The following is a 50,727-nucleotide window of genomic DNA, read 5'->3' as shown; positions in this document are numbered from 1 at the left end:
TGATGGCGTCACCATCTGCACCGGCATCCGAGGTGAAGGCCGTCGAGAAATCCGCGCTGGCGTCGGTCGTCAGGTCGGTCTCGTCCACCGTCAGTTCCGGCACAACACCGTCTGCCGTGATCGTCGGGCCATCATCGTCGAAGTTGATGAAGGAGCCAACCTCTTCGCTGTGGGCGTTGGTGGTTTGCGTCGAGAAATGGAACTCGGTGATGTCGAGCCCTTCGTTTGAATCGACCCCCGTAACCGTCAGCCGATCCATCTGGCTGCTGGTTGTGACATCGACGGTGGTGACGTTATCGAGCCCGGTGATGGTGACGACGCCGGTGCCGAGCCCGCTGACGGTGACGTTGCCGCTTGCCGTGGCATAGGTGCCATTGACCGTGATGGGGGATGCAAACCCCGACGTGCCCGTCAACGTGATGCTGGTGATGGGCGCGGCGGCGGTCGGGCTGCCGTTAAAGAAGTCCGAGCCCTGCTCGTTGCCCGTAACGTCGAAGGCGCTGATCCTGATGTCCACCCGCAAATTCGGAGCAGACGGCGTGAGCTGGTTGATCGTGAACCCCGCCTGCATGACATTATCGAGATGGCTGCCATACTGGATTTCCGCGCCATCACCTGCGGGCAGGGTACCGCCGGTGACAAAATCGACCTGCAGCGTTTCGGTCGGATTAATGCTCTGGTTGGCGACGCCGAAGCCCTGTGTACTCACGTTGGCGGTGCCATTGGCCGCCCCCTCGAAACCTGTCACCAGAAGCTGCTTGCTAGCGTCATTGGACGAATTGATCAGGTAGAAATCATGATTGCCGGGCGCGGCGTTCTGGCCTGAGAAATTATTCACGGAGGTCCCCGTGACCGAGGCGAACACCTTGTCAGTCAGATCGATTTGGTCGTCCGGGTCGGTTTCATCGGGATGGAGCAATGGCACATACTGGACCGTATAAAGGTCCGCATTGGTGGCGCTGGTGCTGATCAGCGCAAACGAGAGGGCGAGCGGCCCGGTCTCAACCGGCTCGGCGAGCGGGTCAGAGGTACCAATGACGCCGATTACGACGTTTGGATTAGTTGGGTCCTGGAACAGCCACACATAATTGCCATCGACCGTCTGAATGCCGCTGTTCACGCCGACGGTAGTGGAAAACGGGGTCCCGGAGGAGTCTTGGGTGAGAATGACCGAGGCAATGGTTTCCCCGGCGCTCGCCGTGACCTCTACGAAATCGGTCTGGAAGGCGACCTCCGGTGAGGTCAGCCCGCCCGTATCGTCGAGACTGAGCAGATATTGCAGCGTGGTGTTGGTGCTGTGCGGCGAAACGGACGGGTCAACATCATTGTCCGTAAGACCGGTGCTCTCGTCGATGATGATGTCTTGGGTGGTGATGTCGAGTGCCATGGAAATTCTCCTCGGTTAAAACGCATCAGGAAAAAGGATCCAGCCCCCAGGTGCCGAAGTGCACCCGCAAGGGTCTACCCCCTTGCGCAGCCTCGCCTGTGCGAGCCCGCACGCAGCCTCCGCGCGCAAACAACGCACGTAAGCAAAAGCCAAAATATTCGCGCTAATCGCTTATTTTCAGGCGCATCGAGACACAGCTCAACGCTCTGTAAGATTACTTACAGATGGTCAGCCCCTTAATGTCTAAGATGTACCTAAAATACGCAGGCAGCACTGCTGCCCCATCTCCTTGCTTTGCTCAGAGGTAGTTGTGATGACAATGCCGAAGATTAATTCGTCAGACAGTGCAAGAGAGAGCTGGAAAAATTCGACGGCAATCTATGAAGATCATGCCCACCCCCCGCGTCAACACGCGAATTTCACCTTAACTGTACATCGTACTACGTATTCAATGATAATGCTAGGTAGGTAGGTAGACAATTCGATGTAGGAATTGCAGTCATTGTAGTGTCCAGGATTGCCCGCCCTATCAACCCGGTATCCGGTCAGAATTCGTTTCCGTTGCGGGGTGTGCCGACTGGCCCGCGGTAATACCGGGGAGAAGGTGGATCGGCAATGTCGCGGCGCTGGGATAGGCCAGGCCTCCACAGTTCGTCGTCGTACCGCATCCCCTGGTATAACCAGTAATTGCCGTAGTCCCGCAGCGCGGGCCGGATTCAGCTCTCCGTCACGCGGCGATGGCAGCCGCTCTTAAGGGAATGACCAGCATAGCGACGTTGTGATACAACTTGGGCATATTGAAAATTCGAGGTGTCGTAACATGCCAATTCATAAAAAAGTTGCTGCCACTTGCGACCAGCTTAAGGCAAGTTTCCCCGACGCTCATTTTCTCATCGTAGCAGTCACGAAGAGCACATCGGATGGCAGCAATCGTTGGAACATACATTCCGATTTGTCGTCGACAGAAATCCCTCAGTTGGTCAAATCTTTGTCTACTATGCTGCAGAACAACGTTATTGCGGATGCCGCGCCCAAGGGTAGTGCATAGTGGTTGCGGGGGCCATTGAAAGAATTGTGAACCCGCCGCACAAAGTCGCGCTTCGAAATAGAATGTACCCGGCTACAAGGGTGTGTTGCATAATCGGAATTATGGAACTGCCGGACCGGAATTTTTTCCCCGCTGTAGCAAATCACCGTCGCCAACCGAGTCTCGGGTATCTGGGAAACAAGTTTGCGTTCGCTCAAGCAACTGGCTTCAGACGACACGGACCTCGAGATCACCGACACCGTCAATGTGGCCATTAAGTACATCGCCGCGATTGACAGCGCCGACACCTGCGGGCGTTCCCGAAAGGATGATGTCTCCTGGCCTCAGCGTGAACAAGCCTGACAGATAGCTGATCATCTCCGGAACCTTCCAGATCATCTGGTTGAGATCTCCAGTCTGTCTTCGCTCGCCGTTGACGTCCAGCCATATGACACCCTGGGTGGGATGGCCGATCGTACCAGCAGGAACCAGCGGTGTGCACGGTCCCGATGCTTCGAAGGCCTTTCCAACTTCCCAGGGACGCCCCATGTCCTTGGCCTTCCCCTGAAGGTCGCGCCGCGTCATGTCGAGACCGACGCCATAGCCATACACGCAATCAAGTGCCTTTTCGACTGGAATGTCCCTGCCGCCGCTTTTCAGAGCCACGACCATCTCGATCTCATGGTGGACATCGTTCGATGCAGGAGGATACGGAAATTGTCCGCTCGTATCGAGGTTGTCGGGGTTTTTCTGAAAGAAGAACGGTGATTCCTTGTTGGGGTCGTGTCCCATCTCCACAGAATGGGCAGCGTAGTTCCGGCCGACACAGTAGACCCGGTGAACCGGGAAAAACTGGTCGGACCCTGCAACCGGAATGGCCGGGATCGGCGTTGGTTCGATGACGTAGTCAGATGCTGGGCGGTCCATGTTCATTATCTTGCTCCTGCGTAATATTCGACTTTCGCTTCTGCTTGTTCGATCAGTTGAGCGACCAACAAGGCAAAGGCGAAAAGGATGATGGTAAGGGCCCAGAATTCGGCCATGCGGAAGTTCCGTGAAAACGTTTCGAACAGGGCGCCATAACCGACGATGGCAACCAGCAATTGGCCGATGACGACGCCCTTGACGCCGCGGATAAGGCCAAGACGGATACCGGCGAGGATCTCCGGAAGTGCTGCGAGCAGAATGACCTTGGTATAGAGCGCGCGGCGCGAGGCCCCATACGACCGTGCCATCTCGACAAGGGACGGCGAGATATGCCGTACACCAGCGCGGGTATCGAGGACTATGATCCAGATCGCGAACAGAAACACGGCTGCAACGATCGTCCTCTCGCCGAAGCCAAAGAGGATCATCAGGACTGGAACCAGCGCGGACAGAGGAGCGCTGGAAAAAATGTTCACCCACATGCCGAGCAGGTCATCGGCTATCTTGACGCGTCCCATCAGAATACCGAGCGGCACTCCAAACAGAATTGACAATGCCATTCCCATGACAAACGCACGCAGCGTCGTGATCGTTGCGTTCTGCCAGGACGCCGTCTGCACGAGGTGGACCGCGGCGGCAAGCACCTCGCTCAGGGGCGGGAGAAGGAAGACCAGGTGCGCCCGTCCGATGATCTCCCAGATCAAACACCAGACGAGAAGTGAAGCCATCATCGGCACGCGGTAGCCAAACAGCGTCATTTACGTACCTCACGAACGCGGCTGGGTTGATTGCGGTCTTGGGGGTTGGCGATAGTCGATGTTGGTCTACTCCACATATTGCTTCAGCCCCTGCCAGATCTCCTCGACGGTGTCGAGATAGTGTTTGTCCCGATGAATTCGCTCCGGATCGACCGAGCGATCGATTTGTGGCTCAATGACCTGGGATACCCTGCCGGGCCTCGGCGACAACAGCACGATGCGGTCAGAGATGTACACGGCTTCCTCGATGGAGTGCGTTACAAAGATGAAGGTTTTATTTTGATTGGTACGCAGCCGAATGAGGTCTTCCTGGAACTTCCGCCGGTTCTGTTCATCGACTGCGGAAAACGGTTCATCGAGGAGCAAAACATCGGCATCCACCGACAGTGCCCGCGCCAGTCCAACACGTTGGCGCATGCCACCGGAAAGCTCGTGAGGGTATTTGTCCCCGAAACCCGCGAGGCCAACTTCATCAATGTAATGACGGGCAATGTTTTCACGTTTGGTCTTGTCCATTCCGCGCAGTTCGAGACCAAATGCGACGTTGCGCAGTACCGTTGCCCAAGGCATCAGTGCGAAGTCCTGGAACACGAAGGCTCGCTCGGGTCCAGGTGTGCTGACGTATTTTCCATCGATCGCGATGGTGCCTGCATCAGCTGTTATCAGACCCGCGATGATCTTCAGCAGCGTGGTCTTGCCGCAGCCGCTTGGACCCAGAAGGCTGGTCAATTTGCCCCGCGGAAAGTCGAGGTCGATACTGCGTAGCGCCTCAACGCTCCCGTAGTACTTGGAAACTCCCCTCACCTCCACAATCGAATCTGCTGACGCGGAAACTGGCGACGGTCCATTACGCAATACGGTGGCGCGCATGTCATGCTCCTCGCTTCTCGGGCCTGAATAAGCGGATCTCGATCCACTGCAGCACAATGAGCGTGAGCGTCGAAAGTGCGATTATCGAGCCAATTGTTGCATACATCTCGGCATAGTCGGCACGCGAGCGGTGGAAGGTTATGAGATCGCCGATCCCGGTCGGTGTAATCAGTAGCTCGGCGAGAACGACGCCGACGAATCCGGCTGCGACACCCAGGCGCAACCCCGCGAAGATGACCGGGCTGGCGTCAGGAAGAATGATCTTGGCCACGGTCTGCCACCGTGTCCCGAGAAATGATCGACACATGACGAGCAACGACTCGTTCACATTGCGCACCGCCTTGTAGGTGTTGAGCACGATCACAGGCAATGCAAGGATCATTACTGCAAGTGTCTTGGCCGTCATCCCGATTCCGTAGATGAACGTGACCATGGGGATGAAGGCCGCGACGGGAGCTGCCTGAAGCACAATGAACACCGGAATGAGCAGCCATTCACCGGCGCGCCATAGTCCGCACAGCGTACCCAGGCCGACGCCAAGAAAAGCCGAGAGAACAACTCCGAGCAGCAAGGGTTGCAATGTTGAAAGATATGCCGTTGGCAGGCTGCCATCTGCGACCAGTTTGACGAACGCAACCATTGTGTCGGAGAAGGTCGGAAAAGCGAAGCTAACCGGAATCCGGCCCGCGATCTCCCAGGCGCCTGCAAATAACGCGATTGACATGAACCGCAGGAGAATCGACTGGTCTCTCCAGCCGGAATGGGACGCGAGGCTGACAGCCCCGCGCTCAGCCCTCAGACTGTTCTCCATAGGGCGGGCTCCTACTTCTTGCCGAGCTTGGCGACGGCGCGGTCAATGGCCGAGACATCCCAGAAATCGTCGACCTTTAGGGTAGCCGGATCGCCCTCGATCTGACCAGCCAGGCTGAAGAATGCAAAGTCGCCGGTGGCTGCGTCGGTGCCGCCGCCATTCAGCGCAAGGCTACCGGCCTCAGCGGTCTCCTTGTAGTACTCCTCGATTTCCTTGTCGCCATCCGCACCGAGATCGGGCAGAAGCTTGTACTTGTTGCGGAGTTCCACGGCGACAGCGGGATTTTCGGTGATCTCACGCCCCGTCTTCATCAATTCCTCAACCAGGATGTCAACATCGGCCGCGTTGCTCTTGAGGTAGTCCGCCGTCGCAAACAACGCCTCATCCGATGCACTGACGTTGTCGACCGGCAGGACAGTGAACTTGCCGGGGGCTTCCGCTTCAAGGGCACGCCGGTTGGCCGCGTCTACGATCGAGGCTTTCAGGGTTCCCTGGATCAACGCGTTGCGCCGCACCTCCGAACCTGGCACATAGCTGATCTTGCCGAGCGTGATACCATTCGCCTTAGCCATCAGCAGCATGACGGCCTCGGTACCGGAGCCTCGCGCCTGAACCGCCACTTCCTGGCCATCGAGATCCTTCCAGCTCTTGTAGGATTCGCTATTGACCACCGGGAAAAATCGCAGTGTCGAGATTTGCGCGAAAAGACGGATCGGCACCCCGACCTTCTGGATCAGGGTGTAGGGCGCGCCTATGCCCACATCGGCCTGGCCGCCTACAATCGCCTGGGCGGCCAGATCCTCATCGTTAAGGATGATCAGCTCGACGCCAACCCCGCGCTCCTTGGCGCGCTCGATTGCCGCAAGGGTCTGAATGGACTCTATTCCGGGCAGATCACCAAATGCGATCCGCATATTGCCGGCGTGGGCCGGGCCCAGGGGCATTGCGCTTCCGATGGTTGCGGCGAGAGCAATGGCTAGTACGGTACGTCTGGACAGTTTGGTCATTGTTGCTTCCTCCCGTGTCTTTTGTAACCAATAGTCCAAATGGTTAAAGATATGCCCCGGATTGGTCAAGCAATAATTGACAATTCGGCTGAGCCAGACCACAAAATTGGCAGTTGACGAAATCCCGCAATCGAATTAACAACCATTATTAGGAATCAATATGCAGATTGGTTAAACCAATGGACAATGTAGGAGACGGCGGCCACGCCGCGTTGGTGCAGCTTCAGGCCTATCTGGGTCAAATGAACCTTTCGGGCGAAACCCGGTTGCCCGCCGAACGGGAACTGTGCGAAAGCCTCGGCGTGTCGCGTGGCGATCTGCGCAAGGCGCTGGCGGTGCTCGAGAAAGACGGCCGTATCTGGCGCCATGTCGGCAAGGGTACCTTCGTCGGTAGCGGACCGATTGAGGAGACGATCGGCATTTCTGAAATTGCCGGACGGACGAACCCCGCCGATGTGATGCGTGCGCGACTTATCATCGAGCCGGAGATTGCGCGCGAAGCGGCGCTGCACGCCACACTCGACGACATCGCTGCAATGCGACAGTCGCTCGCGCAAACGCGTGACGCAGCAACATGGCGGCAATATGAGAATATAGACAATCTGCTCCACCGACAGATCGCCCAGGCGAGCAGCAATAACGTGCTACTTGGCCTCTTCGACGTGCTGAACGCAGTTCGCCGCACTGTGGTGTGGGGCCGTCTGCGATCCGATGGTGCGCGTCCACCAGCCGACCATCACAGTTTTGCCGACCATGAACGGATTGTCGAAGCGATCGCTGAACGCGACCTTAGCGGTGCGGCGGCCGCCATGCGCCAACATTTGCAGCAGGTCGAACGGCGCTTGATCCCGGTCCGTGAGGCCGCTGAATAGTTCGGCTCAGTACCAAACATTCGTTGTGACGCGCCTTGAACGGGTGGTTCGATCGGCAGAGAGCAGTGATATTCGCTCTTATGCCCACTCCGCTCCCCACTCCTGCACCATATGATTGGGCCCGACCTGTTTGAATGGCCGGACAGGAACCTGATAATCCAACGCGCGGATCGGGCTCTTCAACTCGTCATTGACCAGCCGCTTTTTGCTGACGCGGAGGCCTGGATCCGGGATCGGTACCGCCGAGAGCAGCCGCTTGGTGTAAGGATGCTGCGGGTTGCCGAAGACGCTGGCGCGCGACCCAATCTCGACGATCTCGCCTAGATACATCACCGCCACTCGGTGGCTGATCCGTTCAACAACAGCCATGTCGTGCGAAATGAAGAGGAAAGCCAGTTTCAGTCTTTCCTGCAGGTCCAGCATCAGATTGATCACCTGTGCCTTGATCGAAACGTCAAGCGCGGAAACGGCCTCGTCGGCAACGATGAGTTCGGGGCCGAGCGACAAGGCGCGGGCGATGCAGATACGCTGGCGCTGTCCTCCGGAAAACTCGTGTGGGTAGCGGTCATAGATCTCGGCGCTCAGGCCGACACTCTTCAAGAGTTCGCCCACTCTTTCCCGTGCTCGTTTCGGCGTTTCCGTCGCATGCGCAATCATCGGCTCAGCAATGCTCTCGCCGATGCGCATACGTGGATTGAGGCTGGCATAGGGATCCTGGAATATCATCTGCATGCGCTTGCGCGTGTCGCGAAACGAGGATTTTCCGGTGTTTAGAATGTCTTCACCAGCAAGCTGGATCGACCCGCTGGTCGGCTCGGTCAAACGGACGATGGAGCGACCTGTAGTCGACTTGCCGCAACCGGACTCGCCAACCAGCGCAAGCGTTTCGCCGCGATGAATGCTGAACGAGATATTCTCCACCGCGTGGACGCGGCCAGCCAAGCCGCGCAATACACCTTTGCGAATGTCAAAATACTTGGTGAGATTCTTCACCTCGAGGATCGGCCGCGCAATGCTGATTGTATCGAAGCCTGCGGGCGGCTCGGCTGCGATGCCCGTCTTCTGATCGACGACAGGAAAGCGCAGCGGACGTGCCTTCCCAGTCATGGAACCGAGCTTCGGCACGGCCGAAAGCAGCGAGCGCGTATAGACATGCTGCGGATTGTTGAAAATGTCCGCGGTGTCGCCGCTTTCGACAAGATCGCCACGCAACATGACAATGGTGCGGTCAGCAATTTCGGCGACCACGCCCATATCATGGGTGATGAACAGGACGGCCATACCCTCCTCTTCCTGCAGATCCCGGATTAGCTCGAGAATCTGGGCCTGGATCGTAACATCGAGCGCGGTAGTGGGCTCGTCAGCAATCAGGAGCTTCGGCTTGCAGGCAAGGGCCATGGCGATCATCACACGCTGGCGCATGCCACCGGAAAGCCGGTGCGGATAATCGTTGAAGCGCGCCTTCGCAGAAGGGATGCGTACTCTTTCAAGAAGCCGGATGACTTCCGCTTCGGCCTCGGCGCGGCTCATGTTGCGATGACAGATCAAAGCTTCGACGATCTGGAATCCGATGGTAAGGCTCGGATTAAGACTGGTCATCGGCTCCTGAAAGATCATGGCAATTTCATTGCCACGCACGCTGCGCATCTCCTTCTCGGGAAGATCAAGAAGCGATCGGCCCGCCAGTGCAATTCTGCCCTCGACCTTGCTGTTGCCACCCGGAAGCAGCCGCATAATCGACAGGGCCGTCATGCTCTTGCCAGAGCCGGATTCGCCGACAATGGCCACAGTTGTCTTGGGCGCGACATCGAACGAGATGTCGCGAACGACCGGCGTCCATATCCCATCATTGTGGAAGGACGTGCGCAGCCTGGTGACGGACAAAATAGGAGGGGTCATGGGCGATCCTTCATCGAAAGCTCAGAGCAGCACACTGGCAAGGAAGCGAAGGCAGATCAGAAGGAGGAAAATGCCGAAGGCCATCTCCAGCTTCGACTTGGACCACGAGTGCGCAAGCTTCACCCCGATCGGGGCAGTCAGAACCGTGGTCGGAATGAAGAGGGCCAGTCCGAGCAGCGAGACATACCCTATGGCGAGTGGAAACTGCAGTGCAGCAACGTCGGGAAATTGCACAGCGCGCGACCAGCCCGCATACATATAGCCAAGCGTCCCCGGAATTGAGATCAAAATACCGAGCCCCGATGAGGTCGCTACCGCCTGATGGATCGGGCGGCCGTAGAACGTCATAAACAGATTGGACAATTGTCCGCCGCCGATGCCCATCAGCGACGACAGGATGCCGATGACAATCCCGTAGATACGCATGATCCACCCTGCTGGAACATCATCGGCAATGCGCCATTTGTCGTTGCCAAACAGCAGGCGGATTGCGGAGGTGCCTGCGACGACGACAAAGACGATTTTGAAAAGATTGGCGGGAGCATAACGGGCGATCAAACTGCCCAGCACCACGCCCAAAACCACCGGAACAGCCCATTTACTGAGGATCGTCATGTCGACGGCCCCTTTGGCCTTATGTGCGTAAAAGGAACGCAGCGATGTTGGGATGATGATAGCTAGCGACGTGCCGATGCACAGCGGCATGCGCACCTCTTCCGGTACTCCCATGAAACGGAACAGTTCATAAAGCACCGGAACAGCGACCGCACCGCCACCGACGCCGAAAAGGCCGGCCAACAACCCAGTCACTGCGCCCGCGGCCAGCAGTCCTATGACCAGCCAGGACAGCTCAAAAAGAGGAATGCCAAACATACTTCAACTTTCAATGGAGGCCACGCAGCATGAAGCGTTGGGCCGCGGGGACTGTTCAGCGTCCGATTGCGTAGGCCTGCATGAGGCGTGGAGTGGCGGCCGCGCGCAAGATACCGTCCGGTTCCCGCTCGGCTGCAGTCAAACGTCCGACCGACCATTGGGGAACGACCTCGACATCGTGACCGCGTGCTTTCAGCGCCTCAATGGTTTTCTGACCAAAACTCTCCTCCACGACAAGGCGGCCCGGTATCGCCTCACGCGGATAGAAGGAGGACGGGAAATGCATGGTGTGGAACAGTGGCAGGTCGATTCCCTCCTGCAGGTTCAGACCGTGATGCACCCGCCGCAGAAACAATGCCAGCTGCCACTGGTCCTGCTGGTCGCCGCCCGGCGTACCGAACACCATGCGCGGTTTGCCTGCAAACAGCGCCAGCGAAGGTGTCAAAGTGGTGCGCGGTCGCTTGCTCGGCGCCATGCTAGACGGCAGTCCGGGCTCCAGCCAGAACATCTGCGCACGCGTGTTGAGCGCAAACCCAAGCTCGGTGATGACCGGCGACGATTGCAGCCATCCGCCCGAAGGCGTGGCAGAGATCATATTGCCCCACCGGTCGATGACATCGATATGAACGGTATCACCACGCCTTTCGGTGCGAAGGTGCGCCATCGTCGGCTCACCTGCGCCGGGCGCAACATCACTGCTTGCGCCGGCATAACGCACCTGTGACATTGCCGTTTTGAGCTGGCCGTCATAGCCCGGAACCGTGCCGGGCCTCAGCTCCGTCGACGCCCGGTTTCCGATCAGTCCACGCCGCTGTGCAGCATAGGCATCAGACAGCAGCACCTTTAACGGAACATCGACGAAATCCGGATCACCGTAATAGACTTCGCGGTCGGCAAAGGCGAGCTTCATGGCTTCCGTAACAGTGTGAATGAAATCAGCGCTGTCCGGCTTCATGGCGGCGATGTCCAGCTCTTTCAAGAGTGAGAGCGTCTGCAGGAATACCGGCCCCTGCCCCCATGGTCCGGTCTTGGCTACTGTCCAGCCGTGGTAATCATAGGTCAGCGGAGTTTCGTATGTGGCGCTCCAGCGAGCCATATCGTCGCCTGTCAAAAGCCCCTTGTGACGGCGCCCGCTGGTATCCATCGCCTCGGTCTCCCGGCAGAAGCGGTCAATCGCCTCGGCAATGAAGCCGCGATAGAAAACATCGCGCGCCTTTTCGATCGTGGCCTCCCGATTTCCTCCGGCTGCTTCCGCCTCGTCGACGATGCGCTGATAGGTATCTGCGAGGACAGGATTGCAGAACAGCTTCCTGGCTTCCGGCGCATTGCCGCCGGGCAGCCAGGTTGCTGCCGAGGTCGGCCACTCCTTGGCGAAGAATTCGGCATTGTCCTTAATCGTGTTGGCAACGCGCGGCAGAAGCGGATGGCCGTGGCGGGCATAATAAATTGCCGGTTCCATCACATCGCGGAGCTTCATCGAGCCGTGATCGCGCAGAAGAACCATCCAGGCGTCAAATGCACCAGGAACGACCGCGGCCAGAAGGCCCGAGCCGGGCACCAGTTCAAGGCCCATCGCTTTATACGCATCGATGGTTGCAGCTTGTGGCGTCACCCCTTGTCCGCACAACACCTCGGTCTTTCCGCTCAGGACTGAATGAAGGATGATGGGCACTTCACCGGCGGGACCGACCAGATGCGGCTCCACCACCTGCAGCACGAAACCGGCGGCAGCGGCAGCGTCGAAGGCATTACCGCCGCGCTCCAACATTGCCATGCCGGCAGCTGACGCAAGCCAGTGCGTCGAGGTCACAACGCCAAAGGTGCCCAAAATTTCCGGTCTGGTAGTAAACATGGTTGTCATTCCTACTATCTGTAAATGTTCAGTATTCGCGCGGATCGATTGCGTCGCGCAGGCCGTCACCCAGAAGGTTGAAGCCCAAAACGGCGAGGAAGATTGCGGCTCCCGGCCACAGCGACATCCAGGGAGCCTGCGAGATGAAGTTCTTGGCCGTGTTCAGCATCGAGCCCCAGGAGGGATTGGGCGGCTGTTGACCAAGGCCGAGGAAGGACAGACTTGCCTCTGCGATGATGGCGGCGGCAATCGTCAGCGTCGCCTGTACAATGACCGGAGGGATGGAGTTTGGCAGTATGTAGTGCAGGATGATGCGTGTGTGTCGCAGGCCAATAACGTGAGCCGCCTCGACATATTCCTCTGCCTTTACCGATAAAACCTGACCTCTTGTCAGGCGGGCAAAAATTGGTGCAGCAGAAAGACCAATGGCGATCATGGCATTGGTGAGGCTGGCGCCCAGAAATGCAGCGAGTGAAATGGCAAGGATAAGAAAGGGAATGGCCAGCATCGCGTCAATCAGGCGAGAAATGATACTATCGATCCAGCCGCCAAAATATCCGGCGAGCAGGCCGAATGGTACGCCGACAATGACGGCAATCACCACGGACACGCCACCAGCCATCAAGGATGCGCGCGCGCCATAGATCATGCGTGAGAAAATATCGCGGCCCAACTCATCCGTTCCCAACCAGAACCGGACCGACGGCGGCTTGCGCACAGTGGTGAAGCTCGTCTGAAACGGATCATAGGGTGCAATCAGCGGCGCAAAGATCGCGAGTGCCACGAACAGGCCGACAATGACAGCCCCTGCAACTGCCGCCCTGTTCCTGGTGAATTTGGATAATTGGCGACTGAAAGGGCTCTTCTGGACAGAGGCTACGGCACTCATGCTGCATCTCTCAAGCGCGGGTTGACGACGATGTAGAGGAGGTCGGCGACGAGGTTCATCAGGATGAAACCAACGGCAGTGCATAGCACCACACCTTGAACCACCGCATAATCGCGGGTGAAGACGGCGTCGACGATCAGTTTGCCAAAGCCTGGAATGGTGAAGATCTGTTCGGTCAGGACCGCACCTGCAAGCAGTTCGCCGAACAACAGCGTAGAAAGCGTGATGATCGGTACCAGCGCGTTCTTCAACGCATGGCGCAGGATCACGGTCTTTTCGTTAAGGCCTTTGGCCCGTGCGGTTCGCACATAATCAGATCGTAGCACGCCGAGCATGGCAGACCTGGTGTGGCGCATCAGAACGCCGGCAAGCCCTGTCCCCAGAACGAAAGCCGGCATCAGCATCGTGCGCAGGTTCTGGCTGATATCCTCGAGGGGTGAGGTGTAACCGGAAGCAGGAAGCAATTGCCATTGCACCGACACAAGCAGGATGAGCATAAGGCCCAGCCAGAAATTGGGGATCGAAAGGCCGGACAATGCAACGACGTTGATCGCATAGTCGGTGGCCGTGCCTTTGCGTATCGCAGAAATGATGCCGGCAGGCACGCCGATCACAAAGGCGATGACCATTGCAAATGCCGCCAGCTGGATGGTTACTGGCAGCTTCTGTACGATCAGCCCGAGCACGGGCTGCTCGGTCCGTAGCGAGATTCCAAGGTCGCCTCGCACAATCTGCCCGAGCCATGCGACGTACTGGACCGGAATCGGATCATTGAGATGATATTTCTCCTGCAAGTAGGCAATCGTTTCCGGATCGCGGTCCTCGCCCGCCATGGTGAGGATGGGATCACCGGGGAGAAGTTTCTGCATACCGAACACCAGCATGGAGACGAGCAGCAGCGTAGGCAGGACGACGATACATCGTCTAAAAACAATCTCGATCATGGGACAGCACTTTTAAGCTTGAAGCGGTAAAGCAATGAAGCGACCGCTGGATTGGTCGCCCCATGCCGACGAAGATCAACCCTCGGACGAAACACCTTTGAGGCGGATCATGCCATCGGGATAAGCGGTGAAGCCCTTCACCTTGGCGCGCGCCGCAAATGGCCAGGGCTGATAGTAAAGATAGACGATCGGTAACTCATCCTGGATGATTTCCTCGGCTTGATCGTAGAGCGCCTTGCGCTTGACCGTATCGGTCAGGCTTCGCGCCTCCTCAAGCAGCGCGTCCACTTTCTCGCTACAAAAGTGAGCATCGTTGAGATTGCCCTTGCAGCTGACAAAGCTGTGAATGTTGCCATCCGGATCGGCACGACCCGACCATCCGCTCTGGCCAGCTTCGAAGTTACCTTCCTTCAGCGCCGACTGCAGTGCGGCAAACTCCGTCGGACGCAGCGAGATGTCGAATCCGGCTTCTGCCGACATTGCCTGGATCAGCTCATACACCTGCTGTGAGGCGGTGTTGTTTCCGAAGGCGATTTCCAGCTTGACGCGCTCATGGCCGGCTTCGGCCAAAAGTGCCTTGGCTTTCGCGACGTCGCGCTGGCGGCTTTCGAACTTCTTGTCATAGGCAAAGCTGGTCGGTGGGAACGGCTGATAAGCGGGCTGGAAGATACCTTGTCCGACAACTTCGTTGATGACGTTGCGGTCGATCGAAAGTTCAAAGGCCTGACGGATGCGTTTGTCGTATCCGATCGGGAACGTGTCCTTGTCACCCTTCTTCAGGTTGAAGGTCAAGGCCTGGTAACCGGTTCCTGTAACCGGATAGAATGCGAGATTGGCGTCTCCCTTCACCGCTTCAATATCCGAGGGTGCGATGCGTTCAATAATATCAAGATCGCCCGAGCGCAGATTTGCCAAACGCACCGTCGAGTCCGAGATCGGAATGAAAGTGAGCTTGTCGTAGTTGAAGTTGTTCGCATCCCAATAGTCGGCAAACTTCTCCAGCACGATACGGTCGTTCTGGATACGCTCCACGAACTTGTAGGGACCGGAGCAAACAGGATTCTGGCCAAAGTCTGCGCTCTCGAAAGCCCTGGGCGACAGGATCATGCCGGCGCGGTCGGCAAGCTGCGATAGGAGTGACGCGTCAGGCTTCACGAGGTGGATGGCCAGCGTCGTGGCATCTGTCACTTCTACCGAGTCGATCGAAGCAACCTCGCTCTTGCGCAGCGATTCCGGCAGGGACTTGGCCCGCTCGAGATTGGCCTTCACGGCGGCTGCGTCGATTGTGGTACCATCATGAAACTTGCCGTTGTCGCGCAGAGTGACGGTCAGTGTCTTGCCATCTTCCGACCACGACCATTCCTTGGCCAACTGCGGCTGGATTTCCAGCTTCTCATTGATGTCGAACAGCTTGTCACACAGAGAAGTGAACACAATGCGTCCGACGAAGGTCCTGGCGCGATGCGGATCGAGGATATCGGCATCGTCCTGCAGACCGATACGCAGATCAGCGGCTAAAGTCGGGGAAGCCAAAACCAAAACGGTTACGGCCGACAGGAGTTTCGTTACGCAATTCATTTCATTCCCTCTGTGGTTAAGCTCTGCTGTTCTTGAATTTGCGTCTTTGCGGACGTCGCTTCGCCGACGGCCGGAATATCCGCCGCCTGCATTGCTTCGATTAGCGCTGCCCGCAACGAAATCAGGTGTTCGCGCATTGCTGCTTCCGCCTCAGCCGGGTGGAACCGGCGGATTGCTTCGATCACGGCATCATGCTGCTGGATCGACAGTGCGGTGCGCCCTACCGAGCGCGTGCGTTCGCGAAAATGGCGCCACGATTCGTTCTGCCGAATCTGCTCGATCATGCCTATGAACAGGATGAAAAGCTGGTTGCCTGCAGCTTCGGCAATCTTGCGGTGAAAGGCGCCGTCCCATAATTCCCAGGAATCCGTGTCGGTGGATTCCTTTGCCTTGACCGCCAGTCGTTCGAGTTGTTGGATCAACACTGGCGATGCCTTTGTGGCTGCAAGACGCGCCAACACCGGTTCGATCTCGATACGCACTTCAATGACTTCGAGCGGATTGGTGAATTCGGCAAGATTGTTGACGCGCAACGTACTCGAGACCTGTTGGGGGCCGCCAAAGGTTCCCTTGCCCTGCCGGCGCCAGATGAGGCCTTCGTTCTCCAGAACTTCCAGCGCGCGGCGCAGAGCTCGCCTGCCAACGCCGATTTCTTCCGCCAGTTCCCGTTCGGGCGGCAAGCGCAATTCGCCACCAGATGGAACCGCTGCCAACAGGATGCGCAGCCGCTCAAGGGCGTATCCTGAATTTGCAACAGTGTTGGAGCGAGGCGACACGGAAACCCTCGAATGGTGATCAATTTGATGAAAGGTTCTCATAGGGTGCGGACAGCTCCGAAAACTGCGGAGATTTTCCATCGAATGCGAACCGGAATTCCAGTCTTTCTTCCTCAAGTAAGCGTTTCTTGAGGAACTAGACCCTATTCAACCAATATTTGTGGTGCAACCAATTTCTCCATTGGTTCACATTTTTTCTCGGCGCGGGTACGAGGTGTCCAACCGTTGCAGAGCTGGCTGTAGCGAAAATGCCAATGCGGCCGTCGGATGCGTTGGACTTGCCATCACGAGTGACAATGGGAACCGGCAAGTACTATCTGCACTGCCACAAGACATATGGTAACCGGGCCCATAGATGCCAGACCAGGATATGATGGACAAACAACAAGGGAACAGAAGGCACGGGCTGCAACGGAACTTGTCTTCCGTTGCACAAATGCCAGTCTATATGCGCAACGAATGGCTCACTTGACGGGCCCGCAACACACAATCGTTGCCTTGAAAGTCCTTAACGAGGGTGCAGCCTCATTGGCTCATAAGCAGAGCGGGAGATATGAGGCTTGGAAACGAGGTACCGCAGCAGCACAACACGGTTACGACCTATACACCTGCGAACACGAGTGAAATTTTCAATTCCAGCTCAAGACTACTTTGCCAGAACTGCCAGAGCGCATTGCGTCGAAGCCTGCCTGGAAATCGTCGATCGAAAGCCGGTGGGTGATAATCTGAGAAAGATCAAGCCCGCCCTGCACGAAAGCAATCATCTTGTACCAGGTCTCGAACATTTCGCGGCCATAAATGCCTTTGAGGTTGAGCATCTTGAAGATGACCTTGTTCCAGTCAATTTCGAAACCTGTCGGTGCAATGCCGAGAATGGCAATCTTGCCGCCATTGTTCATCTTGTCGATCATGTCTCGGAAGGCCGGAGCCGCTCCCGACATTTCAAGACCGACGTCAAAACCTTCGGTCATGCCGATTTCGCGCATCACATCGGTGAGATTTTGCGAAGATGCATCGACGACATAGTCGATCCCGAGCTTGCGGGCGAGCGCCAGGCGAGCGGGGTTGATATCGGTAATTACGACCTTGCGGGCGCCGGAACGCTTTGCGACCAGCGCGCCCATGATGCCGATAGGGCCGGCACCTGTTACAAGCACATCTTCTCCAACGAGGTCAAAACTCAGAGCTGTATGCACGGCATTGCCGAAGGGATCGAAAATCGCTGCGATTTCATCGGCAACGTCGTCGGGGATTGGTACGACATTGGCTTCGGGAATGCAGACATATTCTCCGAATGAGCCTGGCCGGTGCACGCCCACGCCGAGTGTGTTGCGGCAAAGGTGTCCCCTGCCCGCGCGGCAGTTGCGGCAAGTGCCGCAAACGATGTGGCCTTCGCCCGAAACGCGCTGACCGACCTTGTATTTGGTCACGGCCGAACCGATTTCAGCGATCTCGCCGCTGAACTCGTGGCCGACGACCATCGGCACCGGGATCGTTGCCTGTGCCCACTTGTCCCAATTGTAGATATGCACGTCCGTACCGCAGATCGCGGATTTCTTGACCCGGATCAGCACATCGTTGGGACCTGGCTCAGGAACTGGGACCCGTTCCATCCAGATGCCCGGTTCCGCCTTGGCCTTGACCAGCGCTTTCATCATGTTCGACATGGTTCTATCCTATTTGATGATGCCGAGATCACGCCCGACTTCGGCAAATACGTCGATTGCTCTGGCGACGTCTGCACTGGTGTGGGCGGCAGACATTTGCGTGCGAATACGCGCCTGTCCTTTCGGGACGACAGGAAAGGCGAAGCCAATGACATAGACGCCCTTTTCGAGCATGCGCGATGCCATTTCCTGTGCGAGTGTCGCCTCACCCAGCATGACCGGAATGATCGGGTGATCGGCTCCGGCAAGCGTAAAGCCGAGCTTGGTCATGTCACGACGGAAATGCGCGGCATTTGCAATAAGCCTTGCGCGTAGCTCGGCCCCGCTGTCGATGAGATCAAAGACTTTCAATGATGCTGCCGCAATGACAGGCGCCAGCGTATTGGAAAAGAGGTAAGGACGGGATCGCTGGCGTAACCAGTCGACCACCTCCTTCTTTCCGGACGTATAGCCGCCTGATGCGCCCCCCAGCGCCTTGCCGAGTGTGCCGGTGATGATGTCGACGCGGCCTTCGACGCCGCAATGTTCGGCTGAACCGCGACCATTCTTACCGACGAAGCCGACCGCGTGGCTATCGTCCACCATGACAAGAGCGTTGTATTTTTCTGCGAGATCGCAGACACCCTCAAGGTTGGCAATAATACCATCCATCGAGAAGACGCCGTCAGTAGCGATCATCTTGAAGCGGCTGCCCTCGGCCTTCTTCAGTTCTTCCTCAAGTGCCGCCATGTCATTATTGGCGTAGCGGAATCGCTTGGCCTTGGAGAGGCGAACGCCGTCGATGATCGAGGCGTGGTTGAGCGCGTCGGAGATAATTGCGTCTTCTTCGCCGAGAAGGGTCTCGAATAGCCCACCGTTCGCGTCGAAGCAGCTTGAGTAAAGGATCGTATCCTCAAGACCGAGGAAACTTGAAATGCGTGCCTCGAGCTCTTTGTGCTCTTCCTGAGTGCCGCATATGAAACGCACCGAGGCCATGCCGTAACCATAGCGGTCAAGCGCCGCCTTGCCTGCTGCTGCCAGTTCGGCATTGTCGGCCAGGCCGAGATAGTTGTTGGCGCAGAAATTAAGTACTTTCGCACCCGTTGAAATCTCGATCTGGCCGGATTGCTTGGAGGTGATGACGCGTTCGGACTTATAGAGGCCCGTTTCCTTCAGGCCTGTCAGTTCACGTGACAAATGCTCGATGAAGTGCTTGGTCATAATACCACTCTACCCATGCGTTTCCGATGGCGCAGCAATGCCACGGTGCCAGCACGAATGATAGCGGAATTTTCGGCACAGTTCATCTGTCGTGCGACCTTGCGGGCCAGATCTTGCGGTTCGCCTAGTTGACCTGGACCAGATGTCCTTCGGAGATTTCTGAATATTGACGGGCGGGGACCACATAGTCAGGCGGCCTTACCGGGCTCTTGATCTCGTCATTGGATACCGGTCGTTTGAGGCCGCGACGCGCCGGATCGGGAACGGGCACAGCAGAAATCAGTTTTTTGGTATAGGGATGCTGCGGGTTTTCGAAGATTGCGGCGCGAGGGCCAATTTCGACGATCTCGCCGAGATACATGACGGCGATGCGATGGGAGACGCGTTCGACGACGGCAATGTCATGCGAGATGAACAGATACGCAAGATCGAGACTCGCCTGCAGATCGAGCAGGAGGTTGATAACCTGCGCCTTGATCGACACGTCGAGCGCCGAGACAGATTCGTCGGCGACGATGATTTTTGGATCGAGCGCCAGGGCTCGGGCAATACACACGCGCTGGCGCTGACCGCCGGAGAACTCGTGGGGATAGCGCCCTGCCATGTCCGCCTTTAGTCCGACACGCTCCAGCAGGTCGGCCACGCGATCGCGCGCCTGTATACGGGTTCCGAGCTTGTGCTCGAGATAGGGCTCGGCAATCGCTGCGCCGACGGTCATGCGCGGGTTGAGGCTGGCGAACGGGTCCTGGAAGATCATCTGCATGTTGCGGCGCATGTCACGCAGCTGCTTCGGATCCATCGTCAGCACGTCCCGTCCATTGAGCAGGACCTCGCCCCCCTGAGCCTGCACGAGGCGCATGATCGAGCGGCCGGTTGTCGACTTGCCGCAACCGGATTCTCCGACCAGTGAGAGAGTTTCACCAGGCTGCAGGGTAAAGGAGAGGTTCTCGACAGCATGGACGCGGCCCTCAAGCTGCCCAAACATGCCGGAATGAATGTTGAAGCGCGTGGTGAGGTTGCGTACCTCCAGCAGCGGTTGGGCTTCCATCTGTACGGTGTCGGCAGCCTCGACCGGTGTATCGGACGTACCGGTGGTGCGGTCAACGACCGGGAAACGCAAGGGACGCTTGTGTCCCTTCATCGAGCCCAGGATAGGCACTGCCGACAGCAGCGATCGCGTATAGGGATGTTGTGGGCGTGCGAAGATATCAGCCGTATCGCCGGTCTCGACTGCCTCGCCATTGTACATTACGACCGTTCTGTCGGCGATTTCGGCGACGACGCCCATATCGTGGGTGATGAAGAGGACGGAGGTTCCTTCTTCGTCCTGCAACAGCTTGATGAGATCGAGGATCTGGCCCTGGATGGTAACGTCAAGGGCAGTTGTCGGCTCGTCGGCGATCAATAGTTTCGGCTTGCTGGCAAGAGCCATTGCGATCATGACGCGCTGACGCATGCCTCCGGAGAAGCGGTGCGGATACTCGTCAAAGCGTGAGCTTGCGGCCGGTATACGCACCTTTTCCAGAAGACGGATGGTTTCCGCCTTCGCCTTTGCTCTCGAAATATTGTGGTGACAGAGCAGCGCCTCGCTGATCTGTTGGCCAACCGTGAACAGCGGATTGAGGCTGGTCATCGGTTCCTGGAAGATCATGGCGACGTCATTGCCGCGGACCGCACGCATCTGGTTTTCCGGCAATTGAAGAATGTTCTTGCCGCCCAGCAGGATCTTGCCTTCGATGCGGCTCTTGTCCTTCTGCAATAACCGCATGATCGAAAGCGACGTGACGCTTTTTCCGGAGCCGGATTCGCCGACGATCGCCACCGTTTCGCTGGGGGCAACGTCAAAAGAGACGTTGCGTACGACGGGCCGCCACTGACCGTCGGCCATGAAGGACGTTGTCAGGTTCGAGACCGATAGGACCGGGGCGGTGGGCTTTTCCATGGGCTGTCCTTTCGCGTCGATCAATCCGGCCAGCGCATCAGGCCTGCAATGCGGCGTGCGTAGCGTTCTTCAAAGGGTGTCGCGATGACCTCGTTCGATGTCCCTGCTTTGGCGAGTTCCTCTTCCAGACGGCTCGCCACGATTTCATCTTCTCCCGGATGCAGGTTGCAGGGATCCATGTAGAAGTAGCCGTGCTCTGCTTCATGGTCGCGGACAATGACTGGTTGTGCACCGCGGGCCAAAGCATCGGCCAGGTCCCAGGCGGTGATATGCGCCTCCTGTGGATCAACCGTGACACGCAGCCGATCGAGGGGGTTATGCGTGGGGTCCGGCTCGATCTCGGCTGTGACGCCCGGCTTGCCAGCAAGCGTCTGCTTCCAGAGATTGAGGTAGCCGGTCTCCTTCTCCCGAATTCCGGCGTGATCGCGCCGTTCCCACGCTTCCAGCGCAGCGATTGTGCCAAGGATGCTTTCTTTGCCAAGCTTCATACCGCGGCCGATACCCATGTTCTGCAAGAAGGCATCGCGTACCAGTTCCTTGCGTCCCGCAACGATGCCACCTGTCGGGCCCCCGAGGAATTTATGCGATGAATAGAGAGCGATGTCGGCGCCCTCCTTGAGGAAGATCTTCAGATCATATTCTGACGCGGCGTCGACAATGACCGGGACGCCGTGTGCATGGCAGATTTCGGCGAATTTCTTCAAAGCGATCAGCCCGTACTGCACTGTATGGTGCGAGACAACGAAGACCGCCGCAGCCGTGCGCTCGTTAATGGCGCCCTCGAGGTGATATGGATAGCAGGACGTTGCCTGCCCGATCTGCACAGCCTTGGCACCCGCAAGGCGGATCGCCTGATCCACCGGTGCGCCATAGCTGACCACATGACCCGTCTGGATGATCACCTCGTCCTTCAAGCCTGTCGTCTCCGGCAGGCGTTCAATAGCTGCAAGGTTGTTCCCTGTCATGGCTGCTGCGACTGCGAGGCTGATGCCGGCTGAACACGAGGCGGTGACAAAGCCAGCCTCTCCACCGGTCAAACGCGCGATCACCGGGCTCGCCAATTTGTGCAGATCGTTGATTTCCACAAATTGCGGGAGTATGGCAGTCATGGCAGCGACAGCTTCCGGCACGACAATGGATGCGCCAAGCGATGTCATCGTCCCGGAAACATTGATCACAGGTCTCAATCCGAGGGACTGTCGAAAATCGGGCGGTGTACGGGAGTCGGTCATGTTATTCTCCTTGAACTGTCAGTGACATATTCCATTTGCTTGGCATATATGCCGCTATAATGTAATAAAGACTTGGAAAACCATTGGATCTCGCCAGGAGCCTGAAATTGGACGCAAAGACATCAGACATGGAAGCCACCGGTGGGTTTGAAAAGTCCGAAAAGGGTAACAAGCGCTCGCGCGTCAGCGGAATAGACCGCGCCCTGCAGGTCCTTGATTATCTGTATGAGACCGGTAGCCCGGCTGGGGTTTATGCCATCGCCAAAGCGATCGGCGCCCCGCTTTCGACGGTTTATGTGATCATTGACGATCTGGTCGAGAAGAACCTGCTCTCGCGCAACAGCGATAGTTCCGTATGGCTGGGTGCGCGGCTTTATCATTACGGACTGGCTTACGCGCGATCGCTGGATTTCCTGAATGTTGCCAATCACGAGATGCACAATCTTAGCCGCGTGTCGGGTGAGACCGTACAGGTTTGCGGTCGCGATGGCGATCACATGATGGTGCTCGCCATGGCCGATGGTCCCGGTCACTTCCAGGTAACGTCGCGGGTCGGCACTCGTGTGCCGCTTAACTGGACTGCATCCGGTCGCCTGCTCGTTGGCCATCTGTCTGAAAAGGAACGGTTGGACCTGTTTGAACATTGCGCCAAGTCCTCGCCTACTGGGCGCGCCGTGATCGATCCGGCCGTGTTGTCCGAGTCGGCAAGCCAGGCGCTGCAGGCGCGCATTTCCATTCAGGCCGGAGAATCCGACTATGCTGTCGCGTGCGTTGCCTCGCCTATCTGTGATGACAAGGGCGCGTGCATCGCCACGATTTCCATCGTCCTTCCTGAACAGAAGATTGCCGACCATCCCGAGCGTTACACGGCCGAGGTCAAGGCCTCGGCGGAGCGGATCGAGACGGTGATGGGCTGGCGCAGTCATTCCTGAATTCAATCCTTCAAGGCGATTATCGCCTCGATCTCCACAGTGATATTGCCGGGTAGCGAGCCGAAACCAACTGCCGAACGCGCGTGGTTGCCCGCTTCGCCGAACACGTCGATCAACAGGTCGGAACAACCATTGATGACGGAAGGATGATCGCCGAAGTCGGGCACGGCATTGACCATTCCGAGCAGCTTCACCACCCGCTTGACCCGGCGCAAATCACCGAGTGCGGATTGCATCACTGCCAGCAGATTGATGCCGGTGAGGCGCGCATGTTCGTAAGCTTCTTCGACGCTCACATTGCCACCGACCTTGCCGGTGTGCAGGTAGCCATTGTCTTCGCGAGGCCCCTGCCCCGACAAGTAAAGCATATTGCCTTCCTGAATGTGGGTGACAAAGTTCGCAATGGGGCTCGGCGCGGCCGGGAGGCTTACGCCGAGCGTCTTCAGACGGTCATAGGGAGAAATGTCAGCATCAACTGCCGAACTTGATGAGTGGCTCAAGGCTTGTTCCTTAACGGTATGAATAGGAGGCGATGGCGCCGGATGTTTCAGGGTTGACCGGCTGATAGCGGCTGGCGGTATTGGGCTCATTGCCCATCACCGCCCAACGTGGTTCGAAGAGCTTGTCGAGCTTTGCTTCGTAACCCATCGAATCGATGACCTTGAGATCGGAGTCGGCGAGCTCGAAGATGGTGAAATCCGCACGGGTACCGACTGAAAGGAGATTTTCTGTAGGGAGATTGATTGCAGACGCCGGTGAAAGTGTTACGGCCTCGACCACCTTGTCGAACGGCATGCCTACGCTCAAGAGTTTCGACATCGTTGTGGCGAGATCCCATACCGCGAAGTTGAGGCTGCGCAGGTGTATATCGGTCGAGATCGAGAACGGCAGAAGGCCGCGCCGGATCGCAACTTCCGCAACACGGAAGGAAAACGATGCCCCACCATGGCCGATGTCGAGGCGGATTCCCTCCCCCGCGCAACGCGCCGCCAGTTCGAAAAGGTCGTCGTCCTCAATAATGCTGCTGCCGACCTTGCCATTGAAGCAATGGGTGATGATGTCTCCGGGACCGAGGATTTCGAGGACCTCGTCATAGAGTGCGGGTGGCTCGCCCACATGAACCATCATCGGAATCTTCAGGATCTTGGCGATTTTCTTGCCGACCTTGACTGGCGTTACGCCCCACGATCCGGTGATCACATGGCTGGCCCGCACTTTGAGTCCGACAATATGGTCGCGGTTCTCGTTCACGCAGGCGACGGTACGGTCGATGTCGATGGACCGAATGTCACTCAGCTCGCTCACACGGTTGCAGGCAACCAGTCCGATCGAGCCGAGGTTCAGGAATGCCTTGATGCGCTCGCGTGCCGGGTCGATGATATATTCTCGGAACCCGTGAAAATTGGCTTCACCGGCCGAGCCCGCGTCAACAATGGTCGTTACACCCCGTTCGGCGCCGCACATTTGCGGCCGGACGGAAATGTCAGTGCCGCCGTGCCAGATATGAGTGTGGAGATCCACCCATCCGGGCGAGATCCAGGCGCCCTTTGCGTCTATGCGGCGTATGTCCGCCTGGACATTCAGCGATGGACCAAATTCGGCAATCTTTCCGTTTGCGTCGATCAGGACGTCAATACTCGTAGACGGCGTGTTCGGTCCGAAGGCAACCGGTTTGACGTTGGCCAGCAACAGGCGGCCATCGGCTGCGGAAGAGGCAGGCATGATCAGAGATCCTTTCTGAGGCGAGGGTCGAGAAGGTCGCGGAAGCCGTCGCCAACCATCTGCAGTGAAAGAACGGCGAGCACGATAGCGATGCCGGGAAAGAGGGTCATCCAGTCCGCTTTGCCTATGTATTGGCGGCCGGAGGCAATCATGGTCCCCCATGTCGGCACTTCAGGGCTGACGCCGAGACCGAGGAACGAGAGGCCCGCCTCTGCGAGCATGGCGTTGGCAAACAGGAATGTTCCCTGGACGAGGATGGGTGACAGCAGATTGCGCAGGATATGCCGCGTCATGATATGCCGCGTTGAAATGCCCAGTGATGTTGCGGCCTCCACGTAGGGTAGTTCGCGTATCACCAGTGTGGACGCGCGAACGATACGCGCCAGACGCGGAGCGTACACGATGCTCAAGGCAACGATGACAGTCGTCAGTGATGGCCCGAGCGCAGCGACCAGCGCGATCGCCAGCAATATGTCCGGAAATGCCATCATCGCATCGATTAGCCGGGTGATCGGAGCATCGAGCTTCTGAAAGAAACCGGCCAGGATACCAAGGGTAACACCGATTATCGAGGCCAGCACGACAACGGCGAAACCCACCATCAGCGATAACCGTGCCGAGTAGATCGTGCGTGAGAACACGTCACGACCGAATTCGTCCGTTCCGAACAGCCATCGCAATTCCGGCGGCTTGAGACGGTTCACGATCGACAGTTTGTTTGGCGCATAGGGTGTGATCAGCGGTGCGAATGTCGCAAGCGTCACAAAAATCGCAAGGACGACGAGCCCAAACAGGACAGTCTTGCGCCTGATGAGTACCCGGAAAAATTTCGAGCGTTCGCTGAGCGGTGCGTTGGTTGTGATATCCGTCATTAGTAGCGCACCCTGGGGTCAACGACGAGGTAAAGCATGTCGATGGCAAAGTTGATGAGGACATAAAGCGCTGCAATGATAAGCAGCGCGCCCTGGATGACTGGATAGTCCCGGCGAAGCACCGCCGATACGACGAGGCTGCCGACGCCAGGAAGACCAAAGACGGTCTCGGTGACGACCGCGCCAGATATCAGTACGGCGGCAGTCAAACCGATGACTGTAAGGATCGGGATCAGCGCGTTCTTGAAAGCATGCTTCAGAACCACGCGTCGTTCGTCGACCCCTTTCGCCCGCGCTGTGCGGATATAGTCGTCGCCGAGCACATCAAGCATGGAAGCTCGTGTGAAACGCATGATGAGTGCGGAGGAAACAATGCCGAGCGCAAAGGCGGGGAGAACCAGATGGCCAAGGCGCTCCAATAGCGACGTACCGGGGCCGCCATAGCCCGAGACGGGAAACAGTCCGTAGCGCACGGCAAATATCTGTATGAGAATAAGCCCGAGCCAGAAACTCGGAATGCTTGCAGCCAGCATTGCCAGCGCAGTTGCGGCCTGATCGAAAAGCGATCCGCGTCTGTAGGCGGCGTAGACCCCAATCGGGATGGCGATGACACTGGCGATCAGCAGCGAGAATATTGTTAGAAAGAATGTGGGCTCGGCACGTTGCCCCAAGGCCTGCAGCACAGGCTGGTTGAGGAAGATCGATTGGCCGAGGTCGCCCTTAAGCAAGTTGCCGATGAAGTAGATGTACTGCAGTGGGATCGATTGGTCGAGACCGAGTTGTTGGCGCAAAGCTGCGATATCGGCGGCAGTCGCTTCGGGACCCAGCATGACGGCCGCGGGATCGCCCGGCGTGACGCGGACGATGATGAAGACAATCGTCACCACCAGAAACATCACGATGATCATGCCGATAAAGCGTTGAAGTATGTAACGGAGCATCTGGGCGAAACGATCCTGTTTGCTGGGCGGATTAGTTCAGGACTGCGCGGACGAAGCACTCCGTCCGCGCGAGTTACTGCATCACTTCTTGAGCGATACGTTCCAGAAATATGGCCAGGGCGCCGGGGTGAAGCCTTCGAGCTTTGGCGATTTGGCCGAGAGCGCATTGAAATCGCCGATCTTGATGATCGGAACTTCAGCATAGATCACTTTCTGCACTTCGGCCCAGAGAGCGACGCGTTTCGCGGGATCGACTTCCGAGTTGAACGCATCCACAGCGACCTTGCGCGCAGGCGTGTCCCAGTTGCCAGGTGCACTGGTCGACATGGCGCCGATCAGCGCCGGCTCCGGCAGGAACGGGCTATGGCTGATATAAATGTCCCACAGCTTCGGGTCGGCACGTCGCTGTGTCAGTGTTGCCCAGTCGACGACCTGCATATCGACGGTAAAGCCGGCGGCTTTCAGATATTCGGCTGCGACCTGCGCCATCTTGTAGTGGAATTCGTATTGGCGGCTGGTGAGAATGCGAAGCGGTTCGCCATTGTAGCCGGCCTTCTTCAACAGCTCGGCTGCCTTTTCAGGATCGGCGACATTGTAGGCCCCTTCAGTGCCCGCGTCGGTCTTCCAGCTATAACCGTCCGGGTACATGGATGGATTGAGCGCATAGAAATCAGTGCTGCCGAATGCGGCGGCCAGCATGTCTTCTTCGCTTAATGCGTCACGAATGGCGAGACGCAGATCCTGACTTTTGGTTATACCCTGACTGGTGTTCATGACGAACACCGGCCAGCCGAAAGGCTTGAGCAATACCGCTTCAGTGGTCGTCTGACCCTTCAGGCGGTCATAGGCCTCGACCGGAAGGCTGTCGACATAATCAAACTGGCCTGAAAGAGCGCCCTCGACGCGGGTATTGGGGTCTGGAACAGGTACAAAGCGGATTTCGTCCAGATATTGGTGGCGTGCGCCGCCATAGCCATTCTCGTCACCCTCAGGTGATTTGTAGCCGTCAAAACGCGCCAGCTGGATATATTGATCTGCCTTGCGCTCTTTCAGCATGTATGGCCCGGTACCGATTGGATCGGTCATCGGGTTCTGCTGCTTTTCGCTTGGGAGGATGATCGCCGCCGCATTATTGAATGCCAGCAAGGACGACAGTGGCGCGTAGGGAGCATTCAGCGTGATCTTCACGGTCGATGGATCAACGGCGTCAATCGAGGTGATCAGCGAAGCAGTTTGCTTGCCGCGCGAGGCGATTTGTGTCCATCGCTTCAACGAGGCGACCACATCGTCTGAATCCATGTCGGTACCGTCATGAAATTTGACGCCCGAACGCAGCTTGATGGTGTAGATTTTGCCATCGGCAGAGACTTCCGGCAGGCTGGCAGCGAGAAGTGGCGTAACGTTCCAGCTTTTGTCGAATGTGTAGAGCGTCTCGAAGATGTGCTGGGAGACGATACCAACGAGATCTGCCGTCGATGCCATTGCGTCGAGCGTTGGAGGCTCGCCAATGGTTGCGACATTGATGATGCCACCCTTGGATTGGGCGAAGGCGGCGGGGCTAAGGGCAACGAGTGCCGAACCAAGAAGGAGTGCAAGCTTCAGTGACTTCATGACGGTTCCCTTTTTGTTATTCCATTATTATGTAATATAATGCTTTATAGTAGAATAAGAACAAATGTGGGCGGGGCTGTCAATCCAAAAAGAAAAAGGCAGCGCGGTGAAGCGCTGCCTTTGGACTAACCGAGAGTGAAGCCGCCTAAACGATACCGCCGCCACCGGCGACGCTTGCTGGCCGTTGCTTGCCGACCAGTTCCCGGTAGCTACTCTTGCGGTACGTGGCAATCGGGTCGATGGCACCCGATGAACGTCGGCGAGCCTCGGCCAGAATGGGTTCCACGTCGGTACGGTAGGCCCGTTTAAGCATATCCGACGCCATCAGCGCGTCATTGTCGTCCTGGTAGGCGGCAAGTGCCTTGCGATCGACGAGCAACGCTTGTGCATAAGCACGGCGAATTTCATTGGCACTGGAGATCAGGCTTTCGATCGGATCCGTGACATTGTGCGACTGGTCGATCATGTGCGCGGGATGAAAATTCTCAATCCCCCGATCTTCGGCATCGACGAGTTCGTTGAAGACAAGGAAGAGCCGGTAAGGATCGATTGATCCGGCATCGAGGTCGTCATCACCATATTTTGAATCGTTGAAATGAAAGCCGCCCAGTTTGTTGAACTGGATGAGCCGCGAGACGATCATCTCGATATTGGTATTCGGTGCATGATGACCGAGATCGACAAGGCAGAGAGCCTTTGGGCCGAGCGTCTGCGCGATCAGGTAGTTCGTGCCCCAATCCTGCACGACCGTCGAATAGAAGGCTGGTTCGTACATCTTGTGCTCGGAGAAGATGCGCCAGTCATCGGGCAGCGCCTTGTAGATCTCCGCCATCGATGTGAGATATCGTTCGAACGTCCGGGCGAAATTGCTTTGACCCGGAAAATTCGAACCGTCGCCGACCCAAACCGTCAAAGCTTTCGAGCCGATCGCCCGACCGATCTCGATGCATTCGATATTGTGCTCGATTGCCTGGGTGCGCGTCGTCGCATCGACATGGCTAAGCGAGCCGTACTTATAGGAATGAGCCTGATTGGGTGCGTCGGAGAAAGTGTTGGAATTCATCGCGTCGAAACCAAGACCCAGCGCATCGGCATAGGATTTCAGATGTTTCGGATCTGCCTTGTCCCATGGGATGTGCAGTGAAACCGTTGGCGTGGTTCTTGTCAGCTGATGAATGACAGCGCAATCGTCGAGCTTGTCGAAGATACCTCGAGGTTCGCCTTTGCCGGGGAAGCGGGCAAAACGTGTGCCCCCGGTCCCGACACCCCATGAGGGCACTGCAACCGAGAATGCAACGACCTTTTTTGTGATTTCATCAATGTCGATGCTACGCCGTGCAAGGTGTGCGCCAAGGGCTTCGTAATCGCTCTTGTGGGCGGTAAGCAGGCGGCCGTTTTCGGATGCAATCAATTCGCCGGAAATATGTTGTTCACTCATGATGTCCTCCCCGAGACAATGCTATCGCGTGAAGCTTTGCGCATTACCTGCGTCGACATTGATGATATTCCCGGTCGACTTGGCAGACGCGTCCGAGGCGAGGAAATAAATCGCTTCGGCGATGTCTTCCGGAAGAACGTTGAGCTTCAACAATGACCGCTTGCGATAGTGTTCTTCGAGCTCGTCGACCTGCAGGTTGGAAGAGGCGGCACGTTGCTCGCGCCATTCGCCGTTCCAAATCTTGGAGCCACGCAGCACTGCGTCCGGATTGACCGTGTTGACGCGAATGCCGGCTTCCGCGCCTTCGAGCGCAAGACAGCGAGCAAGATGGATTTCCGCGGCTTTCGCTGCACAATAGGCGCTGGCGTTGGGGGATGCGGCGAGGCCATTTTTGGACGCAACGAACACGACGTTGCCTCCGATCTTCTGCCGCCGGAACAGGCGAAATGCCTCGCGCGAGACCAGGAAGTAGCCCGTCGCGAGAATGTCCATGTTGCGAGTCCACATCGAAAGCTCAGTCGTCTCGATCGGAGCCGAGGATGCAATGCCAGCGTTCGAAACAAGAATATCGACACCGCCGAACTCGACCGACGCATCGGCATAGCTGGCTATGACTGCAACCTCGTCTGTGACGTTCAACTGCAGGCTGCGCACCGCATCTTCACTATATCGCTTGGCGAACTCCTCGTACGTGGCTTTGAGGGCTTCCGCGTCGATATCGGCCAGGACGACACACGCCCCCTCACCCAATAGCCGCTCGGCAGTTGCGCGTCCGATCCCGCCGGCACCCCCGGTGACGAACGCGACGCGACCTGCCAGCGACTTAGGCTTCGGCATGCGCTGCAGCTTGGCCTCTTCGAGCAACCAGTATTCGATGTCGAATGCCTCCTGCTCGGGTAGCCCCTGATACTCGGAGACCGACGAGGCGCCGCGCATGACATTGATGGCGTTGACATAGAATTCACCCGCGATACGCGCGGTAGCCTTGTCCCTGGCAAATGACAGCATGCCCACGCCCGGGATGAGGAAGATCACGGGGTTGGGGTCGCGCATGGCCGGCGAATTGGCATGTTTGCAGTCGTTGTAATAGCGGGCATAGTCTGCACGATATGCCTCTAGTGCATTATCGAGGGATGCCACAACGGCATCGGCGTCTGGGTCTGCCGGGTCGAAATCGAGCACCAGCGGCCGGATTTTTGTCCGCAGAAAATGGTCGGGGCAGCTGGTGCCGAGTGCTGCGAGCGGGCGCAATGCCTTTGAGTTGACGAATTCAAGTACGGCTGTCTGATCGTCGAAGTGACCAAGCTTGCGTTCTGATACGCCAATCTTGCCGCGAATTTCAGGCATGAGCCTTGCTGCGATAGTCCTGCGCGCGGCAGCATCAAGGCTCTCAGTTGTGCTTCCGCCAAAGACCGATTTGCCGGACGTTTTCTGGTCGAACCAGACGATGGCCTTGTTGATGATTTCAAGCGTGAGTTCGTAGCATTCCTTGGCGTCGTTCGCCCAGGTGAAGAGACCGTGGCTCTCGAGAACCACGCCTTTGGATTTCGGGTGTGCAGCCACATAAGCGCCGAGATCGAGGCCAAGCTGGAACCCTGGGCGGCGCCAGGGCAGCCAGCCGATGTCGTCGCCAAAGATCTCATTCGTCAGTTCGCGCGAGTTCTTTGATGCAGCAATGGCAATGATCGCATCAGGATGCATGTGGTCCACATGCTTGAAGGGAACGTATCCATGCAATGGCGTATCGATAGACGCCGCGCGGCTGTTGAGATTGAAAGTGCAATGCGGCAGGAAGCCCACCATCCGGTCTTCATCCTCAACGCCCCTGTAGATCGACTTCAGCGACTGCAGCTTCTCCATATACAAGGTCGCAAAGCCGTCGAGTTTGATCGTACCGACATCACCGCCTGACCCCTTGACCCATAGCACATCGACCGATCTCCCGGTCAGGGGATCCGTCTCGGCGATCTTCGCAGACGTGTTGCCGCCGCCGTAATTGGTGATGCGCTTATCGGCTCCGAGCAGATTTGAACGATAGAGCAGCTTGCCGGGCTCATCCAGGCCAGCAGCCTTCTGATCATCCCAACGATTATCCAGAAGTTGGATCCTGTCTGCCATACTGTCCTCCCGATAGTTCATGTCGCCGCGCGCGCCGCAGCTGCCGCGATTTACCATAGCTATGGAGCAGAACGGGTTTTAATGTCAATCAGAAACGATCATAATCAATCATAATTTGGCAATTGTGCAGTGCAATATGAAATTATTTGACTGAAGTTGATTGACACTGATCATATATTTGCGCAATAGATTGTCGCAGGAGGAGAACCAAGATGCATGAGCGTGAGCGTCACCGTATCATTCTGAGCGCTGTTCAGGAAAAGCCGGTCATCACCATTCAGGACATTGCGGACCTGACCGAAGCTTCAGAGGCAACGATCCGCCGTGACATCGCCTCACTCCATGTCAAAGGTAAGTTGCGCCGGGTGCGTGGTGGCGCCGAGGCAGTACATCCGCCTCAATTAACGCCCCTCGCCGGCCGTCATTTCCACGTTTCCGAATCCGAAAATGCTGACAAGAAGCGGGCAATCGCCCGAGAGGCCGTGGCCCTGTGCGAGGAGGGCGACGCCATTATCATCAATGGCGGGACGACCACCTTTCAGATGGTGCATTTTCTCTCCTCTCGCCGCCTGCAGGTCATGACCAATTCCTTTGCCATCGCCGAGCACCTGGTGAAGAACTCCAAAAGTTCAGTCACCGTCCCGGGTGGTGCGATTTACCGTGAGCAGAGCATTATCCTCTCGCCATTCGATAACGACGTGACGCGAAATTTCTACGGCAAGCGCATGTTCATGGGTTCGCAGGGCGTCGGGCCCTTTGGGGTGATGGAATCCGACGCGCTGATCATCCAGGGCGAGCAGAAGTTGATCAATCAGGCCGATGAGTTGGTGCTGCTGGTCGATTCGACAAAATTTGCCCGGCGGTCGAGTCTGATCCTCTGTCCGCTGCAGCGTGTGACAACCATCATCACCGACGAAGGTATTTCGGACGGGGATCGGAAAATGGTGGAGGATGCCGGCATTCAGCTCATCATTGCGAAGGTCAATCAGGACAAGGCAAGAAATTCCGTCTCAGTTGCGTGAGCGCTGCGGCGGACAAGGCAAGTAAGTGGTTCAATCTCTGGGAGGACAGATTATGAAACTTTTGAAGAAACTCGCATTGGGATCGGCACTGGCCCTTGCCATGCTGGCATCGCAGGCGCAGGCCGAAACGGTCAAGATCGGCCTCGTCGTCAAATCGCTTGGCAACGGCTTCTTCGAAGCCGCCAACAAGGGTGCGCAGGAAGCCGCGAAGGAACTTGGTGACGTCGAGGTCATTTATACGGGCCCGACATCCACGACGGCCGAAGGGCAGATCGAAGTCATCAATGCGCTGATCGCTCAGAACGTCAATGCGATTGCCGTGTCAGCCAATGACCCTGATGCGCTGGTACCGGCTTTGAAGAAGGCGGCGGCGCGTGGGATCAAGGTCATCTCGTGGGATTCAGCAGTGGCCAAGGACGGACGCATCATGCATCTCAATCCGTCCTCCAATGAACTGATCGGCAAGATGTGCCTGCAGCTCGCGGCGAACCACCTAAAGGACGGCAAGGGCGATTTCGCCATCCTGTCCGCAACGACAACCTCGACCAACCAGAATACCTGGATCGAGGAGATGAAAAAGCAGTTGCCGAACTTCCCTGGTCTCAATCTGGTCACCACCGTCTACGGTGACGACCTTTCCGACAAGAGCTACCGTGAGGCGCAGGGCCTCCTGACCTCACAGCCGAACGTGAAGGTAATCGTTGCTCCAACCACAGTTGGCGTTCTTGCTGCATCCCAGGCTGTCGCTGATGCCAAGAAGATCGGCGATGTCTACGTAACGGGTCTCGGTCTGCCTTCCGAAATGGCTGGCGCCATCAAATCGGGGGCGACGAAGGAATTCGCAATCTGGAATCCGATCGATCTCGGTTATTCGGCTACCGAAATCGCCTATCGCCTGGTCAAGGGCGAATCCGACGGTGCACCGGGAAGCGAAATCGAAGCCGGACGCATGGGCAAGATCAAGATTGGCGACAACGGCGAGGCAGCCATGGCTGATCCATTCGTTTACGACGCCAAGAATATCGACGAGTTCTCCAAGATCTTCTGATCCTGAGAACTTGCTATCGGCTCGGCGGACTTTCCGCCGGGCACATTTTCTCTTGCGGTATGATCAATGAATCAAATTTCCCTGTCCGAGCCTTTGCTGGAGACGCCACTTCTGGAGATGCGGGGCATTTCCAAGTCGTTCCCCGGCGTCAAGGCGCTCAACGACGTCAATATCGCCCTGTACGCTGGCAAGGTGACGGCGCTTATCGGTGAAAATGGTGCGGGGAAATCGACACTCGTCAAGATACTGACCGGAATCTACCAATCGGACGAAGGTGAAATTCATGTCGACGGTTCGCCGGTAGCTTTTGCCAACGCACAGGACGCGATCGACTTCGGTGTCACGGCCATCCATCAGGAGACGGTACTGTTCGACGAGTTGTCTGTCGCCGAGAACATCTTCCTTGGCCATGCGCCCAAGACACGGCTCGGCTTCGTTAACTGGAAGGCAGTGAATGCGCGCGCCCTCGCCCTTTTGCACTCGCTTGAGAGCAATATCGATCCGCGCACACGGCTAAAGGATCTGTCTATCGCTCAACGCCATCTGGTGGCAATTGCACGGGCCCTCTCTGTCGATGCCCGCATCGTCATTATGGATGAGCCGACCGCAGCACTGTCGCGCAAGGAGGTTGATGACCTGTTCCAGATCGTCAAACGCCTCAAATCGCACGGCAAGGCCATTCTTTTCATCAGCCACAAATTTGATGAGGTCTACGAGATCGCTGACAATTTTGCCGTCTTCCGTGATGGAAAGGCGGTCGGCAGCGGTGTTCTGGCCGGCGTGGCACAGGACGAGATCGTGCGACTAATGGTTGGCCGCTCGATCGAACACGCCTTCCCGAAGGTAGCCATTCCTCTGGGGGAGGCCGTTCTTTCCGTCGAGAATTACACGCATCCAACCGAGTTTCGCGATATCACCTTTGCGCTCAAGAAGGGCGAGATATTCGGGATTTATGGCCTTGTCGGCGCCGGCCGCTCGGAGATCTGCCAGTCGTTGTTCGGCGTCACAAGGCCGTCCGGCGGTACACTGAAGCTCGACGGCAAGGAGATCGTGATCCGCTCGCCCGGTGATGCTATCAAGGCCGGAATCGTCTATGTGCCGGAAGAGCGCGGCCGCCATGGTGCCGTGCTGCAACTGCCCATCTACCAGAACATTTCGCTGCCATCCTTGGTGCGTACGTCGCGTTCGGGCTTCCTGCGGGCCGCGGAGGAATTTGCCCTGGCGCGAAAATATGCCGAGCGCTTCGACCTCAGAGCCGCTGCGCTCTCTGTGCCCGTCGGGACACTCTCCGGCGGCAACCAGCAGAAAGTAGTCATCGGCAAGTGGCTCGCGACACATCCGAAGATTCTGATCCTGGACGAGCCGACCAAGGGCATCGACATTGGCTCCAAGGCCGCAGTTCACGCCTTCATCAGTGAGCTCGCGGGTGAAGGTCTCAGCATCATTATGGTCTCTTCGGAATTGCCCGAGATCTTGGGCATGTCGGATCGGGTTCTCGTCATGCGCGAGGGTCTGTCGGCAGGCATATACGAGCGTGATCATATGAGCGCTGAGGCGCTGGTTCGCGCCGCAACCGGCAATGCGTAAGGACGAAAGATGGTCACGCAATTATTCAAATATCGCGAGATGCTGCTGGTGGTCATCATAGCAGTTTTGCTCGCTGCGTTCTCCGCGCGCTCGCCTGGCTTCGCAAGAGCGGGCAACCTTGCCAACATATTCAACGACACGTCCATTCTGATCATTCTTGCGCTTGGGCAGATGACGGTGATCCTGACGAAATCCATTGATCTGTCGGTTGCGGCGAACGTGGCGTTCACTGGTATGGCCATAGGCATGCTTAATGCGGGTTATCCGCAACTTCCACTTATATTGATCATCCTCGTAGCGATCGGCATCGGAGCCGTACTCGGCGCTATCAATGGCCTTTTTGTCTGGAAGCTCAACATCCCGTCGATCGTCGTTACACTTGGTACGCTCACGATCTATCGCGGCATGGCCTTTGTTCTATCCGGCGGGACGTGGGTGAATGCACACCAGATGACGGAACCGTTCCTGCAAACGCCGCGGCAGCTGGTTCTCGGCCTGCCTGTGCTGGGCTGGACCGCCATAATCGTTATGGCGTTGATGTATCTCGTGATTTCACGCACGTTTCTTGGCCGGGCGATCTATGCCTCCGGCGGCAATCCGACGGCGGCTGTCTATGCGGGCATCGATGTCGGACGCACACGGTTCTTTGCGTTCGTCATTTCCGGCACACTCGCTGGCCTGTGCGCTTATCTTTGGGTATCGCGTTATGCGGTTGCTTATGTCGATATAGCAGCAGGCTTCGAACTCGATACCGTTGCCGCCTGCGTCATCGGGGGTATCTCGACACTTGGAGGGATTGGTTCTGTAGCTGGTGCGGTCCTCGGTGCACTGTTTCTGGGTGTCATCAAGAATGCGCTGCCGGTCATCAACATTTCACCCTTCGCGCAGATGGCGATTTCTGGATCCGTGATCATTGCCGCAGTGATCTTCAATGCGCGGCAGGAGCGCCGTCGCGGCCGCATTATCCTGCGTGACCGCGGCGCATCGGAACAGATCGAGGTGACAGCATGAGTGCAGTGTCCGAAACGCGGCACATTCCGGATCGCCTAGGCACATCCACGACCCGGCTATTCGCCAGCTGGGAAGCCCTGCTGTTCGCCGTGGCCGTTTTGATTTTCATCGCCAACTCACTGGCTTCTCCCTATTTCCTCAATGCATGGAATCTTTCTGACGCCACGTTCAATTTCACTGAGAAGGCCATGGTTGCGTTCGCAATGGCTCTCCTGATCATCTCGGGGGAGATCGACCTCTCGGTCGCCGCGATCATCGCGCTTGCCTCGACTGCCATGGGTGCCGCAGCGCAGGCAGGGATCGGCACGCCTGGTCTCGTTGCCATCGGGATAGGCGTTGGTATCGGCTGCGGCGCTATCAACGGGATACTGGTCGCAGGTCTGCGTCTTCCTTCGATTGTTGTCACCATCGGCACGATGAGCCTCTTCCGCGGCATCGCATACATTGTCCTTGGCGACAAGGCCTATGGTGGCTATCCGGCGTCCTTCGCCTATTTCGGGCAAGGATATGTCTTCTGGGTCATATCCTTCGAGTTCGTTCTGTTTCTTCTGTTTGCAATTCTATTTGCGGTCCTGCTGCATGCCACCAATTTTGGCCGCAGGGTGTATGCGATCGGCAATAATGAATTCGCAGCACGGTTCTCCGGTATTCGCGTCGAGCGTATCAAGTTCATCCTGTTCGTCCTGACCGGTTTGATGTCGGGCATTGCGGCCGTCTGCCTGACATCGCGTCTCGGCTCGACGCGTCCTTCAATCGCGCAGGGCTGGGAGCTGGAGATCGTTACTATGGTGGTGCTCGGCGGTATCTCCATTCTTGGCGGCTCCGGAACCATAGGCGGCGTCGTGATCGCGGCGTTTGTCATGGGCCTTGTTACATTTGGCCTCGGCCTCCTGAACGTACCTGGCATCGTGATGTCGATTTTCATCGGCCTGCTTTTGATCGTCACCATCACCCTGCCAATCATCATCAGGCGATTCAGGCACAGGAAACACGCATGAGCGCTACAGAAAGATATGCGTTCACTATGACGCTCAATCCCGGCATGGAAGCGGAATACAAACGGCGTCACGAGGAGATCTGGCCAGAACTCGTCGATCTGCTGCACGCGGCAGGTGTGAGCGACTATTCGATCCATCTCGACCGCGCCAGCAACACTCTCTTCGGTGTGCTGACCCGCCCGGCCGGCCACAACATGGACGGCCTGCCTGACCATCCGGTGATGAAGAAATGGTGGGCGCATATGGCCGATATCATGGTAACCAACCCAGACAACTCACCTCTGCAGACTGAGCTTGTCTGCCTGTTCCATATGGCCTGACGGCATGAGCAGTTATCGTCGCATAGCGGTCATCGATGTCGGGAAAACCAATGCCAAGCTGGTGGTGGTCGATGCCGTAACCGGAACAGAAGTGGCCTCGCGTAGTACGCGGAACAGCGTTGTCGAGGAAGGCCCTTATCCGCACTACGACGTAGAAGCCCTCTGGGGATTCTTCGCCGAGTCCCTTGCCGGTTTCGCTAGATCGCCCGGCTTCGATGCGATTTCCGTAACCGCGCATGGCGCTTCCGCCGCGCTGCTCGGTGAAAACGGATTGGCAATGCCGGTGATCGATTACGAGTATAACTATCCAGATGAAGTGCGTGCAGCCTACAAGGCGCTGCGGCCAGACTTTTCCGAGACGCGTTCACCCTTTCTCTCTGGCGGCCTCAATGTCGGAGCACAGATACACTACCAGAAAACGCAGTTTCCGGAGCAGTTTGGTAAAGTCAGATCTATCGTGACCTATGCGCAGTACTGGGTGTGGCGATTGACCGGAGTTGCGGTGAATGAAGTCACGTCTCTGGGATGCCATACGGATTTGTGGAACCCTGAGCTGGGTGAATATTCGAGTCTGGTCGATAAGCTGGGATTGCGCCCGCTAATGGCCCCGACCCGATCCGCCTTCGATAAAATCGGAGATCTGCGCCTACCTTTGGCGAGGCAAACCGGGATTGACGGGGCTGTTCCGGTCTATTGCGGTATTCACGACTCAAACGCGACGCTGCTGCCACACCTGATCAGCAGGAAGTCGCCTTTTGCAGTTGTCTCGACCGGAACCTGGGTTGTGTCCTTTGCCGTTGGTGGAAGGCTCGGCCAACTCGATCCCGCCCGGGACACGCTTGCCAATGTCGACGCCTTTGGCAAGGCGGTGCCGTCGGCCCGGTTCATGGGCGGACGCGAATTCGATATCTTGACAGGTGGCAATCCGTCCGAACCGGGTGCGGAGGCACTGGACGGGGTGATCCGCGACCAGTTCATGATCTTGCCAAGCGTCGTGCAGGGTTCCGGCCCCTACCCTGCCCGCGAAGCAATTTTGCTGAACGGCAAGTCGCGTTCGGTCGCAGAACAGAGCGCAGCCGCCTCGCTTTATACGGCGCTGATGACGAACATCTGTCTTGAGCTCATCGGGGCCGCCGGTCCGACAATCGTCGAAGGGCCTTTTGCCCGCAATCGAACCTATTTGTCAGCTCTCAAATCTCTGACCGATCGCGAGGTCATCGCCCTGCCCGGCTCGACCGGTACCAGCCTCGGTGCCGCGATGCTTGCTGGCGCAGAATGCTCGATGGAGCCAGCCATTGAAGAAGTCGTACCGCTCGGCGATGCCTTCGATGTGTATGCGCAAAACTGGCTCGCGAATCTGCGATCCCAATGAAAAAGGCGGGCGCTAGGCCCGCCTCTCTCACATTCACGTCTTGGCCAGGTTAGTTGGCGAGAACGAGAGCATCCTCATCGACGACGTCGCCGTTCATGGCCTGCGCCAGCTTGTTCGTATCCAGCTCGCCTTCCCAGCGTGCTACAACGATTGTGGCGACCGCATTGCCAACCAGATTGGTAAGAGCACGGCATTCGGACATGAAACGGTCGATGCCAAGGATGAGTGCCATGCCGGCGACCGGCACCGCTGGAACGACGGACAATGTGGCTGCCAGTGTGATGAATCCCGCGCCGGTGATTCCTGCCGCACCCTTGGAGCTCAGCATGGCTACAAGCAGAAGCAGCACCTGGTCGGTCAGGGTAAGCGGCGTGTTCGTTGCCTGGGCAATGAACAGTGCGGCCAGTGTCATGTAGATGTTGGTTCCGTCGAGATTGAACGAGTAGCCGGTTGGGATAACGAGGCCGACCACGGACTTCTTGCAGCCAGCCTTTTCCATCTTTGCCATCAGTGTCGGCAGCGCAGCTTCCGATGAACTGGTGCCGAGGACAAGCAGGAGCTCTTCCTTGATGTAACGGATCAGAGCCAGGATGGAAAAACCGTTATACCAGGCGACCGCGCCGAGAATGACCAGCACAAACAGCAGCGATGTCAGATAGAAGGTCCCGATGAGGAAGATCAGGTTGGCGACGGATCCAATACCGTATTTGCCGATGGTGAAGGCCATCGCACCGAAGGCGCCAATCGGAGCCGCCTTCATCAGAATGGCAACGAGTTTGAACACTGGAGCGGCCAGCGTCTGCAGGAAATTGGTCACAGGCTCAGCTTTCTCGCCGACCATGGCGAGAGAAAGACCGAACAGCACCGAGAAGAACAGGACCTGCAGAATATCGCCCGATGCGAAAGCACCAACGATTGTCGTGGGTATGATATTGGTCAGGAAGCCAACGATGCTTTGTTCGTGTGCCTGTTGTGTATATGTGGCAACGGCTTTCGGATCGAGCGTGGCCGCGTCGATGTTCATGCCCGCGCCAGGCTGCACGACATTGGCAACGATAAGCCCAACAATAAGTGCCAGGGTCGAAAACGTCAGGAAGTAGAGCATCGCCTTTCCGGCAACACGCCCCACTTTTTTCAAATCGCTCATTCCGGCAATGCCGGTCGATACGGTCAGGAAAATGACGGGCGCAATGATCATCTTCACGAGTTTGATGAATGCATCACCTAGTGGCTTCATGCTGGTACCGATATCCGGATAGAAGTGACCGAGCAGGATGCCGATGGTGATCGCAACGATCACCTGGAAATAAAGATGGGCGTAAAGTGGTGTCTTGCCGCGCGGCTGCGGCGCTGCGTTAATTGTCACAGGACTCATGACTTCCTCCATGATGTGAGCCGCGTCTGGCAGAATCACCTGTCAGCCTCCCGGGCTCTGTTACCAGGGCCGCTCAGCCGACCCTGCCACTACTTCTGCAAGTCGTGTGCCAATCCTGAAAAAATTTATAAGTTGTTGAAATAATGTGTCTTTTAAATTTCTTGCACAATACGGTTATCTGGATGTGTGCGGATATCCGCACGGTCGTCTTGTAGTTTGTGCGAATATCTGCACAATAATAATATGGATAATCCGGCGGCGGTATTGCGAGAGCCAAGGCTTCGTGAGGGCACAACAGGCCTTGTTGTGAAGCTCGTCTACGGCATGATCGCGCTGACGATCGTTGCGGGCGCGCTGCGCATTGCCAATGATTACGGCCGCAATCGTGCCTACGAAACACTGCAGTCGCGCGCCCAGGGCAGTGCCGAACTCAACGCTGTGTTGCTGCGCACCGTGCTGGAGAAGCAACGGTCGCTACCCTTCGTGCTTTCACAAGATCGCGACGTCATCAGTGCGCTGTCGTCGCGTAGCGGAAGCATGCTGCAACTGGTCAATCGCAAATTCGAAAGCCTGATCCCGGGAACACGTTCGGCAGTCATCTATCTACTGGATGCGGATGGCCTGGCGCTTGCGGCCAGCAACTGGCGTGAACCGACAAGTTTCGTTGGTACCAACTATAGTTTCCGTCCCTATTTCACCGGCGCCGTGTCTGCGGGCAGCGCCGAACATTATGCCCTCGGAACCGTCAGCAAGCGTCCCGGCCTCTATATTTCGAGGCGTATAGACGGTCCCTTGGGCTTGCTCGGCGTCATCGTCGTCAAGCTTGAGTTTGATGAGCTTGAGGCGGACTGGCGCCGAAACAGCGACCCAACGCTGGTCGTCGATCAGCGAGGTATTGTCCTGGTCACGAGTTTCCCTGAATGGCGTTTTATGACCAAGGGTGAAGTTCCGGCCGACCGGCTGGGTCCGATCCGCGAAAGCCTGCAGTTCGGCGATGCGCCGCTCAAGCCACTCGACCTTGTTCCTGCCACGCCGCAATCGATCCCCGATATTGTCCAGGCTCGACTGCCCGGTACAACAAAAGTTGAGGATTTCGTGCGCGTGCAGACGGCGGTTCCGACCACAACCTGGACCCTGCAATCGCTGACGCCGGCTGCAGCGGCCGTCGGCGATGCAACGCGAAGTGCACAATTGTTTGCATTGATTGTTCTGGCGCCGTTGCTCGGTCTGACGGCCTTCTTCCTCCGCCGCCGTGGATTGGCACAACGCCGTTCGCGTGAGCAGGAAGCGGCGCGGCTTGAGCTTGAACGGCGCGTTGTCGAACGGACAGCCGATCTCAGCACCGCACATGCGGAACTGGTGATGCAGGCCGAGGAACGCCAGAAAACCGAGGCAAAACTTCAGACAGTGCAGCAGGAGTTGGTGCAGGCAAATCGTCTCGCTATTCTGGGGCAGGTTACGGCAGGCGTCGCCCACGAAATCAATCAACCAGTTGCTGCAATTCGCTCCTATGCAGACAATGCCGGGACCTTTCTTGGCCGCAACCAGATCGAGTCTGCGAAAGATAATCTGGTGACGATTGCCGGTCTGACCGAACGCATCGGCACCATCACCGACGAGTTACGCACCTTTTCACGCAAGGGTACGGGCGATGCTGGACCGATCAGCGTCAGCGATGTGATTGAAGGCGCATTACTCCTGCTTGGCACCCGATTTCGCCAGAGGACCGATCAGATCAATACGGAAACGCCCCCGCCGCAGATCAGAGTCCATGGCAACCGCATTCGACTTGAACAGGTGTTGATCAATCTTGTGCAGAACGCGCTGGAGGCGACCGAGGGTGGCTCTGCGAGCAAGGTCACCGTACGCACCACGGTGACGGAAGACGAAGTCCAGTTGATCGTTTCCGACAATGGGCCAGGTATTCCAGAAACGATCATGCAGTCGCTGTTCACACCATTCAACACATCCAAGGATCGAGGCCTTGGCCTTGGTCTCGTCATCTGCCACGACATCATAGCAGAGTATGGCGGTCGCATTGAGGTTGAGAGCAGTGGTGCCGGAACCGAATTCACCGTTCGTCTCCCGAGGGTCGTCTGATGGATTATCTGCCGAGTATCGCCTTCGTAGACGATGACGACGATCTGCGAAATGCCAACAGGCAGACGCTTGAACTGGCCGGCTTCACCGTCGTCCCCTTTGCTGATGCATCGAGCGCTCTTCGACACCTCACTCCGGATTTTGGCGGAGTGGTCGTAACGGATATTCGCATGCCCCATATCGACGGCCTGGAGTTGTTCCGCCGCCTGCGCACGATGGACCCAGACCTGCCGGTTATCCTGATTACGGGGCATGGTGATATCGATATGGCGGTAGAGGCCATGCAGGAAGGTGCTTATGACTTCATAGCCAAGCCCTATCCGGCGGACCGTCTCGTTCAAAGTATTATGCGGGCGGTGGAGAAGCGGCGGCTCGTTATGGAAAACCGTCAGCTGCGGCTCGCTCTGGAATCGTCAGATGAAACGTTGCCGCTGATTGGCCAGACCCCCGCCATGCAGAATTTGCGCAAGACATTGCGCCATGTCGCAAACGCAGATGTCGACGTGCTGATTGCCGGCGAAACCGGCACTGGCAAGGATGTTGTGGCGAGCCTGCTACATGAATGGAGCCGGCGCCGGCAAGGCAATTTCGTTGCGCTCAATTGCGGTGCGCTGCCGGAGACAGTTATTGAAAGTGAACTCTTCGGCCATGAAGCAGGCGCTTTCACTGGAGCCCAGAAGAAGCGCGTTGGCCGAATCGAGTATGCGAGCGGCGGCACGCTTTTTCTCGACGAGATTGAAAGCATGCCGCTGTCCACGCAGGTCAAGTTGTTGCGGGTTCTGGAAACCCGTGAAATCACGCCGCTCGGTACCAACGAACATCGCCCGGTTGACCTGCGTGTCGTCGCGGCCGCGAAGGTCGATCTCGGCAGTCCAGAACAGCGCGATAATTTTCGGGAGGACCTGTATTACCGACTGAATGTGGTTACTATTTCCATTCCACCTCTGCGGGAACGCAAGGACGATGTCCCCTTGCTGTTTGTCCATTTCCTGCAACGCGCGTCGGCGAGGTTCAAAACTGAACCGCCGGAAATGACCGCGGCTGTGCGCTCGCGCATACTGGAGCACGACTGGCCAGGTAATGTGCGGGAACTCGCGCATTTTGCTGAAAGGGTTGCGTTGGGTCTGAGTGAAATCGACGGAGGGACAGTCAGTCAGTCGTCCAACAAAATGAGCTTGCCCGACGCAATGGAACAGCACGAGGCCAAACTCATTCGTGATGCCTTGAAGACAAACCGGGGCGACGTTCGCTTGACCATTGAAACGCTCGGCATCCCGCGAAAGACTTTCTACGACAAGCTGCAACGCCACGGTATCGATCGTGCCGATTATGCGAAAACGAGAACATCGGATTAAAAGGAGTAGGCCAATTTCAGTCGGCGACTGATGACCGCTCGACCAACGGACACTCTAGCTTGGTTATTGGATAGCGTCTGCCTGGGGTTCGGGCGTAGGACTCCATTTGTTCGATTGCCCAGCGGCCCATCGCGCGGTGCGGCAGGACCGAAGTTGTCAGCTGCGGATGAAGATGGCGCGAGATTTCCTCGTCGTCAAAGCCGATAACGGAAATATCTTCAGGAATTCGCAGACCCGCTTCCTTGAGCGCTTCGTAGCAGCCAATCGCGGTACGGTCGTTCTGGCAGAAGATGGCGGTCGGTCGATCCTTCAGCGCCAGCAATTCCCTGGTTGCCTCATATCCTGCACTTGCCGACCAGTCACCTTCAATTACCAGTTCCGGTTCGAATGGGATGTCAGCAGTAGCCAGCGCCCGACGATAGCCTTTCAGCCGGTCCTGCGCCGCCTCCATCCACGCCTCGCCAGTAATCGTAGCGATACGACGATGGCCATGTTGGATCAGATGCCGGGTTGAGTGCTGCCCGCCGGCGATCTCACTTGGAACAACAGCCGGAAAAGCATGGTCGGTTGTGTAACAATTGAGGAGGATGACCGGTATGTCCAGTTCGTAGACAGCTGTCGGCAGCACCACCTCGCGCGTGGAAATTGTCATGTAGATCAACGCCGAAATCCCTTGCTCCCGCAAGGATCTTATCGTGCGTGGCTCCATTTCCGGATCGTTGAGCGTTTGCGCCACAAGGATAATGTTACCAGCGTTCCACGAAGCCTGACGTGCGCCCTCGATTGCCATTACCGCGACCGCTTCCGGGCTGGTGGCGAGTTGATCGATGACAAAGCCAATCTTGCCGTCGGTCGCGGGCAGCAACCGATCCGCTGGATCGAGATGGGCGAAGGTGGGCGCTGCATAACCGAGAGACCGCGCAGCCTCGATCACGCGCTCGCGCGTTTCGGTTGCCAGCTTGATGCCCGGCGTCTTGTTCAGGACGAAAGATACAGTTGCCTGTGAACAGCCGGCAACGCGAGCAATATCAGTCATTGTCACGCGCTTGCCGATACGCTTGCGTCGAGGCGCACTACGAGCAAGCTTTGATTTCCCAGTGGTTCGATCGTCCACTGTATCGTTCATTTGTGTTTGGCCCGGCTCATGTGAATCAACAATCAAGGGCGATATTAGGTTCAGATCGCTGGACTAATCAATATAAATTATTATTGACTAATTTTTATAAGCAGCGATGATCGTTTGAGTGGGATTGCCACGAACTGAATTTCTGGGAGGAAATTTCGATGACTATCACCCGTCGGACTCTGCTGTTTACATCCGCGGTTGGGCTGGCCGCTGCTATTGTCTGTGGCAACGCCCTGGCAGACCCGGTACCGCTCAAGAAGAAAGACACTTACAAGGTTGGTTTTGCGCAGGTCGAGAGCAACAATCCGTGGCGTTTGGCCCAGACCGCCAGCATGCAAGATGAAGCCAAGAAGCGCGGGTGGCAACTCGTTTATACCGATGCTGCCGGCTCTGCAGCCAAGCAGGTTGCCGATGTCAATTCGATGATTGCCCAGGGCGTCGATCTGATCTTCCTGGCGCCACGTGAGGAAAAGCCGCTCATCCCGGCAATCAAGGCTGCAAAAAATGCCGGGATTCCGGTCATTTTGCTGGACCGGAATGTTGATGCATCCCTGGCCAAGGCCGGAGAGGACTATGTAACGTTCATTGGCTCGAACTTCATCGAGGAAGGCCAGCGTGTTGCTGATTGGCTGGTCAAAAACGCCAACGGCAAGACCACGATCATCGAACTTGAGGGCACAACCGGTTCCTCGCCGGCCAATGATCGCAAGAAGGGTTTCGATGATGTGATCGCCAAACATTCCGATTTCAAGATCGTTGCCTCGCAGACCGGCGACTTCACCCGCGACAAGGGGCGTCAGGTTGCCGAGACACTGCTCCAGGCTCACCCCGACGCCAATGTGGTTTATGCTCACAATGACGAAATGGCGATCGGTGCGATCTCCGCAATCGAAGCCGCTGGCAAGGTACCGGGCAAGGACATTCTCGTCCTGTCGATCGATGGTGGTAAGGAGGCAGTGCAGGCGGTGATTGATGGAAAGATTGCCGCAGTTGTTGAATGCAATCCGCGCTTCGGACCGAAAGCCTTCGACACGGCCGTTGCTTATGCCAATGGCGAAAAACTCCCGGATAAGATTATCAATCCCGACCAGTTCTATGATGCCAGCAATGCCAAGGATCTGCTGAGCACAGCCTATTGATTTATGACAGGGCCAGCGTTCTTATATCGAATGCTGGCCTCTCTTTCGGCGAACACCTTGCAACGTCGAAAGCTCGTCAGTTGCGCTCAGAAATGGCTTTGCAATGAACGATGACATTCTTCTGTCGATGACGGGTATCGACAAACGCTTTGCCGGAATCCCTGCCTTGTCCGGTGCGTCATTTGCTGTCGGGCGGGGCGAAGTTCATGCACTTATCGGTCAAAACGGTGCCGGCAAGTCAACGCTTATCAAGGTTTTGACGGGTTATTATCGCCGCGACGCCGGTGATGTCGCGTTCGACGGAAAACCTTTCGAGGTCTTTTCGCCGCAACTGGCGCAGGCCAGTGGCATCAGTACGATCTATCAGGAAATAAATCTTGTCCCCTACCGCTCGATCACGGAGAACATCTGCCTCGGCCGCGAGGCCAGGCACTATGGTTTGCTTGACTGGAAGCGTATGCACAAGGAAGCAGAGACGCTGTTACGGCGTTTCAATGTGCGTGTCGACGTCGATCGTCCCCTTATGGAATTCAACACCGCAACACAGCAGATGGTCGCGATAGCGCGGGCTATCGGCTTCTCGGCGAAGCTCGTCGTCATGGACGAGCCGACCTCCTCGCTTGATGATCGCGAAGTTACCGTACTGTTCGACGTTATCCGGCAGTTGAAGCAGGAAGGTGTCTCCGTCGTTTTTGTGAGCCACAAGCTGGACGAACTCTATGAGGTCTGCGACCGCGTCACGATCATGCGAGATGGCAGAACTGTGAAGACGGCGGCAATGACGGAAATCGACAAGATCGGTCTTGTCTCCTCGATGCTCGGCCGCACCATCAACCGCGCGGAGGGTCATGCCACTGCCTTCAGCGACCGCGATGAAAAGAAGATTGGCAAAGTGCTGTTGTCCGCTCAAAATCTGTCCATCAATCGGACAGTACAGGATGTATCGTTCGACGTGCGCAGCGGGGAGATTGCCGGCTTTGCAGGTCTCCTCGGGGCGGGTCGGACCGAAACGGCTCGACTTGTCTTCGGTATCGACCGGCCACGCGCAGGCATCATGCATTATGACGGACAGCAGTTCGATCCACGCTCGCCGGCCGATGCTATCGCTGCCGGCATGGGCTTTTGTACCGAGGACCGCAAGAGCGAGGGTATTGTCCCCGAGATGAGCGTCGCCGAAAACATGATGCTGGCGCTCATGCCGAAGGTGAGCAAATCCGGCGTGATCGACGAGAAAGCGCAACGCAAGATCGTCGAGCGATTCATCAGGCAGCTCGACATAAAGTGTTCCGGCCCCGACCAGAAAGTGCGCGAACTATCCGGCGGCAACCAGCAGAAGGTGCTGCTGGGACGCTGGCTGGCGATGAACCCGACCCTGCTTATTCTCGACGAACCGACTCGAGGCATCGATGTTGGTGCCAAGGGTGAGATACAATCGCTGATCAAGTCGCTTGCCGATCGGGGACTTGCGGTTTTGATGATCTCGTCGGAACTGGAAGAGGTGATTGAAGGCGCCGATCGTGTCTTTGTCCTGCGCGAAGGCATTACCGTTGCTGAGTTCGATCGCAATCAGGCCACGGAAGACGTATTGATGTCTGCAATGGCCCATGGCAACGCACCTCGGATCGTAGAGGCCGCATCGTGACTGATACCACACGGCAGCAGCGCCTGGCGAAACCGCTTGATCCCTTCGATTTTCTGGCGCGCTATGGAACAATCCTTGCGCTTGTCCTGCTGATCCTGTTCAACCTTGCCTTCACCCGCAACTTCGCCACGATGCAAACCTTGAATGTCAATCTGACGCAAGTTTGCACAATCGTGATTGTGGCCGTTGGAATGACGCTGGTCATTGCCACAGGCGGCATTGACCTTTCTGTCGGATCGTTGATGGCCATTTCCGGTGCATTGGCACCGATGATCTTTCTCGGCAAGATCGTTCCGATCGACAGTGTCGGGATTGCTGTCGTTGCCGCCATGGTCATTTCGGTCGGCGTTGCCGGCCTTTTCGGCCTGTTTAACGGCTGGCTCATCGCGAAATTCCGGATCCAGCCTATCGTCGCTACACTCGTGCTGTTCATAGCCGGGCGCGGAATTGCCCAGGTCATGACCAATGGCAACCTCCAGACTTTCCGGGTGCCGCAGTTCCAGTTCATCGGTCTTGGCCGTGTCTTCGGCGTCCCGGTTCAGGTTGTGCTCATGCTGCTACTCGTCATAGCGGCGGCGTGGGTATTGAAACGAACGGTATTCGGCCGCCAGATCATTGCCATTGGCGGCAATGAACGGGCGGCGGAACTGTCCGGCATTGCCGTGTCCACAGTAAAGCTCGTGGTCTATACAATTAGCGGGCTGTGCGCCGGCGTTGCCGGTCTTGTCGTTATCGCGATCAACTCGTCAAGCGACGCCAATCTCGTTGGATTGGGGATGGAGCTTGATGCCATCGCGGCGGTCGCAGTCGGCGGCACATTGCTGAGTGGCGGCAAGGCAACGATTGTCGGTACACTCCTTGGTGCAATGACGATCCAGCTTGTCCGTTACACGCTGCTTGCCAACGGTGTACCGGACGCAGCGGCACTGGTGGTCAAGGCGGGGATAATCGTGCTCGCGGTGTGGATCCAGCAACAAGGCAGGCGCACATGACAAGGTCACGTCTGATTTCCCTCCTCGGTAGCTATGGCGTCGTTCTGGCGTTGCTGCTGCTCATTCTCTTTGGCTGGGCCCGCTACGACAACTTTCTCGGGTTTTTCAACATCACCAGTGTCCTTCGCTACAATTCCATGTTTGCACTGGTCGCACTTGGCATGTGTTTCGTCATCATGACCGGTGGCATCGACTTGTCAGTCGGATCGACCGCTGCGCTCGGCAGTGTGGTCGCGGCGCTGGCCAGTTCGCATGGCGCCTGGATCGGCCTTGGTGCCGGTGTCGGCGCGGGCCTCTGCGTGGGCCTTGTCAATGCGATGTTGGTGACGCGCCTGCGGATCATGCCCTTTGTAGCAACGCTGGCAATGATGCTGGCTGCTAGCGGCACCGCGCTGTTGTTCGCCGAAAATCAGTCAGTCTCGGTTTCCTATGAAAGCGGGTTTACCTCGATTGGCCAGGACAATTTCCTCGGGTTTCCCATTCCCGCGTGGATTGCGATCGCGGCCTATGTCGTTGGCTGGGTCGTCCTCAATTACACCAGCACCGGCCGCGGCATACTCGCCGTCGGCGGCAATGAGGACGCAACGCGGCTGATGGGGCTTCCTGCCGACCGGATAAAGTGCCTGGTCTATCTCGCCAGTGGTGGTCTTGCGGGGCTTGCCGGTGTCATCCTCGCTTCGCAGTTTGGTGCTGGCCAACCCATCGAAGGCGTTGGTTGGGAGCTTTTCGCCATCGCTGCAGTTGTGGTGGGCGGGACCCTGTTGACAGGGGGCATGGGTTCCGTTGGTGCCACGCTGGCTGGTGTGCTGCTGCTCGGGATCCTCTTCAATGTGCTTAACTTCGAAAACGGCAAGGGCTGGATCTCGCTTTCTGCCTACTGGCAATCGGTCATCCGCGGCCTCTTCCTGCTGGTGGTCGTAATCCTGCAGGCAAAACTCTCCCGCAGTACCCTTGTAGCTCGGGAGCATTGAACCTGAGAGACTCCCAGTCTGGCTTGCCAATCGCGGTTTCCCGTCCTATGCCGGTCGGCAACGGACTGGAGGAGACATCATGGCTACGAATGTTGCACTGACGGGGTTGGCGCGGGACATGCAGGCGCGGGCGGATACGGGCCGTCCGATCCGCATCGGCCTGATCGGTTCGGGCGAGATGGGCACGGACATCGTCACGCGTGTGGCGCATATGCCCGGCATCGAGATCGGGGCGATTTCGGAACTCAACTTGCAGGGTGCGCTGAAGGCGGTCGACATCGCCTACCAGGAGGAAGGGCATTCGCGCGAGGTCTCGAATGCTTCGGCGCTCAACGCGGCGATGGAAGCGGGCAAGATCGCCATCACCGATAATGCCGACCTCATCCTTGAGAACGATCTGATCGATGTGGTCATCGATGCGACCGGGGTGCCGGCGGTCGGGGCCGAGATCGGCTTGAAGGCGATGGAGCACGGCAAGCATCTGGTCATGATGAATGTCGAGGCGGATGTGACCATCGGCGCCT

Annotated in this window: 40 protein-coding genes and 2 pseudogenes; 16 read left to right on the top strand and 26 right to left on the bottom strand. The window is 57.2% G+C overall.

The genetic code is table 11. The features are described from left to right. From CU102_RS25715 to CU102_RS25685, 6 genes and pseudogenes are all read right to left on the bottom strand, one after another. Positions 1 to 1,387, bottom strand: a pseudogene (locus CU102_RS25715) (DUF5801 repeats-in-toxin domain-containing protein); the annotation flags it as partial. Between the two features lie 1,255 nt (positions 1,388 to 2,642). Then, positions 2,643 to 3,347 carry a fumarylacetoacetate hydrolase family protein gene (locus CU102_RS25705; RefSeq protein ID WP_425351604.1) on the bottom strand — a complete coding sequence of 235 codons (705 nt, stop codon included), beginning with the start codon at positions 3,345 to 3,347 and terminating at the stop codon, positions 2,643 to 2,645. Further along, positions 3,347 to 4,099, bottom strand: a complete 753-nt coding sequence (locus tag CU102_RS25700) for an ABC transporter permease (RefSeq protein ID WP_106713911.1) — start codon at positions 4,097 to 4,099, stop codon at positions 3,347 to 3,349. Before CU102_RS25700 ends, CU102_RS25705 begins: the two co-directional genes overlap by 1 nt. A 66-nt stretch (positions 4,100 to 4,165) precedes the next feature. Next, positions 4,166 to 4,969: an ABC transporter ATP-binding protein gene (locus tag CU102_RS25695; RefSeq protein ID WP_106713910.1), complete on the bottom strand. Its 804-nt coding sequence runs from the start codon at positions 4,967 to 4,969 to the stop codon at positions 4,166 to 4,168. 1 nt (position 4,970) lies between these two features. Next, positions 4,971 to 5,780 (bottom strand): ABC transporter permease, encoded by an 810-nt coding sequence (locus CU102_RS25690; protein ID WP_106713909.1) that lies wholly within the window; start codon positions 5,778 to 5,780, stop codon positions 4,971 to 4,973. An 11-nt stretch (positions 5,781 to 5,791) separates the two neighbouring features. Next, positions 5,792 to 6,787, bottom strand: coding sequence for an ABC transporter substrate-binding protein (locus CU102_RS25685; protein ID WP_106713908.1), 996 nt, complete (start codon positions 6,785 to 6,787; stop codon positions 5,792 to 5,794). 179 nt (positions 6,788 to 6,966) lie between these two features. Between CU102_RS25685 and CU102_RS25680 the strand changes: the two genes are divergently transcribed. Continuing rightward, a complete protein-coding gene (locus CU102_RS25680; RefSeq protein ID WP_106713907.1) occupies positions 6,967 to 7,659 on the top strand; it encodes a FadR/GntR family transcriptional regulator in 693 nt (230 codons plus the stop codon). A 78-nt stretch (positions 7,660 to 7,737) separates the two neighbouring features. Here the strand turns inward: CU102_RS25680 and CU102_RS25675 are convergent, their stop codons facing one another. The 11 genes from CU102_RS25675 to CU102_RS25625 form a co-directional block, all read right to left on the bottom strand. Then, positions 7,738 to 9,558 (bottom strand): ABC transporter ATP-binding protein, encoded by a 1,821-nt coding sequence (locus tag CU102_RS25675; RefSeq protein ID WP_106713906.1) that lies wholly within the window; start codon positions 9,556 to 9,558, stop codon positions 7,738 to 7,740. A gap of 21 nt (positions 9,559 to 9,579) precedes the next feature. Further along, positions 9,580 to 10,431: a sulfite exporter TauE/SafE family protein gene (locus CU102_RS25670; protein ID WP_106713905.1), complete on the bottom strand. Its 852-nt coding sequence runs from the start codon at positions 10,429 to 10,431 to the stop codon at positions 9,580 to 9,582. 55 nt (positions 10,432 to 10,486) lie between these two features. After that, positions 10,487 to 12,292 carry a gamma-glutamyltransferase family protein gene (locus tag CU102_RS25665; RefSeq protein ID WP_425351603.1) on the bottom strand — a complete coding sequence of 602 codons (1,806 nt, stop codon included), beginning with the start codon at positions 12,290 to 12,292 and terminating at the stop codon, positions 10,487 to 10,489. Between the two features lie 19 nt (positions 12,293 to 12,311). Then, on the bottom strand, positions 12,312 to 13,172 hold the full coding sequence (locus CU102_RS25660; protein ID WP_106713904.1) for an ABC transporter permease: 861 nt from the start codon (positions 13,170 to 13,172) through the stop codon (positions 12,312 to 12,314). Further along, positions 13,169 to 14,116, bottom strand: a complete 948-nt coding sequence (locus tag CU102_RS25655) for an ABC transporter permease (protein WP_106713903.1) — start codon at positions 14,114 to 14,116, stop codon at positions 13,169 to 13,171. Before CU102_RS25655 ends, CU102_RS25660 begins: the two co-directional genes overlap by 4 nt. Before the next feature lie 75 nt (positions 14,117 to 14,191). After that, positions 14,192 to 15,694, bottom strand: coding sequence for an ABC transporter substrate-binding protein (locus CU102_RS25650; protein ID WP_106713902.1), 1,503 nt, complete (start codon positions 15,692 to 15,694; stop codon positions 14,192 to 14,194). Further along, positions 15,691 to 16,470, bottom strand: a complete 780-nt coding sequence (locus CU102_RS25645) for a FadR/GntR family transcriptional regulator (protein WP_245425556.1) — start codon at positions 16,468 to 16,470, stop codon at positions 15,691 to 15,693. The genes CU102_RS25650 and CU102_RS25645 overlap by 4 nt, the downstream gene beginning before the upstream one ends. Before the next feature lie 629 nt (positions 16,471 to 17,099). Continuing rightward, the gene (tdh, locus tag CU102_RS25640; RefSeq protein WP_106713900.1) at positions 17,100 to 18,137 is read right to left on the bottom strand and encodes an L-threonine 3-dehydrogenase; all 1,038 of its coding nucleotides are present in this window, start codon (positions 18,135 to 18,137) and stop codon (positions 17,100 to 17,102) included. A 9-nt stretch (positions 18,138 to 18,146) separates the two neighbouring features. Beyond that, positions 18,147 to 19,337 (bottom strand): glycine C-acetyltransferase, encoded by a 1,191-nt coding sequence (locus CU102_RS25635; RefSeq protein ID WP_106713899.1) that lies wholly within the window; start codon positions 19,335 to 19,337, stop codon positions 18,147 to 18,149. A 124-nt stretch (positions 19,338 to 19,461) separates the two neighbouring features. After that, a complete protein-coding gene (locus CU102_RS25630; RefSeq protein WP_106713918.1) occupies positions 19,462 to 21,279 on the bottom strand; it encodes an ABC transporter ATP-binding protein in 1,818 nt (605 codons plus the stop codon). A 20-nt stretch (positions 21,280 to 21,299) separates the two neighbouring features. Then, positions 21,300 to 22,511 carry an aminotransferase class V-fold PLP-dependent enzyme gene (locus CU102_RS25625; protein WP_106713898.1) on the bottom strand — a complete coding sequence of 404 codons (1,212 nt, stop codon included), beginning with the start codon at positions 22,509 to 22,511 and terminating at the stop codon, positions 21,300 to 21,302. Positions 22,512 to 22,612: 101 nt separating this feature from the next. On the opposite strand from CU102_RS25625, the gene CU102_RS25620 reads away from it, so the two are divergent. Next, the gene (locus tag CU102_RS25620) at positions 22,613 to 23,443 is read left to right on the top strand and encodes an IclR family transcriptional regulator (protein ID WP_425351605.1); all 831 of its coding nucleotides are present in this window, start codon (positions 22,613 to 22,615) and stop codon (positions 23,441 to 23,443) included. Positions 23,444 to 23,445: 2 nt separating this feature from the next. On the opposite strand, the gene CU102_RS25615 is transcribed toward CU102_RS25620, so the two are convergent. From CU102_RS25615 to CU102_RS25585, 7 genes are all read right to left on the bottom strand, one after another. Next, positions 23,446 to 23,943 carry a RidA family protein gene (locus tag CU102_RS25615; protein WP_245425554.1) on the bottom strand — a complete coding sequence of 166 codons (498 nt, stop codon included), beginning with the start codon at positions 23,941 to 23,943 and terminating at the stop codon, positions 23,446 to 23,448. Positions 23,944 to 23,953: 10 nt separating this feature from the next. Beyond that, complete coding sequence (locus tag CU102_RS25610; protein ID WP_106713895.1) at positions 23,954 to 25,165, bottom strand: amidohydrolase/deacetylase family metallohydrolase; 1,212 nt, start codon at positions 25,163 to 25,165, stop codon at positions 23,954 to 23,956. Positions 25,166 to 25,167: 2 nt separating this feature from the next. Beyond that, positions 25,168 to 26,037: an ABC transporter permease gene (locus tag CU102_RS25605; RefSeq protein WP_106713894.1), complete on the bottom strand. Its 870-nt coding sequence runs from the start codon at positions 26,035 to 26,037 to the stop codon at positions 25,168 to 25,170. Further along, positions 26,037 to 26,978: an ABC transporter permease gene (locus tag CU102_RS25600; protein WP_166648566.1), complete on the bottom strand. Its 942-nt coding sequence runs from the start codon at positions 26,976 to 26,978 to the stop codon at positions 26,037 to 26,039. The genes CU102_RS25605 and CU102_RS25600 overlap by 1 nt, the downstream gene beginning before the upstream one ends. An 81-nt stretch (positions 26,979 to 27,059) precedes the next feature. After that, a complete protein-coding gene (locus CU102_RS25595; protein ID WP_106713893.1) occupies positions 27,060 to 28,589 on the bottom strand; it encodes an ABC transporter substrate-binding protein in 1,530 nt (509 codons plus the stop codon). 145 nt (positions 28,590 to 28,734) lie between these two features. Next, positions 28,735 to 30,027 carry an L-rhamnose catabolism isomerase gene (rhaI, locus tag CU102_RS25590; protein WP_106713892.1) on the bottom strand — a complete coding sequence of 431 codons (1,293 nt, stop codon included), beginning with the start codon at positions 30,025 to 30,027 and terminating at the stop codon, positions 28,735 to 28,737. 21 nt (positions 30,028 to 30,048) lie between these two features. Then, the gene (locus CU102_RS25585; protein WP_106713916.1) at positions 30,049 to 32,145 is read right to left on the bottom strand and encodes a bifunctional rhamnulose-1-phosphate aldolase/short-chain dehydrogenase; all 2,097 of its coding nucleotides are present in this window, start codon (positions 32,143 to 32,145) and stop codon (positions 30,049 to 30,051) included. A gap of 212 nt (positions 32,146 to 32,357) precedes the next feature. Here CU102_RS25585 and CU102_RS25580 point away from each other — a divergent pair, with 212 nt between their 5' ends. The 7 genes from CU102_RS25580 (at position 32,358) to CU102_RS25550 (ending at position 39,503) form a co-directional block, all read left to right on the top strand. Beyond that, positions 32,358 to 33,167: a DeoR/GlpR family DNA-binding transcription regulator gene (locus CU102_RS25580; protein WP_106713891.1), complete on the top strand. Its 810-nt coding sequence runs from the start codon at positions 32,358 to 32,360 to the stop codon at positions 33,165 to 33,167. A 52-nt stretch (positions 33,168 to 33,219) separates the two neighbouring features. Next, entirely contained in the window at positions 33,220 to 34,215 is a 996-nt protein-coding gene (gene rhaS, locus CU102_RS25575; protein ID WP_106713890.1) for a rhamnose ABC transporter substrate-binding protein, read from the top strand. Positions 34,216 to 34,281: 66 nt separating this feature from the next. Next, the gene (locus CU102_RS25570; protein WP_106713889.1) at positions 34,282 to 35,802 is read left to right on the top strand and encodes a sugar ABC transporter ATP-binding protein; all 1,521 of its coding nucleotides are present in this window, start codon (positions 34,282 to 34,284) and stop codon (positions 35,800 to 35,802) included. Between the two features lie 9 nt (positions 35,803 to 35,811). Continuing rightward, complete coding sequence (locus tag CU102_RS25565; RefSeq protein WP_106713888.1) at positions 35,812 to 36,813, top strand: ABC transporter permease; 1,002 nt, start codon at positions 35,812 to 35,814, stop codon at positions 36,811 to 36,813. Beyond that, on the top strand, positions 36,810 to 37,811 hold the full coding sequence (locus CU102_RS25560) for an ABC transporter permease (RefSeq protein WP_106713887.1): 1,002 nt from the start codon (positions 36,810 to 36,812) through the stop codon (positions 37,809 to 37,811). Before CU102_RS25565 ends, CU102_RS25560 begins: the two co-directional genes overlap by 4 nt. After that, positions 37,808 to 38,131: an L-rhamnose mutarotase gene (rhaM, locus tag CU102_RS25555; RefSeq protein WP_106713886.1), complete on the top strand. Its 324-nt coding sequence runs from the start codon at positions 37,808 to 37,810 to the stop codon at positions 38,129 to 38,131. The genes CU102_RS25560 and rhaM overlap by 4 nt, the downstream gene beginning before the upstream one ends. A gap of 4 nt (positions 38,132 to 38,135) precedes the next feature. Continuing rightward, a complete protein-coding gene (locus CU102_RS25550; RefSeq protein WP_106713885.1) occupies positions 38,136 to 39,503 on the top strand; it encodes an FGGY-family carbohydrate kinase in 1,368 nt (455 codons plus the stop codon). A 49-nt stretch (positions 39,504 to 39,552) separates the two neighbouring features. Here the strand turns inward: CU102_RS25550 and CU102_RS25545 are convergent, their stop codons facing one another. Next, positions 39,553 to 40,878 (bottom strand): dicarboxylate/amino acid:cation symporter, encoded by a 1,326-nt coding sequence (locus CU102_RS25545; RefSeq protein WP_166648565.1) that lies wholly within the window; start codon positions 40,876 to 40,878, stop codon positions 39,553 to 39,555. Positions 40,879 to 41,121: 243 nt separating this feature from the next. On the opposite strand from CU102_RS25545, the gene CU102_RS25540 reads away from it, so the two are divergent. Then, positions 41,122 to 42,978, top strand: coding sequence for a sensor histidine kinase (locus CU102_RS25540; RefSeq protein ID WP_106713884.1), 1,857 nt, complete (start codon positions 41,122 to 41,124; stop codon positions 42,976 to 42,978). After that, positions 42,978 to 44,333 (top strand): sigma-54-dependent transcriptional regulator, encoded by a 1,356-nt coding sequence (locus CU102_RS25535; protein WP_106713883.1) that lies wholly within the window; start codon positions 42,978 to 42,980, stop codon positions 44,331 to 44,333. The genes CU102_RS25540 and CU102_RS25535 overlap by 1 nt, the downstream gene beginning before the upstream one ends. Before the next feature lie 16 nt (positions 44,334 to 44,349). Here the strand turns inward: CU102_RS25535 and CU102_RS25530 are convergent, their stop codons facing one another. Further along, positions 44,350 to 45,369 (bottom strand): LacI family DNA-binding transcriptional regulator, encoded by a 1,020-nt coding sequence (locus CU102_RS25530; protein ID WP_106713914.1) that lies wholly within the window; start codon positions 45,367 to 45,369, stop codon positions 44,350 to 44,352. A gap of 248 nt (positions 45,370 to 45,617) precedes the next feature. Between CU102_RS25530 and CU102_RS25525 the strand changes: the two genes are divergently transcribed. From CU102_RS25525 to CU102_RS25505, 5 genes and pseudogenes are all read left to right on the top strand, one after another. Next, a complete protein-coding gene (locus CU102_RS25525; RefSeq protein WP_106713882.1) occupies positions 45,618 to 46,598 on the top strand; it encodes an ABC transporter substrate-binding protein in 981 nt (326 codons plus the stop codon). A gap of 103 nt (positions 46,599 to 46,701) precedes the next feature. Then, entirely contained in the window at positions 46,702 to 48,240 is a 1,539-nt protein-coding gene (locus tag CU102_RS25520; RefSeq protein WP_106713881.1) for a sugar ABC transporter ATP-binding protein, read from the top strand. Continuing rightward, positions 48,237 to 49,232: an ABC transporter permease gene (locus tag CU102_RS25515; protein WP_106713880.1), complete on the top strand. Its 996-nt coding sequence runs from the start codon at positions 48,237 to 48,239 to the stop codon at positions 49,230 to 49,232. Before CU102_RS25520 ends, CU102_RS25515 begins: the two co-directional genes overlap by 4 nt. Beyond that, positions 49,229 to 50,203: an ABC transporter permease gene (locus tag CU102_RS25510; RefSeq protein WP_106713879.1), complete on the top strand. Its 975-nt coding sequence runs from the start codon at positions 49,229 to 49,231 to the stop codon at positions 50,201 to 50,203. Before CU102_RS25515 ends, CU102_RS25510 begins: the two co-directional genes overlap by 4 nt. 79 nt (positions 50,204 to 50,282) lie before the next feature. Continuing rightward, positions 50,283 to 50,727: pseudogene (locus CU102_RS25505) on the top strand (homoserine dehydrogenase); the annotation flags it as partial.

Origin of the sequence: Phyllobacterium brassicacearum, assembly GCF_003010955.1 — a bacterium.
Classification (GTDB): domain Bacteria; phylum Pseudomonadota; class Alphaproteobacteria; order Rhizobiales; family Rhizobiaceae; genus Phyllobacterium; species Phyllobacterium brassicacearum.
This window is presented reverse-complemented; position numbering and strand designations above follow the sequence as displayed.

Bases quoted from the DNA above. Each gene is read 5' to 3' on its own strand.
- CU102_RS25705 (WP_425351604.1), bottom strand. From the start codon at position 3,347: ATGAACATGGACCGCCCAGCATCTGACTACGTCATCGAACCAACGCCG.
- CU102_RS25700 (WP_106713911.1), bottom strand. From the start codon at position 4,099: ATGACGCTGTTTGGCTACCGCGTGCCGATGATGGCTTCACTTCTCGTC.
- CU102_RS25695 (WP_106713910.1), bottom strand. From the start codon at position 4,969: ATGCGCGCCACCGTATTGCGTAATGGACCGTCGCCAGTTTCCGCGTCA.
- CU102_RS25690 (WP_106713909.1), bottom strand. From the start codon at position 5,780: ATGGAGAACAGTCTGAGGGCTGAGCGCGGGGCTGTCAGCCTCGCGTCC.
- CU102_RS25685 (WP_106713908.1), bottom strand. From the start codon at position 6,787: ATGACCAAACTGTCCAGACGTACCGTACTAGCCATTGCTCTCGCCGCA.
- CU102_RS25680 (WP_106713907.1), top strand. From the start codon at position 6,967: ATGGACAATGTAGGAGACGGCGGCCACGCCGCGTTGGTGCAGCTTCAG.
- CU102_RS25675 (WP_106713906.1), bottom strand. From the start codon at position 9,558: ATGACCCCTCCTATTTTGTCCGTCACCAGGCTGCGCACGTCCTTCCAC.
- CU102_RS25670 (WP_106713905.1), bottom strand. From the start codon at position 10,431: ATGTTTGGCATTCCTCTTTTTGAGCTGTCCTGGCTGGTCATAGGACTG.
- CU102_RS25665 (WP_425351603.1), bottom strand. From the start codon at position 12,292: ATGACAACCATGTTTACTACCAGACCGGAAATTTTGGGCACCTTTGGC.
- CU102_RS25660 (WP_106713904.1), bottom strand. From the start codon at position 13,172: ATGAGTGCCGTAGCCTCTGTCCAGAAGAGCCCTTTCAGTCGCCAATTA.
- CU102_RS25655 (WP_106713903.1), bottom strand. From the start codon at position 14,116: ATGATCGAGATTGTTTTTAGACGATGTATCGTCGTCCTGCCTACGCTG.
- CU102_RS25650 (WP_106713902.1), bottom strand. From the start codon at position 15,694: ATGAATTGCGTAACGAAACTCCTGTCGGCCGTAACCGTTTTGGTTTTG.
- tdh (WP_106713900.1), bottom strand. From the start codon at position 18,137: ATGTCGAACATGATGAAAGCGCTGGTCAAGGCCAAGGCGGAACCGGGC.
- CU102_RS25635 (WP_106713899.1), bottom strand. From the start codon at position 19,337: ATGACCAAGCACTTCATCGAGCATTTGTCACGTGAACTGACAGGCCTG.
- CU102_RS25630 (WP_106713918.1), bottom strand. From the start codon at position 21,279: ATGGAAAAGCCCACCGCCCCGGTCCTATCGGTCTCGAACCTGACAACG.
- CU102_RS25625 (WP_106713898.1), bottom strand. From the start codon at position 22,511: ATGACCGACTCCCGTACACCGCCCGATTTTCGACAGTCCCTCGGATTG.
- CU102_RS25610 (WP_106713895.1), bottom strand. From the start codon at position 25,165: ATGCCTGCCTCTTCCGCAGCCGATGGCCGCCTGTTGCTGGCCAACGTC.
- CU102_RS25605 (WP_106713894.1), bottom strand. From the start codon at position 26,037: ATGACGGATATCACAACCAACGCACCGCTCAGCGAACGCTCGAAATTT.
- CU102_RS25600 (WP_166648566.1), bottom strand. From the start codon at position 26,978: ATGCTCCGTTACATACTTCAACGCTTTATCGGCATGATCATCGTGATG.
- CU102_RS25595 (WP_106713893.1), bottom strand. From the start codon at position 28,589: ATGAAGTCACTGAAGCTTGCACTCCTTCTTGGTTCGGCACTCGTTGCC.
- rhaI (WP_106713892.1), bottom strand. From the start codon at position 30,027: ATGAGTGAACAACATATTTCCGGCGAATTGATTGCATCCGAAAACGGC.
- CU102_RS25585 (WP_106713916.1), bottom strand. From the start codon at position 32,145: ATGGCAGACAGGATCCAACTTCTGGATAATCGTTGGGATGATCAGAAG.
- CU102_RS25580 (WP_106713891.1), top strand. From the start codon at position 32,358: ATGCATGAGCGTGAGCGTCACCGTATCATTCTGAGCGCTGTTCAGGAA.
- rhaS (WP_106713890.1), top strand. From the start codon at position 33,220: ATGAAACTTTTGAAGAAACTCGCATTGGGATCGGCACTGGCCCTTGCC.
- CU102_RS25570 (WP_106713889.1), top strand. From the start codon at position 34,282: ATGAATCAAATTTCCCTGTCCGAGCCTTTGCTGGAGACGCCACTTCTG.
- CU102_RS25565 (WP_106713888.1), top strand. From the start codon at position 35,812: ATGGTCACGCAATTATTCAAATATCGCGAGATGCTGCTGGTGGTCATC.
- CU102_RS25560 (WP_106713887.1), top strand. From the start codon at position 36,810: ATGAGTGCAGTGTCCGAAACGCGGCACATTCCGGATCGCCTAGGCACA.
- rhaM (WP_106713886.1), top strand. From the start codon at position 37,808: ATGAGCGCTACAGAAAGATATGCGTTCACTATGACGCTCAATCCCGGC.
- CU102_RS25550 (WP_106713885.1), top strand. From the start codon at position 38,136: ATGAGCAGTTATCGTCGCATAGCGGTCATCGATGTCGGGAAAACCAAT.
- CU102_RS25545 (WP_166648565.1), bottom strand. From the start codon at position 40,878: ATGAGTCCTGTGACAATTAACGCAGCGCCGCAGCCGCGCGGCAAGACA.
- CU102_RS25540 (WP_106713884.1), top strand. From the start codon at position 41,122: ATGGATAATCCGGCGGCGGTATTGCGAGAGCCAAGGCTTCGTGAGGGC.
- CU102_RS25535 (WP_106713883.1), top strand. From the start codon at position 42,978: ATGGATTATCTGCCGAGTATCGCCTTCGTAGACGATGACGACGATCTG.
- CU102_RS25530 (WP_106713914.1), bottom strand. From the start codon at position 45,369: ATGACTGATATTGCTCGCGTTGCCGGCTGTTCACAGGCAACTGTATCT.
- CU102_RS25525 (WP_106713882.1), top strand. From the start codon at position 45,618: ATGACTATCACCCGTCGGACTCTGCTGTTTACATCCGCGGTTGGGCTG.
- CU102_RS25520 (WP_106713881.1), top strand. From the start codon at position 46,702: ATGAACGATGACATTCTTCTGTCGATGACGGGTATCGACAAACGCTTT.
- CU102_RS25510 (WP_106713879.1), top strand. From the start codon at position 49,229: ATGACAAGGTCACGTCTGATTTCCCTCCTCGGTAGCTATGGCGTCGTT.